The organism is Streptomyces sp. AM25 (assembly GCF_058146165.1).
In genome coordinates this window covers 113215-170885 of sequence record NZ_JBKIWN010000001.1, presented here as the reverse complement: position 1 = coordinate 170885, position 57671 = coordinate 113215, and the positions used below count along the sequence as shown (strand labels likewise).

Below are 57671 nucleotides of genomic sequence, written 5' to 3'. Positions count from 1 at the left end.
CGCGCGTCTCGCCGACACCGTTCCGGCCACCCCCGCGCCCGGCAACCAGGCCGATGCCGACGGGTTACGGGCGGCCGCCGCCGGCGTCGCGGCGGTGGGCGATGCGATCGTCCGCAGCGGCTATCTGACCGACGGCCGCGACTCCGGCCTGCGCGGCGGCACATGGACCGTCACCGGAGACACCCGGGCATGCTTCGGCTTCACCGGGGTGCGGTGGGTGGACGACGCCGCCGTCAGCGGCACGGCTGCGTGGGACCGGGGCCGGGGCGTGGTCACGGCACATCTCCGCATCACATCCGACACCGGCCCGGACAGTACCGTCGACACCACCTGGAACACCCTCACTCCACAGGTGCCGGCCTCGGTGACGGGAACGGCGGGTGGTGCGCTGTTGCGGGGCACTCTTCCTGCACCTGCCTGAGGGGCGGCGACTGATGCCTTGCAGCCTGATCGGCGCATTCCTGCACTCAGGATCGGCTGGTACTGCCCACGTGTTCCGTCGGCCCGCCGAACGGCAGGACGAGGGTCCGTGTAGCCAGGAGCCATATGCCGTCGATCTTGCGGAAAGTGTCCTCGTAGTGGCCGATGTTCGCGGGCAGCCGGGGCGGATGCAGCGTGCCGTCGGTATGGCCGTCGACTCGATAGGTCGCGAAGTAGGTGGTCGCTGCGGCGGAATGCTGCGAGTCGACGGTGACCAGGATGTTCGTGCACATCCGCCGGGACAGCCGATCCGCTGGACGCGAACCGAAGTAATCGCGCAGAGCTTCCCTGCCTTGGATCCGCCGGCTGTCGTACGGCCATTCCCAGAGCCCATCGGGGGTGAAGAGTTCGCAGACCGTGCTCGGCTCGCCCAGGTCGAGCCGCCGCACAAACTCCAGGATCAAACGCTCGCAAGCGCGTTCCGCGAGGAGGTGCTCCACAGGGGCGAGATCGTGATTGATCATATCCGTTTCCTACCAGCCACGTTTGCCGCCCACGACCCAATTTCAACGTCCTCTCGCCGTTGTCGCCACACTGTCTTGCGCCGACGGGCAGGTCACGGTCCGAAGGAGTGTGAAATCGCCCTGGCAGCAGAGGTGTTCGGCGCTGGGCGCGCGGCCGCGCCCATGCTGTTGCCGGTGCGGACGGACTGCTGTCGCGATGGGCGGCCGATCGCACCGGTGCATCGATCGGCCGGCGTCCACCCGTGCGGAAGCGCATCTGGCCTGGAGTGCCATGCCGCTGATGACGCGTCGGCCGACCAAACCGGTGGCCGTCTGGCGCGATCCCCAACCCCCGCCCCGGCACCGGCCCCGCTGCCGCGGATCCGTCTTCGCCCCTGGACTCTGCGACTCACTCCCGCACCCCTGTGACCAGGCGGATCACGCGATATCGACCGTTTCGCGGTACACCGGCGGTGGCCGGTTCAACGGCTTGGGACCGGGCTGCCTCGGGTACGGATGGCGGCGACATGCATCGGCCGTTTACCGGGCACGTGAACGCGATCCAGGCGAAAGGGGAAACGTTGGGCTTTCCGAACATGGCAGCGCCGAAGATACCCCAGCCGACAACCCCCGCGCCGACCACCCCGACACCCAGCCGCTACCGGTCGACAGCATCGCCTGGTGGTGGAGCCGCCTGAACAACCCGCCAGCCTCCTGACCCCGCACCTCGCACACGTTCCCGCCTGCCGCCTCCAGCCGGCCGCGTCGCCGTACCGCGCGGATGTCCACGGCCCGGCCAACCTGGGCCCGGCCGCCCATTCCTCGACCCGGGGCGCACCCCGGAGCGGAGTGTCATGACCAGCCGAGATGACGCATACCTGCAAGAAGCCGCCGACCACGCCATGATCGTCGACCTCGTGCAGCGCTACGCCTACTACGCCGACTACGGCCCCTCCGAGGCATTCATCAGCCTGTTCGCCGAAGACGCCCGCCTCGACTACCCGCCCGTCGGGCTCAGCCTCCGCGGCTCCCAGATGATCAAAGAGTTCGCCGAGATCATCCTTGCCGCCGACCTCGGCCTGCACCACGTCCAGAGCGGCTTCGTCATCGACGTCGACGGGGAGACCGCCACCAGTAACTGCGAGGTCAACCTGTTTACGCAAAGCCCCGAGTTCAGCGGGCACGTCGTACAGGGCCGCTACTCCGACACCCTCGCACGCCACCACGGCCGCTGGCTGTTCACCTCACGCGCCTGCACCCTCTCGGACACCAGTCTCCAGACATTCGCCGCGAGCCCGCTCGCCGCCTCGATCGCACCACTGCTGTCCGGCCTCATCGAACGAGCCGCGAAACAGAGCTGAGCCGGCGAAAGCCTGGACGCCGAGCAACACCCGCCAGGCCGACGCCCCCTGGCACAACCCCCTGCAGCAGGGCGATATGCCCTGCTGCTCGCAACTGACCAGGCTGGGCTACGCGGAGCGAGGTTGCGTCACAGCCTCCGGCTGCGTCAGCACGCCGGCAGCCCGGACACGGCCCCCGTGCCACAGGTCGGCTCCGCAATGGCAGGCGGCACCCCGTTCCCGCACCCGCCTGAGGCGGCCCGCGCCGAAGACTCCTGAATTTCTTAGGACGCCTCGTGGTTCCGTGAACCTGCCGAGCGCTGGTGAGGACTCATGTCCCTCGACCGGCTTTGTCCGTGGCAGTGAAAGGGGACCGAATGTCCAAGTGCGCGCTGATCACCGGAATCACCGGGCAGGACGGCTCGTACCTCGCCGAGCATCTGCTCGCCGAGGGTTACCAGGTGTGGGGTCTGACCAGGGGGCAGGCCAATCCGCGGAAGGACCGGGTGGCCAAGCTGATACCCGACCTGTCCTTCGTGCACGGCGACTTGATGGACCAGGGGAGCCTGGTCTCGGCCGTCGACCTCGTGCAGCCGGACGAGGTCTACAACCTCGGGGCCATCTCCTTCGTGCCCATGTCATGGCAGCAGCCGGAGCTCGTCACCGAGGTGAACGGCACCGGCGTGCTGCGCATGCTGGAGGCGATCCGGATGGTGAGCGGTCTGGGCAAGTCCGGGAGCGGGGGCGACGGTCAGGGCCGGATCCGCTTCTACCAGGCATCCTCCTCCGAGATGTTCGGAAAGGTGGTGGAGTCGCCGCAGAGCGAGCGGACCTCCTTCCACCCGCGCAGCCCCTACGGAGTGGCCAAGGCATACGGCCACTACATCACCCAGAACTACCGCGAGTCCTACGGGGTGTTCGGGGTGTCGGGGATCCTCTTCAACCACGAATCGCCCCGCCGCGGCGCGGAGTTCGTGACCCGGAAGATCTCCCTCGCGGTCGCACAGATCAAACTGGGTCTCCAGGACAAGCTCCTGCTCGGCAACCTCGATGCGGTACGTGACTGGGGCTTCGCGGGGGACTACGTCCGCGCGATGCACCTGATGCTGCAACAGGACCGGCCGGGGGACTACGTGGTGGGCACCGGGCAGATGCACTCCGTGCGGGACGCGGCCCGCATCGCCTTCGAGACCGTCGGCCTGGACTGGGAGGAGCACGTCGTGGTGGACCCCGCGCTGGTGCGGCCCGCCGAGGTCGAGACGCTGTGCGCCGACTCCCGCAACGCCCGCCGGGAGCTGGGCTGGGAGCCGGAGGTCGGCTTCGAGGAACTGATGCGGATGATGGTGGAGTCCGACCTCCGCCAGGCCGGCCGCGTGCGCGACCACGGCGAGCTGCTCGCCGCGGCGAGCTGGTAGGGCTCGCCCGAGAAACACCTGCTCACACCCGCCGCGGAACCCGGGTCGGCCGACTCTAGGGAATCCGGCGCCACGCCCCCACCACACTGGGCGCGTGACGTGCGGGACGTCGAGCAGTGCCCCGTGCGGGGCCTCCTGATGACTCATTCGCTGGGGAACAGCCATGCCGAGTGCCGGGTGCCCACAGCGAAATCCTCTGCTGTCCGTCGGTCTTGAGATGGGTTGAGTTGAACGTGGCGAAGATGGACAAGGAACAGAAGCTCCGGGACTACCTGAAGCGGGCGAGCGCCGATCTGCGGCGGTCCCGGCAGCGGGTGGGCGAACTGGAGGCCGCGGCCCGGGAGCCCATTGCGATCGTGGGCATGAGCTGCCGCTTCCCCGGGGGTGTGACGACCCCCGAGGAACTCTGGTCCCTGCTCGTCGCGGGCGAGGACGGCATCACGGGGACCCCCGACGACCGCGGCTGGGAGCTGCAGACGGAGGGCGCGGGGGAGTTCTCCGGCGGATTCCTGCACGACGCGGCCGAGTTCGACGCCGGATTCTTCGGGATCTCCCCGCGCGAGGCCCTCGCGATGGACCCCCAGCAGCGGGTGCTGCTGGAGTCCTCCTGGGAGGCCTTCGAGCGGGCCGGCATCGACCCGGCCGCGGTCCGGGGCACCCGCACGGGCGTCTTCGTCGGGGCCATGCCCCAGGAGTACCGGGTGGGCCCGGACGACGACGCCCAGGGCTTCACCCTGACCGGCACCGCCACCAGCGTCCTGTCGGGCCGGCTCTCCTACTTCTTCGGGGCCGTGGGCCCGGCGGTGACGGTCGACACCGCCTGCTCGTCGTCCCTGGTGGCCCTGCACCTGGCCGCCCACTCCCTGCGCCAGGGCGAGTGCTCCCTGGCGCTGGCCGCGGGTGTCACGGTGATGTCCGCACCCACGACCTTCGTGGAGTTCAGCCGCCAGGGCGGGCTGTCCGCCGACGGGCGCTGCCGCTCCTTCGCCGACTCCGCCGACGGCACGGGCTGGGCCGAGGGCGTGGGCGTGGTGGTCCTGGAACGGCTCTCGGCGGCCCGCCGCAACGGGCACCGGATCCTGGCCGTCATCCGGGGCTCCGCCGTCAACCAGGACGGCGCCTCCAACGGCCTGACCGCGCCCAACGGCCCGTCCCAGCAACGGGTGATCGAGCAGGCGCTGGTCAGCGCACGGCTTTCGGCCGACGAGGTCGACGTCGTCGAGGCGCACGGCACGGCCACCACCCTGGGCGACCCGGTCGAGGCCCAGGCGCTCATCGCGACCTACGGCCGCAACCGCGCCGAGGACCACCCGCTGCTGCTGGGCTCCGTCAAGTCCAACCTCGGGCACACCCAGGCGGCGGCCGGCATGGCCGGCGTCATCAAGATGGTGCTGGCCATGCAGCACGGCATCCTGCCCCGCACCCTGCACGTGGACGCACCGTCCTCGCACGTGGACTGGACAGCGGGCGCCGTGCGCCTGCTGACCGAGCAGACCCCGTGGCCGCAGGGCGGGGAACCGCGCCGGGCCGGCATCTCCTCCTTCGGGCTCAGCGGCACCAACGCGCACACGATCCTCGAAGAGGCCCCGTCCGGGCGGGACTCCGAAGCAGACGGCGAGGACGCGGGGGAGACGGCCACCATCGCTGCCGGCGCCGTCCCGTGGCTGGTCTCCGGCCGGACCCGGGAAGCGCTGCGCGCCCAGGCCGCCCGGCTGCTGGACCTCCTCACCTCCCGCCCCGACCTCGCACCCGTGGACGTGGCGCACTCCCTGGCCACCGCCCGCTCCGGCTTCGAGCACCGCGCCGCCTTCACCACCGCCGACCGTGACCGGGCCCTCGCCGCGCTGACCGCGCTGGCCGCCGGCGAACCGGCTCCGGGCCTGGACCAGGGCACCGTGCAGGGCCGCCCCAAGCTCGCCTTCCTCTTCGCGGGCCAGGGCTCCCAGCGGCCGGGCATGGGACGCGAACTCCACGCCCGTTTCCCCGTCTTCGCCGCCGCGCTCGACGAGATCCTCGCCCACTTCGACGAGGGCCTCGAACGTCCCCTGAGGAACGTGCTGTTCGCCGCCGGGGGCACGCCCGAGGCCGCGCTGCTGAACGAGACCGGCTACGCACAGCCCGCCCTCTTCGCGATCGAGGTCGCGCTGTACCGGCTGGCCGAATCCCTCGGCATCAAGCCGGACTTCGTCGCCGGCCACTCCATCGGCGAGATCGCGGCCGCGCACGTGGCCGGGGTCTTCTCGGCGGCCGACGCCGCGGCCCTGGTGCTGGCCCGCGGCCGACTCATGCAGGCGCTGCCCGCCGGCGGCGTCATGGTCGCCCTGGAGGCGGCCGAGGACGAGGTCCTGCCCCTGCTGGAGAACCTGCAGGACCGGGCCTCGATCGCCGCCATCAACGGACCCGACGCCGTCGTCGTCGCCGGTGCGGCGGACGAAGTCACCGCCATTGCCGGGCACTTCACCGAGCTGGGCCGCAAGACCAAGCAGCTCCAGGTCTCGCACGCCTTCCACTCCCCGCTCATGGAACCCATGCTCGAGGAGTTCCGCACCGTCGTCTCCGGCCTCGCGCCGCAAGCACCCGTCCTCCCCGTCGTCTCCGGCCTCACCGGCACCCTCGCCACCGTTGAGCAGCTGACCTCCGCCGACTACTGGGTGGACCACGCCCGCCACGCCGTCCGGTTCGCCGACACCGTGACCTGGCTGAGCGGCCACGGCGTCGGCGCCTTCCTCGAACTGGGCCCCGACGGCGTCCTCTCCGCCATGGCCCAGGCCTGCCTCGGCGAGAACTCCGAGGCCGCCCCCGCCACGCTCGCCGTGCTGCGGCCGGGCCGCCCCGAGGCCGAGACGCTCACCACCGCGCTGACCGACCTGCACCTGCGGGGCGTGGCCGTCCAGTGGAAGGCCTGGTTCGACGGCACCGGCGCCCGGCGCACGGACCTGCCCACTTACGCCTTCCAGCACCGCCGCTACTGGGCCAAGGGCGTGGCCGCACAGGGCGGCGACGTCCGCGCCGCGGGCCTGGGCGCCGCCCGCCACCCGCTGCTGGCCGCGGCCGTGTCCGTCGCCAACTCCGACGGCCTGCTGCTGACCGGCCGGCTGTCGCTGCGCACTCACCCCTGGCTGGCCGACCACGCCGTGCGCGGCACGGTACTGCTCCCGGGCACCGCCTTCCTGGAGCTGGCCGTCCGCGCCGGGGACGAGACCGGCTGCGACCGCATCGAGGAACTCACCCTGGCCGCGCCCCTGGTCCTGCCCGCGGAGGGCGGCGTGCAGGTGCAGGTGTGGGTCGGCAGCCCGGACGAGTCCGGCCGCCGCACCCTGAGCATCCACTCCCGCCCCGACGGGCCCGAGGAGCTCCCCTGGGCGCAGCACGCCGTCGGCACGCTCGTCGCCGGCGAGCACCGCACCGCCTTCGACGCCGCCGTCTGGCCCCCCGCCGGCGCCCGGCCGGTGGACCTCGACGGCTTCTACGACCGCATCGCCGACAGCGGCTTCGCGTACGGCCCCCTGTTCCAGGGCCTGCGCGCGGCCTGGACCGCCGGTGACGACGTCTACGCCGAGGTGACGCTGCCGGAGACCGGAACCTCCGACACCGGTTCCTTCGGCATCCACCCGGCCCTGCTGGACGCCGCGTTGCACGCCTCGGCCTTCGCCGGTCTCGGCGAGGAGGCCCGCGGCGGCCTGCCCTTCTCGTGGCAGGACGTGTCCCTGCACGCGAGCGGGGCGACGACGGTCCGCGTGAAGCTGACCCGTACCGACGAGGACGCGGTGGCGATCGCGGTCGCCGACACCGAGGGCGCCCTCGTGGCCTCCGTCGGCTCGCTCGTCCTGCGCGCGATGCCGGACGAGCGGCTGGGCGCCGCCGCCTCCCTCGGCCGCGAGGCCCTGTTCGAGCTGCGCTGGACCCCGCTGCCGGACCCCGCCGGGACCGTGCCCTCGACCGTGGCCGTCCACGGCCCCGACCTCTTCGGCCTCGCCGGGACGCCCGGCCTCACGGTCACGGCCCTGCCCGGCCCCGACGCCGAGGCGGCCGAGGCGCCTGGCATCGTGCTCGCCCCCGTCGCCGGCACCGCCGACGACGACCCGGTCGCCTCGGCACACGCCCGCACCGCCGACGTCCTTGAACAGCTGAGGACTTGGCTGGAGAACGAGCAATACGCCGACTCCCGCCTGGTGTTCGTCACCCGCGGCGCGGTCACCGCCGACGGGCGCGAGGCGCCGGACCCGGCGGCCGCCGCCGTCTGGGGCCTGGTGCGTGCCGCACAGGCCGAACACCCCGGCCGCTTCGGCCTGGTGGACCTCGCCCCCGACGGGTCCGGCGCGCCGCAGCTCGCCCGGGCCCTGGCGGCGGACGAGCCCCAGACCGCCCTCCGCGACGGAACCGTGCTCGCGGCCCGGCTCGCCCGCGCCCAGGCACCGGAGGCCGGCGAGCAGTGGAACCCCGAGGGCACCGTCGTGCTCACCGGTGCCACCGGCGGCCTGGGCCGCGTACTGGCCCGGCACCTGGTCGCCGAGCGCGGCGTGCGGCACCTGCTGCTCGTCAGCCGCCGGGGCGCCGCCGCCGAGGGCGCCGGCGAACTCGTCGCCGAACTGTCCCACCACGGCGCACAGGTGACCGTCGAGGCTTGCGACCTCGCCGACCGCTCCGCCGTCGGGCGGCTGCTGGCCGCCGTGCCCGCCGAACACCCCGTCACCGCCGTCGTGCACAGCGCCGGCACGCTCGACGACGGCCTGATCGCGTCGCTGACCCCCGAACGGATCAGCACGGTGCTGCGCCCCAAGGCCGACGCCGTGTGGCACCTCCACGAGGCCACCCGGGGGCTGGACCTGGCCGCCTTCGTCGTCTTCTCCTCCCTCTCCGGCACCGTGGGCGCAGCGGGCCAGGGCAACTACGCCGCCGCGAACGCCTTCGTCGACGCCGTCGCCCGGCTGCGCCGCGCCGAGGGGCTGCCGGGCCTCTCCCTGGGCTGGGGCCCGTGGGCGCCCACCGGCGGCATGACCGGCGGGCTGACCGGGGCCGACCTCGAACGCCTGGAGCGCATGGGCACGCCCGCGCTCACCGAGGACCAGGGCGTCGCGCTCTTCGACGCCGCGACCGCCACCGCGGCCGGCGTCCTGCTCCCGGTCAGGCTGGACCTGTCCGTCCTGCGGGCCCGGGGCGAGGTGCCGGCGCTGATGCGCGGCCTCGTGCGCACCCCGGCCCGCCGCTCGGTGGTCGCCGGTTCGGAGACCGCCGTGAGCCTCGTCCAGCAGCTCTCCAGGCTGGAGCAGACCGACCGCACCGAGGTGGTGCGCGACCTCGTGGCCGGTCAAGTGGCCGCCGTGCTCAGCCACTCCGGTGCCGCCGAGATCGACGCGGAACGCCCGTTCCGCGACCTGGGCTTCGACTCCCTGACCGCCGTGGAGCTGCGCAACCGGCTCCGCGCGGCCACCGGCCTGCGCACCGCCGCCACGGTGGTCTTCGACTACCCGACCGTCAGCGCGCTCGCCGCGCACGTCCTCGGCGAACTCATGGGCTCCGAGGCCGCCGTCACGGCGGCCGCACCACTCGCCGCCACCGACCAGGACCCCGTCGTCATCGTCGGCATGAGCTGCCGCTACCCGGGCGGCGTCGCCTCGCCCGAGGACCTGTGGCGGCTGGTCAGCGAGGGCGCCGACGCCATCTCGGGCCTGCCCACCGACCGCGGCTGGGACCTGGAGGCGCTCTACGACCCGGACCCGGACCACCTCGGCACCTCCTACACCCGCTTCGGCGGATTCCTGCACGACGCGCCCGAGTTCGACCCCGCGTTCTTCGGCATGAGCCCCCGCGAGGCCCTGGCCACCGACTCGCAGCAGCGGCTGCTGCTGGAGGCGTCCTGGGAGGCGATCGAGCGGGCCGGCATCGACCCGGTGTCCCTGCGCGGCAGCCGCACCGGCGTGTTCGCCGGCGTCATGTACAACGACTACGCGCAAACGCTCGCCGGCGGGCAGTTCGAGGGCCACCAGGGCAGCGGCACCTCCCCGAGCATCGCCTCCGGGCGCGTGTCCTACACCCTCGGCCTGGAGGGCCCCGCCGTCACCGTCGACACGGCGTGCTCGTCCTCGCTCGTCGCCATGCACTGGGCGATGCAGGCCCTGCGCGCGGGTGAGTGCTCGCTGGCCCTGGCCGGCGGTGTCACGGTGATGTCGACGCCCGGTGCCCTCATCGAGTTCTCCCGGCAGCGCGGCCTGTCCGAGGACGGCCGCTGCAAGGCCTTCTCCGACAGTGCCGACGGCGTCGGCTGGTCCGAGGGCGTCGGCGTGCTCGTCCTCGAACGGCTCTCCGACGCCCGCCGCAACGGGCACCGCGTCCTGGCCGTCGTACGGGGCTCCGCCGTCAACCAGGACGGCGCCTCCAACGGGCTGACCGCCCCCAACGGCCCGTCCCAGCAGCGGGTGATCCGCCAGGCGCTGGCCGGCGCCGGCCTGTCCGTCACGGACGTCGACGCGGTCGAGGCGCACGGCACCGGCACCACGCTCGGCGACCCGATCGAGGCGCAGGCCCTGCTGGCCACCTACGGCCAGGACCGCGACCCGGCGCACCCGTTGCTGCTGGGCTCGGTGAAGTCCAACATCGGCCACACCCAGGCGGCGGCCGGCGTGGCCGGCGTCATCAAGATGGTCATGGCCATGGACAAGGGCGTGCTGCCCCGCACGCTGCACGCCGACGTGCCCTCCTCGCACGTGGAGTGGGACGCCGGAGCGGTGCGCCTGCTCGCCGAGGAGACCGCCTGGCCGGAGACGGGCCGGCCGCGCCGGGCCGGTATCTCCTCCTTCGGCTTCAGCGGTACGAACGCGCACCTCATCGTCGAGGAGCCGTCGGCCGTCGCCGAGCAGCGCGACGAGCCGGCGCTCACCCCGGCCGTCGTGCCCTGGACGCTGTCGGGCAGGAGCCGGGCCGCGCTGCGCGACCAGGCCGCCCGCCTGCGGTCCTTCCTGGACGAGCGCCCCGCCCTCGACCCGGCCGATGTCGCGCTCTCCCTGGCCACCACCCGCTCGGCCTTCGACCAGCGCGCCGTCGTCGTCGGCGACCGCGACGAACTGCTGAGCGCCCTCGCCGACCTGGCCGCCGACCGGCCGGGCTCCGCGCTCACCGAGGGCGAGGTCGGCGGCGCGGGCAAGCTGGCCGTGGTGTTCTCCGGGCAGGGCAGCCAGCGCCCCGGCGCCGGCCGTGAACTCGCCGCCCGCTTCCCCGCGTTCGCCCAGGCCCTCGACGAGGTGACCGCCGCCCTCGACCCGCACCTGGACCGCCCCCTCAAGGACGTCCTGTTCGCCCCGGAGGGCAGCCCGGAGGCGGCGCTGCTGGACCGCACCGAGTGGACCCAGCCCGCGCTGTTCGCCATCGGGGTCGCGCTCCACCGGCTGCTCGGCACCTGGGGCATCCGCCCCGACGTGCTGCTGGGCCACTCCATCGGCGAGATCACCGCCGCGCACGTCGCAGGCGTCCTCTCGCTGCCCGACGCGGCCCGCCTGGTGACCGCGCGGGGACGGGTCATGGCGGCGCTGCCCGCAGGCGGCGCGATGATCTCCCTTCAGGCCGGCGAGGACGAGGTCGCGCCGCTGCTCGCCGGGCGCGAGCAGGAGGTCTCCCTCGCCGCCGTCAACGGCCCCCACAGCGTCGTGGTCGCCGGAGAGCTGGCGGCCGCCGAGGAGATCGCCGCCCACTTCGCCGCCCAGGGCCGCAAGACCAAGCGCCTGACGGTCAGCCACGCCTTCCACTCGCCGCTCATGGAGCCCGCGCTCGACGGGCTGCGCGAGATCGCCGCCGGGCTCACCTACCACGCACCGGCCGTGACCGTCGTCTCCGGCCTGACCGGACGGCCCGCCACCGACGACGAACTGCGCTCCGCGGACTACTGGGTCGCGCACGCCCGCGGCGCCGTCCGCTTCGCCGACACCATGCACGCCGCGCACGACTGCGGCGCCGGCACCTTCCTCGAACTCGGCCCCGACAGCGTGCTGTCGGCCGTCGCGCAGGAAGCCCTCGGCGACGCGGCGGACGTACACATCGTCCCGCTGCTGCGCACCGGACGCGGCGAGGAGCGCTGCGCGGCCACCGCGCTGGCCCGCCTGCACGTCCACGGCACGGCCGTCGACTGGCCCGCGTACCTCGCCGGCACCGGCGCCCGTACGGTCGACCTGCCCACGTACGCCTTCCAGCACGAGCGCTACTGGCCCGAGGCCGCCCCGGCCCGCAGCACGCAGGCCGCCGCCTCCGACCCGGCGGACGCCGAGCTGTGGAGCGCCGTCGAGCGCGGTGACGCCGCAGGGCTCGCCGGGCTTCTCGGCCTGCGCGACGAACAACACGCCTCCCTCTACGCGCTGTTGCCCGCCCTGTCCTCCTGGCGCCAGCTGCGGCAGGAGAAGGCGCTGCTGGACTCCACCCGCTACCGCGTCGCCTGGCGCCCGGTCCGGGCGGCCGCTGCACCCGTCCTGAACGGCACCTGGCTGGTCGTGACCGCCGAAGGGACCGACAGCGACGAGATCCTGGACGCACTGCGCGGTCACGGCGCCCAGTTCGAGACGCTCGTGCTGGACGCCGCCTGCCGCGACCGCGCCGAACTCGCCGCCCGCCTCGAAGCGTTGAGCGGTACGGAGCGGACCTTCTCCGGCGTGCTGTCCCTGCTTCCCCTCGCCGACGAGCACGGCTCACCCGTCGCCGAACTGCCGGCCGGGCTCGCGCTCAGCATCGTCCTGATCCAGGCGCTCGCCGACACCGGTCTCACCGCCCCCCTATGGGCCCTGACCCGCGGCGCGGTCACCACCGGCGCCGCCGACCCGCTCACCAGCCCCCTCCAGGCGGCGGTCTGGGGCCTGGGCCGCGTCGCCGCCCTGGAACACCCGCAGTCGTGGAGCGGCCTGATCGACCTGCCGCCCGTCCTCGACGCGCCCGCCACCCAGCAGCTCGTCAGCCTCCTCGCCACCCGGGGCGGCGAGGACCAGGTCGCGATCCGCACGGGCGGTGCCCTCGGCCGGCGCCTGGTGAGCCACCCGCTCGCCGAACTGCCCACGGCCGACGCCTTCACCGCGCGCGGCACCGTGCTCGTCACCGGCGGCACCGGAGCGCTCGGCGCCGAGGTCGCCCGCTGGCTCGCCCGCAGCGGCGCCGAACACCTCCTCCTCACCAGCCGCCGCGGCCCCGACGCCCCCGGAGCGGCCGAACTGGCCGCCGAACTGGAGGAGTCGGGCGCCCGGGTCACGATTGCGGCCTGCGACACCGCCGACCGCGCCGCGCTCGCCGCGCTGCTGGCCTCCGTCCCGGACGAGTACCCGCTGACCGGCGTCGTGCACGCAGCCGGCGTCGGACAGGCGGCCGCTCTCGGCGAGACCTCCCTGGAGGCCGCCGCGGACGCCATGGCCGCCAAGATGCTCGGCGCGGCCCACCTCGACGCCCTCCTCGACGGCCACGACCTCGACTTCTTCGTCCTGGTCTCCTCGATCGCCGGCGTGTGGGGCAGCGCCGGGCAGAGCGCCTACGGCGCCGCCAACGCCTACCTCGACGCCCTCGCCGAACACCGGCGGTCCCGCGGCCTGCCCGCCACCTCCGTGGCCTGGGGCCCCTGGGGCGAACTCGGCATGGCCACCCACGAGGCCGTCGCCGGCCGGCTGCAGCGGACGGGGCTGCGCTTCCTCGCCCCCGCGACCGCCATCGCCGAACTGCGCCGCGCGGTCGTCCAGCAGGACGTCACCGTCACGGTCGCCGACATCGACTGGGACCGCTACCACCCCGTCTTCACCTCCTCGCGCCCCAGCGTCCTCTTCGACGAACTGCCGGGCGTGCGCGCCCTGGAGCAGGCCGGTGGCGAGAGCGCCGTGCCGGAGTTCGCCGCACGCCTGCAGGGCCTGGGGGCGGACGAGCAGGAGCGCCTGCTCGCCGACCTGGTGCGCACCGAGGCGGCCGTCGTCCTCGGCCACACCTCCGCCGACGGCATCGCCGAGCGGCGGGCCTTCCGCGAAGCGGGCTTCGACTCGCTGACCGCCGTCGAGCTGCGCAAGCGGCTGGCCGAGCTCACCGGCCTGTCCCTGCCTGCCACGCTGGTCTTCGACTACCCGACCCCCGCCGCCCTCGCGCGCCACCTGCGCGCCGAACTCCTGGGCAGCCAGGCCGAGCCGGCGCAGGCCGCGGCCACACTCTCGCCGGGCGGCTACGACGAGCCCATCGCCATCGTCGGCATGAGCTGCCGCTTCCCCGGCGGCGTCCGCTCCCCGGAGCAGTTCTGGCAGCTCGTCTCCGACGGCGTCGACGCCATCTCCGACTTCCCCGTCAACCGCGGCTGGGCCACCGGCCTGTACCACCCGGACCCGGACAACCCCGGCACCACGTACTCCACCCAGGGCGGATTCCTGCACGACGCGGGCGAGTTCGACGCCGGCTTCTTCGGCATCTCGCCCCGCGAGGCCCTCGCGATGGACCCCCAGCAGCGGCTGCTGCTGGAGACCACCTGGGAGGCGTTCGAGCAGGCCGGCATCGACCCCGCCACCGTCCACTCCAGCGCCACCGGCACCTTCATCGGCTCCACCTACCAGGAGTACGGGCTCGGCGTCGACGACCCCTCCGCCGGCCACCTGGTGACCGGCACCAGCCCCAGCGTGCTCTCCGGGCGGCTGGCCTACCTCTTCGGCCTCGAAGGACCGGCCGTCACCGTCGACACCGCCTGCTCCTCCTCCCTGGTCGCCCTGCACCTGGCCTGCCAGTCGCTGCGCAACGGCGAGAGCTCCCTGGCCCTGGCCGGCGGCGCGACGGTGATGACCAACCCCAGCTCCTTCGTCGCCTTCAGCCGGCAGCGGGCCCTCGCGGGCGACGGCCGGTGCAAGGCGTTCTCCGAAGGCGCCGACGGCATGACGCTCGCCGAGGGCGTCGGCATCCTCGTCCTGGAACGGCTCTCCGACGCGCAGCGCAACGGGCACGAGGTCCTCGCCGTCGTACGCGGCTCGGCCATCAACCAGGACGGCGCCTCCAACGGCCTGTCCGCACCCAACGGCCCGTCCCAGCAGCGCGTCATCCGCCAGGCCCTCGCCGACTCCGGACTGACCCCGGCGGACGTCGACGCGGTCGAGGCGCACGGCACCGGCACCGCCCTCGGCGACCCGATCGAGGCGCAGGCCCTGCTGGCCACCTACGGCCAGGACCGCGACCCGGCGCACCCGTTGCTGCTGGGCTCGGTGAAGTCCAACATCGGCCACACCCAGTCGGCGGCCGGCGTGGCCGGCATCATCAAGATGGTCATGGCGCTGCGCAACGGCGAACTGCCGCGCACCTTGCACGCCGACACCCCCTCCAGCCACGTCGACTGGACCTCCGGCGCGGTCTCGCTGCTGACCGACCGCACCGACTGGCCCGAGGGCGAGCGCCCGCGCCGCTGCGCGGTCTCCTCCTTCGGCATCAGCGGAACCAACGCCCACACGGTCCTCGAAGAGGCCCCCCGGCCCCAGGAGCCGGCCCCCGCGCCGGAAACCCGACCGGTGGCCGGTGGCGCCGTCCCCTGGGTGCTGTCCGCGCGGACCCCGGGCGCCCTGCGCGCCCAGGCCGCCAACCTCGCAGCCCTCCTCGACGGCGAGCAGCCGCCCGGCGCCCTCGACACCGGCCACAGCCTGATCGCCTCGCGCGCGCTCTTCGAGCACCGCGCCGTCGTCGTCGGCACCGGCGGCGACGAGCAGGCAGCGGCCCTCCGGGCCCTCGGCGAGGGCCAGTCGGCCCCGGGCGTCGTCCAGGGCACCGCCGACACCGACGGCAGGACCGTGTTCGTCTTCCCCGGCCAGGGCTCCCAGTGGGCCGGCATGGGGGCGCGACTGCTGGAGGAGTCCCCGGTCTTCGCCGAGCGCCTGCACGAATGCGCGGCCGCCCTCGCGGAGTTCACCGACTGGTCGCTGATCGACGTCCTGCGCCAGGCCGAGGGCGCGCCCACCCTGGACCGCGTCGACGTCGTCCAGCCCGCCTCGTTCGCCGTCATGGTCTCGCTGGCCGAACTGTGGCGCTCCCACGGCATCACCCCCGACGCCGTCGTCGGCCACTCGCAGGGCGAGATCGCCGCGGCCGCCGTCTCCGGCGCCCTGTCGCTGCAGGACGCCGCCCGCGTCGTGGCGCTGCGCAGCCAGGCCATCGCCCGGGTGCTGGCCGGATCCGGCGGCATGATGTCGGTCCCGCTGCCCGTGGCCGAGGCCGAAGAGCGCCTCGCCGCGTACGAGGGCCTGTCCGTCGCCGCCGTCAACGGGCCCCGCTCCGTCGTCGTCTCGGGCGCCCCCGAGCCGCTGGAGGCCCTCCGGGCCGAACTGACCGCCCAGGACGTCCGCGCCCGGCGCATCGCCGTCGACTACGCCTCGCACTCCGCACAGGTGGAGCTGCTGCGGGACGAACTGCACGGCGTCCTCGCGCCGGTCCGCCCGCGGCCCGCGCAGGTGCCCTTCTTCTCCACCGTCACCGGCGACTGGCTGGACACCACCGGCCTCGACGCCGACTACTGGTACACCAACCTCCGCGGAACCGTCCGCTTCGAGCCCGCCGTGCGCGAACTCCTCGCGCAGAACCACCGGTTCTTCATCGAGGTCAGCTCCCACCCCGTGCTCGCCATGGCCGTCCAGGAGACGGCCGAGACGGCGGAGACCCGGGCCGCGGTGCTCGGTACGCTCCGGCGCGAGGCCGGCGGCACCGACCGCTTCCTGACCTCGCTCGCCGAGGCCTTCGTCCGGGGCGCGACCGCCGACTGGTCCCGCGTCTTCGCCGGCACCGGGGCCCGCCACGTGCCGCTGCCCACCTACGCCTTCCAGCGCGAACACCTGTGGGCCGTCCCCACCGCGGCACCGGACCGCCACCAGACCGACCCCGCGGACGCGGAGTTCTGGACCGCGGTCGAGGCGGAGGACGTCGATTCCCTCGCCTCCAGCCTGCACCTGGACCGCACCTCCCTGGCCCCGGTGCTCCCGGCGCTGTCGCACTGGCGCAAGCGCCGCCGCGACCTGTCGACCGTGGACTCCTGGCGCTACCACGCCACATGGAAGCCGCTGACCGGCCTGCCCGCCGCGGCCCTGACCGGCACCTGGCTCGTCGTCACCGCCGAGGGGACCGACGCCGCCGACGTCACGGACGCCCTCGCCGCCCACGGCGCCGTCCCGCGCACGCTCGTCCTGGACGACGCCTGCACGGACCGCACGGCACTGACCGCGCGACTGCAGGAGCTCGAAGGCGCCGAGGACCTCACGGGAGTGGTGTCCCTGCTGGCCGCGGCCGAGGAGCAGGACGCCGACCACCCGGCGCTCACCACCGGGCTCGCCCTGACCGTCACGCTCGTCCAGGCACTGGGCGACGCCGGCATCGACGCACCCCTGTGGTGCCTGACCCGCGGCGCGGTCTCCACCGGCCGCGCGGACCGGCTGACCCGGCCCGCCCAGGCCCAGATCCACGGCCTCGGCTGGACGGCCGCCCTCGAACACCCGCAGCGCTGGGGCGGCGTCGTCGACCTGCCCGAGCAGCTCGACCGGCGCGCCGCCGAACGCCTGGCCGCCGCCCTCGCCGGCCGCACCGGCGAGGACCAGCTCGCCGTCCGCGCCTCGGGCGTCCTCGCCCGCCGCATCGTGCGCGCCGCCTCCGCGGACGCCGCCCCGGCCCGTCCCTGGTCGCCCCGCGGCACCACCCTCGTCACCGGCGGTACCGGCACCCTCGCCCCGCACCTGGCCCGCTGGCTCGCCCGGCAGGGCGCCGAGCACATCGTGCTGACCAGCCGCCGCGGCCCGGCGGCACCCGGCGCGGCGGAACTCGTGCAGGAACTCGCCGAACTGGGCTGCGAAGCCACCGCCGTCGCCTGCGACCTGACGGACCGCGATGCCGTCGCGGAAATACTCAGCGCGCTCAAGGCCGACGGCCGCACCGTCCGTACGGTCGTCCACACAGCCGTCACCATCGAGCTCGCGACGCTCGCCGACACGACCCTCGACGAGTTTGCGCGGGTCGTCGACGCCAAGGTCACCGGCGCCCGGCACCTCGACGAACTCCTCGACGACGACGAGCTCGACGCCTTCGTCCTGTACTCCTCCACCGCGGGCATGTGGGGCAGCGGGGCGCACGCCGCCTACGTCGCCGGCAACGCCTACCTCAACGCCCTCGCCGAGCACCGCCGCGCCCGGGGCGCCCGCGCCACGGCCGTCTCCTGGGGCATCTGGGCCGACGACCTGAAGCTCGGCCGCGTCGACCCCGGCCAGATCCGCCGCAGCGGACTCGTCTTCATGGAGCCCCAACTGGCCCTCACCGGGCTGCGGCAGGCGCTCGACGACGACGAGACGGTGCTCGCGATCGCCGACGTGGACTGGGAGCGTTACCACCCGGTCTTCACCTCCGGGCGGCCCGCCCCCCTCTTCGCGGACCTGCCCGAGGTCCGGCAGCTGGAGGAGGAGAGCACCGAAGTCCACACCTCCGGCAGCGAGTTCGCCTCCAGGCTGCTCGGACTGGCCCCGGCCGAGCAGGACCGGCTCCTGCTGGACCTGGTGCGCACCGAGGCGGCCACCGCGCTCGGCCACGCCTCGCCGGACGTGCTGTCCGAGGAGCGGGCCTTCCGCGACGTGGGCTTCGACTCGCTGACCGCCGTCGACCTGCGCAACAGGATCGCCGCCGTCACCGGGCTCGCCCTGCCGAGCACCATGGTCTTCGACTACCCCAACCCGCTCGCGCTCGTGGCCCACCTGCGCGACGCGCTCGCCGGCGCCGGCACCGGGACGGCCGCCGCGGTGCACGCCGCCGCGGCCCCCGCCGACGACGAGCCCATCGCCATCATCGGCATGAGCTGCCGCTACCCGGGCGGCATCGCCTCCCCGGAGGACCTGTGGCGGCTCGTCACCGAGGGCGGCGACGCCACCGGCGAGTGGCCCACCGACCGCGGCTGGGACACCGAGGGCCTCTACGACCCCGACCCCGACCGGCCGGGCCGCACCTACTCGACCCGGGGCGGCTTCCTCCACGACGCCGCCGACTTCGACGCCTCCTTCTTCGCCATCTCGCCGCGCGAGGCGCTGGCCATGGACCCCCAGCAGCGGCTGCTGCTGGAGACCTCCTGGGAGGCGCTGGAGCGCGCCGGCATCGACCCCGCCGCCCTGCGCGGCAGCAGCACCGGCACCTTCATCGGCGCCAGCTACCAGGACTACGCCGCCAACGCCGCGACCCCGGAGGGCGCCGAGGGACACGCCATCACCGGCACCATCTCCAGCGTCCTGTCCGGCCGCCTGTCCTACACCTACGGCTTCGAGGGCCCGGCCGTCTCGCTCGACACCGCCTGCTCCTCCTCCCTCGTCGCCCTGCACCTGGCCTGCCAGTCGCTGCGCAACGGCGAGAGCTCCCTCGCCCTCGCCGGCGGCGTCAGCATCATGGCCTCGCCGTTCCCGTTCATCGGCTTCAGCCGGCAGCGGGCGATGGCGGCCGACGGCCGCTGCAAGGCCTACTCCGACGCCGCCGACGGCATGAGCCTGGCCGAGGGCGTCGGCCTCGTCCTCGTCGAGCGGCTCTCCGACGCCCTGCGCAACGGGCACGAGGTCCTGGCCGTCATCCGCGGCTCCGCCGTCAACCAGGACGGCGCCTCCAACGGGCTGACCGCGCCCAACGGCCCGTCCCAGCAGCGCGTCATCCGCCAGGCCCTCGCCAACGCCGGCGTGGCCGCCGCCGAGGTCGACGTCGTCGACGGACACGGCACCGGCACCGCCCTCGGCGACCCCATCGAGGCGCAGGCCCTGCTGGCCACCTACGGTCAGGACCGCGACCCCGGACTCCCGCTGCTGCTCGGCTCGGTGAAGTCCAACATCGGCCACACCCAGATGGCGTCCGGCGTCGCCAGCGTCATCAAGATGGTCATGGCCATGCGCCACGCGGCCGTCCCGCAGAGCCTGCACATCGACGAGCCCTCCACGCACGTCGACTGGAGCTCGGGCGCCATCCGGCTGCTCACCGAGCCGACGGCCTGGCCGGAGACCGGGCACCCGCGCCGCGCGGGCGTCTCCTCCTTCGGACTCAGCGGCACCAACGTCCACACCGTCCTCGAACAGGCCCCGGAACAGCCGGCCGGGACGAGTGCGACGGCCCCGGCCGGAGCCCTCCCCCTGACGCTGTCCGGCCACACCGAAGCGGGCCTGCGCGCCCGGGCCGGCCGGCTGCTGTCCCACCTCGACGAGCACCCCGAACTGCCGCTCACCGACCTCGCGTTCTCCCTCGCCACCTCCCGGGCGGCCCTGGAGCACCGCGCGGTCGTCGTCACCGACGACCACGACGAGCTCACCCGCGCCCTGACCGCCCTGCGCGACGGAACCCCCGACGGGACCGTGCTCACCGGCAGCCGCGGCCGAGGCCGCCTGGCCTTCCTCTTCACCGGCCAGGGCAGCCAGCGCCCGGGCATGGGACGCGAACTCTACGAACGCCACCCGGTCTACGCCGAGGCACTGGACGCCGTACTGGCCCGCTTCGACCGCGAACTCGACCGCCCGCTGCGGGAGATCCTCTTCGCCGCACCGGACACCCCCGAGGCCGCTCTGCTCGACGACACCGGCTACACCCAGCCCGCCCTCTTCGCCCTCGAAGTGGCACTGTTCCGGCTCGCGGAGTCCTGGGGCCTGCGCCCCGACTACGTCGCCGGGCACTCCATCGGCGAGTTCGCCGCCGCGCACGCGGCCGGAGTCCTCTCCCTGGACGACGCCTGCACCCTCGTCGCGGCCCGCGGCCGGCTGATGGCCGCCCTGCCCGCGGGCGGCGCCATGGCCGCCGTCGAGGCGGCCGAGGACGACGTACTGCCCCTGCTCGCCGAGTACGCGGGACGCGTCTCCGTCGCCGCCGTCAACACCCCCACGTCCCTGGTCGTCGCGGGCGACGAGGACGCGGTGCTCGCCCTCGCGGCCCGCTTCGAGGAGCGCGGCCGGCGCACCGGGCGCCTGCGCGTCAGCCACGCCTTCCACTCGCCGCACATGGACGCGATGCTGGAGGACTTCGCCCGCATCGCCGCCGGCGTCACCTACCACGCGCCCACGCTGCCGCTGGTGTCCACCGTCACCGGCGCACTCGCCACGGCCGACGAGCTCTGCTCGCCGGAGTACTGGACCGGGCAGGTCCGCGCCACCGTCCGCTTCGCCGACGCCGTGCACCGGCTGGACGAGTGCGGCGTGAGCACCTTCTTCGAACTCGGCCCGGACGCCGTGCTCTCCGGAGCGGTCAGCGCGACCACCGACGAGGAGAACGGCACCGCCGCGATCCCCGCCCTGCGCCGCAACCACCCCGAGGACCCGGCACTCACCACGGCCCTCGCCCGGCTCCACGTGCACGGCGTACGGATCGACTGGACCGCCGTGTTCGCCGGTACCGGCGCCCGCCGCACCGAGCTGCCGACCTACCCCTTCCAGCGCGAGCGCTACTGGCCCGAGGCGACAGCCGCCGTGGCAGGCCCCGCGGACGAGGCGGACAGCGAGTTCTGGTCGGCCGTCGAGCGCGCGGACCTCTCCGCCCTGGGCTCCTCCCTGGAACTGGACGACGACACCCTCACCGCCGTCGTGCCGGCCCTGGCCTCCTGGCGCCGCAAGCGCCGGGAACACTCCACCGTCGACGGCTGGCGCTACCGGGTCACCTGGAAGCCCCTGACCGGCACGGCCGCCTCCGGCCCGGCACACCCGGCCGGCACCTGGCTGGTGCTCGCACCGGCCGGCGCCGCCGACCGGGCATGGCCGGACACCGTCGCCGGCGCCCTCGGCACCGACACCGTCCGCATCGAGGTCGCCGGTGCGCAGCGCGAGGCCCTGTCCGGCCGCCTGCGCGAACTGGCCGAAGAAGGCCACGAGTTCGCGGGCGTACTGTCCCTGCTCGCGGCGGACGACACCCACGACGAGGACGGCGTCCCCGCCGGCCTGCTGCTCACGGCAACGGCCGTGCAAGCCCTGGGCGACGCCGGCATCGAGGCGCCCCTGTGGTGCGTGACCCGCACCGCAGTGGCCGCCGCCCGCTCCGAGCAGCTCGCCCGGCCCGCCCAGGCGGCCGTCTGGGGCCTGGGCAGGGTCGTCGCACTGGAACACCCGGAGCGCTGGGGCGGTCTGATCGACCTGCCCGACGAGCTCGCCGACACCACCCTGCGGCGGCTGGCCGGCGTGCTCGCCGGACGTGACGGGGAGGACCAGCTCGCCGTGCGCGCCACCGCGACCTACGCCCGCCGGCTGGCGCACCACCCCCTCGGGGAGGCACCGGCGCCCGCAGGGTTCCGGCCCGCCGGCACCCTGCTCGTCACCGGCGGCACCGGGGCCCTGGGCGGCCACGTCGCCCGCTGGCTCGCCGCACGGGGCGCCGACCACCTGCTGCTGGTCAGCCGCCGCGGCGCCGACGCCCCGGGAGCCGCCGAACTGCGCGCCGAACTGGAGGAGTCGGGCGCCCGGGTCACCGTCGCCGCCTGCGACACCGCCGACCATGACGCGCTCGCCGCCGTCCTGGCCGCGGTCCCCGAGGAGCACCCGCTCACCGCCGTGTTCCACACCGCGGGCACCGTCGACGACGGCGTCCTCGACACCCTCACCCCCGAGAAGTTCAGCGCCGTCCTGCGCGCCAAGGTCACCGCCACGCTCGCCCTGCACGAGGCGACCCGCGGCCACGACCTGACCGCCTTCGTGCTGTTCTCCTCCGTCGCGGGCACCCTCGGCGCCCCCGGCCAGGGCAACTACGCCGCCGCCAACGCCTTCCTCGACGCCTTCGCCGAACACCGCCGCGCGGCGGGCCTGCCCGCGACCTCCCTCGCCTGGGGCCCCTGGGCCGAGAGCGGCATGGCCGTCGACGCCGCCGGAGTCGAGAGCCGCGTCCGCCGCGGGGGCTTCGCCCCCATGGCACCCGACACGGCCCTCGCCGCGATGGGCCGCGCGATCGAGCACGACACCACGGTGCTGACCCTCGCCGACATCGACTGGGCACGCTACGCCGAGGCCTTCACCGCACTGCGCCCCAACCCTGCCGTCGCCGACCTGCCCGAACTGCGCCGCACCGGCCCCGCGGAGCCGGCCGGGACACCGGAGGCCGGCCTGCGGGAACCGGCGCTGCGCCGACAGCTCGCCGGGCTGTCCGCGGCCGCACGCCCCCGGTTCGTCCTGGACCTCCTGCGCGGCCACGTGGCCGCCGTCCTCGGGCACTCCGGCACCGGGGCCATCGGCGCCGACCAGGCCTTCAGCAACCTCGGCTTCGACTCGCTGACCATCGTCGAACTCCGCAACGCCCTGACGGCCGCGACCGGGCTGAAGCTGCCCGCCACGCTCGTCTACGACTACCCGACCCCGCTCGCCCTCGCCGACTTCCTGCTCGGCGAACTCCTCGACACCCTGCCCGAGGACGCCGACCGGGCCGCCCCGGCCCCGGCCGGCCGCGCGGCGGACGACGACCCGATCGCCATCGTCGGCATGAACTGCCGCTTCCCCGGCGGCATCCGCTCGCCCGAGGACCTCTGGCAGCTGCTGGTCCGCGGCGAGGACGCGATCTCCGGATTCCCCGCGGACCGCGGCTGGGACCTCGACGCGCTCGCCCGGGGAGCCTCGGCGACCACCGAGGGCGGATTCCTCGAAGGCGTCGGCCTGTTCGACGCCGGCTTCTTCGGCATCTCGCCGCGCGAGGCGCTGGCCATGGACCCCCAGCAGCGCCTGCTGCTGGAGACCTCCTGGGAGGTCTTCGAGCGCGCCGGGATCGACGCCACCACCCTGCGCGGCAGCCGCACCGGCGTCTTCGTCGGCACCAACGGCCAGGACTACGTCACCCTCCTGCGCCAGGGCACCACCGACGTCCGCGGCCACGTCGCCACCGGCAACACCGCCAGCGTCATGTCCGGCCGGCTCTCCTACGCCTTCGGCTTCGAAGGCCCGGCCGTCACCGTCGACACGGCCTGCTCGTCGTCGCTCGTCGCTCTGCACATGGCCGCACAGTCCCTGCGCAGCGGCGAGTGCACCCTGGCCCTGGCCGGCGGCGTCTCGGTCATGTCCAGCCCCGACGCCTTCACCGAGTTCACGGTCCAGGGCGGGCTGGCCCCCGACGGCCGCTGCAAGGCCTTCGCCGACTCGGCCGACGGCACGAGCTGGTCCGAGGGCGTGGGCGTGCTCGTCCTGGAACGCCTCTCCGACGCCCGCCGCAACGGCCACGACGTCCTCGGCATCGTCCGCGGCACCGCCGTCAACCAGGACGGCGCCTCCAACGGCCTGACCGCCCCCAACGGGAGGGCGCAGCAGCGGGTCATCCGCCGGGCCCTCACCGACGCCGGCCTCACCCCCGCCGACGTCGACGTCGTCGAGGCGCACGGCACCGGCACCCGCCTCGGCGACCCCATCGAGGCCCAGGCCCTCATCGCCGCCTACGGCCGGGAGCGGAAGCTCCCGCTGCTCCTCGGCGCGGTCAAGTCGAACCTGGGCCACACCCAGGCCGCCGCCGGTGTCGCAGGCATCATCAAGATGGTCCTGGCGATGCACCACGGCGCGCTGCCCAAGACGCTGCACGTGGACGCCCCGTCCGCGCACGTCGACTGGTCGGAGGGCGCCGTCTCCCTCGTCACGGAGCGGCAGGCGTGGCCGGAGTCCGGGCGCGCCCGCCGGGCCGGCGTCTCCGCCTTCGGCGTCAGCGGCACGAACGCCCACGTCATCGTCGAGCAGGCCCCGGAGGCGGAACCCGCCGCAGAGGAGCCCGTCACAGGGCCGGGCATCGTGCCCTGGCCGGTGTCGGCCAAGTCCGGGGCCGCGCTGACCGCGCAACTGGAGCAGCTCTCCGCGCTGTCCGGCCGGTCGCCGGCCGACGTGGGCTACTCCCTGGCCACCGGCAGGGCCGCGTTCGCCCACCGTGCGGTGCTGCTGGCCGACGGCGAGCAGACCACGGAACTCGCCCGCGGCACCGCCCCGGAGACCGCCGGCAGGCTCGCCGTGCTCTTCTCGGGCCAGGGCTCGCAGCGCGTGGGGATGGGCCGTGAACTCCACGGCCGGTTCCCGGTGTTCGCCGAGGCCCTCGACGCGGTGGCGGCCCACTTCGACGCCGAACTCGAACGCCCCCTGCACGCCGTGATCTCCGGCGACGCGGGCGGGCTGGACGAGACCGGGTTCACCCAGCCCGCCCTGTTCGCGATCGAGGTGGCGCTGTACCGGCTGGCCGAATCCTGGGGGATCAGGCCGGACTTCGTGGCCGGCCACTCGATCGGCGAGATCGCCGCGGCGCATGTGGCCGGGGTGTTCTCGCTGGAGGACGCGTGCACGCTGGTGGCGGCGCGGGCGCGGCTGATGAACGCCCTGCCCGCGGGCGGCGCCATGGTCGCCGTCCAGGCCGCCGAGGACGAGGTGGCCGCGCGGCTGGCCGACGGCGTGTCCGTCGCGGCGGTCAACGGCCCGCAGGCGGTGGTGATCGCCGGCGACGAGGCAGCGGTACTGCGCATCGCCGAGGAACTGGCCGCTGAGGGACGCAAGACGCAGCGCCTGTCGGTGAGCCACGCGTTCCACTCGCCGCTGATGGAGCCGATGCTGGCGGACTTCCGCCGGGTCGTCGACGGCCTGGCCTTCGGCGCCCCGCAGATCCCGGTCGTGTCGAACGTGACGGGCGAACTCGCCTCCGCGGAGCTGCTGTGCTCGGCGGAGTACTGGGTCCGGCACGTGCGGGAGACCGTGCGGTTCGCCGACGGGGTCCGCGCCCTGGCGGACGAAGGCGTCTCGGCCTTCCTGGAGCTGGGGCCCGACGGTGTGCTGACGGCGATGGCCCAGCACAGCCTGGACGGCTCCGCGGTGGCCGTGTCCGCCCTGCGCAAGGACCGCCCCGAGGAGACCGCCCTGCTCACCGCCCTCGCCCGGCTGCACGTCGCCGGGGTCGAGGTGGACTGGGCCGGGTTCTTCACGGGCACCGGCGCCCGCCGCACCGGCCTGCCCACCTACCCCTTCCAGCAGGAGTGGTTCTGGCCCGAGGCCGCGCCCGCCGGGCACGGCCAGGCCGGTCCCGACGACCCCGTGGACGCCGAGTTCTGGGCCGCGGTGGAGCGCGAGGACCTCGCATCGCTGTCGGCCGATCTCGGCCTGGACGACGCCTCGTTGTCGGCCCTCGTCCCCGCCCTGTCCACCTGGCGCCGCAAGCGCGCCGAGCACTCGGCCGTCGACGGCTGGCGCTACCACGTGACGTGGAAGCCGCTCACCGGGACCGCAACCGGCCCCCTCGCCGGACCGTGGCTGGCGCTCGTCCCGGCGGAAAGCGCCGACGACGAGTGGACCACCGCCCTGGTCGCCGCACTCGGCGACGACGCCGTCCGCGTCGAGGTACCCGCCACCGACCGGGACGCACTGACCGGACGCCTGGCCGAACTCGCCGCCGGGGGAACCGCGTTCGCCGGTGTCGTCTCGCTGCTCGCAGCCGCAGGCCCGGCACGGCCGGACGAGACGGTGCAGGCGCTGGCGGACGCCGGTGTCGACGCCCCGCTGTGGTGCATCACCCGCGGCGCCGTGTCCGTGGGCCGCTCGGAAACCGAGATCGACACCGCCCGGGCCACGGTCTGGGGGCTCGGCCGGGTGACGGCCCTGGAGCACCCGGAGCGCTGGGGCGGCCTCGTCGACGTGGCACACGTACTCGACCGGCGCTCGGCCGACCGGCTCCGCGCCGTGCTGTCCGGCACGGACGAGGACCAGGTGGCACTGCGGCCCTCGGGCGCCTTCGGACGCAGGCTGGTGCACGCTGCGGCGGACACCCGGTCGGCGCCGTGGCAGCCGTCCGGCACGGTCCTGGTCGCCGGCGGAGCACCCGGCTCCGGCGGGCACATCGCCCGCTGGCTCGCCGAACACGGAGCCCGGCACGTGGTGTCGACCGACGCGACGGCAGCGGACATGGCCGCCGAACTCGACGCGATGGACGTCGGGTTGACGGTCGTCACCTGCGCCCCGACCGACGGTGAGGCACTGCTGGGCGCGCTCGCCTCGATCCCGGAGGAGCACCCGCTGACCGCGGTGGTCTACGCCGGCACGGACGGCGCGCCCTCCTCCGACGAGCCGGGCGCGGCCCTGGCCGCACTGCACGCGGACGCCGAGAGCCTGGCGGCCGTGGCCGGCGCGGCGGCCGGTGACCGGCCCCTGGACGCGTTCGTCCTCTTCTCCTCGATCGCCGGCACCTGGGGTGCGAGCGGCAGGGGAGCGGACGCCGCGGCCGGAGCTCTGCTGGAGGCCATGGCCCTGCAGTACCGTGCACGCGGACTGCGCGCCCTGACGGTCGCCTGGGGCGCCTGGACCGACGGCACCGACGACTCCCTGGCCGCACATCTGCGGGCCAACGGCCTGCCCACGATGGACGCCCGGCGGGCCCTGACCGCGCTCGCCCGCTGCATCGGTGACGACGTCGCCTCGGTGACGGTCGCCGACGTGCAGTGGGACCGGTTCGCCTCCGCCTTCACCCGAACCCGCCGCAGCGCCCTCTTCGCGGACCTGCCCGAGGTCCGCGAGACCCTGGCGGCCCGCCCCGGGCAGGAGACGGCGGACTCCGCATCCGCACTCCGCGCCGAGCTCGCGGCCCGCCCGGCCGCGGAACGGACCGAAGTGCTGCTGGCCATGGTCCGCCGCGAGGTGGCCGCGGTGCTCGGCCACGCCGACGCCGACGCCGTCCCGGCCGGACAGGCCTTCAGGGACCTCGGCTTCGACTCGCTGACCGCCGTCGACCTCCGCAACCAGCTCGCCATCGCAACCGGCCTGACCCTGCCCGCCACCCTGGTCTTCGACTACCCGACGGCCGAGACACTGGCCGGCCACCTCCGGGCCGAACTCCTCGGCGAGGACGGCCAGGAGCAGCACACCACGCGTACCCGGAGCACGACACCGGACGACGACCCGGTCGTGATCGTCGGCATGAGCTGCCGCTACCCGGGCGGGGTCCGCTCGCCCGAGGACCTGTGGGACCTGATGGCCGCGGGCGGGGACGCCATCGGAGGCTTCCCCGCCGACCGCGGCTGGGACCTGGACCGGCTGCTGCACGGCGACCGGGACGGCCGCGGCCGCACCGTCGCCCGCGAAGGCGGATTCCTCTACGACGTGGCGGACTTCGACCCCGGCTTCTTCGGCATCTCCCCGCGCGAGGCGATGGTGATGGACCCGCAGCAGCGCATCCTGCTGGAAGCCGCCTGGGAGGCCCTGGAACGCACCGGCATCGACCCGGCCGGGCTGCGCGGCGGAGACACCGGCGTGTTCATCGGCGGCGGCTCGGGCGACTACCGGCCCGAGGCGGGCCAGTTCGGCCACGCCCAGACCGCACAGTCGGCCAGCCTGCTCTCCGGCCGGGTGTCCTACACCCTCGGCCTGGAAGGCCCCTCCGTCAGCGTCGACACCGCCTGCTCGTCCTCACTGGTGGCACTCCACCTGGCCGCCCAGGCCCTGCGCAACGGCGAGTGCTCGGTCGCGCTCACCGGCGGTGTGACGGTGATGTCCTCCCCGGTGAACTTCGTCGAGTTCGGGGAGATGGGAGCCCTCTCGCCCGACGGCCGCTGCCGGGCCTTCTCGGCCTCGGCCGGCGGCACCGGCTGGTCCGAGGGCGTCGGCGTCCTCGTCCTGGAACGCCTCTCGGACGCGCGCCGCAACGGGCACGAGGTCCTCGCCGTCCTGCGCGGCTCGGCGATCAACCAGGACGGTGCCAGCAACGGCATCACCGCCCCCAACGGCCCCTCGCAGCGCCGCGTCATCCGGCGGGCCCTGGCCGACGCCGGCCTGGCGCCGGCCGACGTGGACGCCGTGGAGGCCCACGGCACCGGCACCACCCTGGGCGACCCCATCGAGGCCCAGGCCCTGCTGGCCACCTACGGCCAGGACCGCGAACGGCCCCTGCTGCTGGGGTCGTTGAAGTCCAACCTCGGACACACCCAGGCGGCCGCCGGCGTCGCCGGTGTGATCAAGATGGTGATGGCGATGCGTCACGGCGTCCTGCCCAGGACCCTGCACCTCGACGCGCCCTCGGCACACGTCGACTGGACCGCGGGCGCGGTCGAGCTCCTGGCCGACGCGGCCGCCTGGCCGGAGACCGGCCGCCCGCGCCGCGCGGGCATCTCGGCCTTCGGCGCCAGCGGCACCAACTCCCACGTCATCATCGAGCAGCCCGCACCGGCCGGCCCCGACGGCACGGCGCCCGGCACCGCCGACGAGCCCCGCGGCCTCCTGCCCGTGCCCGTCTCGGCCGCCGCGCCGGACGCCCTGCAGGACCAGGCCCGGCAGCTGCACGCCTACGTGACCGGGCATCCTGGACTCACCGTCGCCGAACTCGCCCTGTCCACGGCCACGACCCGGTCGGCCTTCACCCACCGGGCCACAGTCCTCGCCGACGGCCGCGACGACCTGCTCGAAGGCCTGGCCGCACTGGCCGACGGCCTCGACACACCGCAGGTCGTACGGGGCGGCACGGAAGCACGCCGCGGCAAACTGGCGGTGCTGTTCTCCGGCCAGGGCTCGCAGCGCGTCGGGATGGGCAAGGAACTCGCCGCACGATTCCCGGCGTTCGCCGAGGCCCTCGACGCCGTGACGGCACAACTGGACACCGAACTGGAACGCCCCCTGCAGGACGTCATGTTCGGCGACGCGGACCGGCTGAACGAAACCGGCTTCACCCAGCCCGCACTGTTCGCCCTCGAGGTGGCGCTGTACCGGCTCGTCGAATCCTGGGGCGTGCGACCGGACTTCGTCGCCGGACACTCCGTCGGCGAGATCGCCGCGGCCCACGTGGCCGGGGTGCTCTCCCTGGAGGACGCGTGCCGGCTGGTGGCCGCACGGGCGCGGCTGATGAACGCCCTGCCCGCGGGCGGCGCCATGGTCGCCGTCCGAGCCACCGAGGAGGAGGCACTGGCGCAGCTGACCGACGGCGTCTCGATCGCCGCGGTCAACGGCCCGGAATCGGTGGTCCTTTCCGGCGACGAGGCCACCGTCCTCGCCCTCGCGGAGAAGTTCACGGCCGACGGACGCAAGACTAGGCGTTTGAGCGTGAGCCATGCATTTCACTCTCTGCACATGGACGCCATGCTCGACGACTTCCGACGCGTCACCCGGAACATCGCCTACGACGCCCCGGTGATCCCGCTCGTCTCCAACCTGACCGGCGAAGCGGCCACCGAACAGCAGGTCTGCTCCCCGGACTACTGGGTGCGCCACGTCCGCGAGGCCGTCCGCTTCGGCGACGGCATCCGCACCCTCGCCGAGCGCGGCGCGTCCGTCTTCCTGGAACTCGGCCCCGACGGCTCCCTGTGCGCCATGGCCCAGGAGACCCTCGACACCCTGTCCGCACAGGCGGTGACCGTGCCGGTCCTGCGCAAGGACCGCGGCGAGGAGGCCTCCGCGGTCACCGCGCTCGCCCGGCTGCACGTCTGCGGACTGATCCCGCACTGGCACGCTGTGCTGGGCACGGACGCGACCACGTCCCGCCGCACCGACCTGCCCACCTACCCGTTCCGGCGCCAGAGGTTCTGGCCGGAGCCGCAGCCGGCCACCGCCCCCGACACGGCGGGCGGCCAGGACGACGGCTTCTGGTCGGCCGTGGAGGGCGAGGACTTCGCCTCGCTGGAGTCGACGCTGAACGTCGACGGCGAATCACTGTCCAAGGTCCTGCCCGCACTCGCGGACTGGCGCCGCCGGCGCACCGCCCTGGGCACCGTCGACGGCTGGCGGCAGCAGATCACCTGGAAGCCGCTGACCCCCGACGCCACCCGGACCCCGGCGGGCACCTGGCTCGCCGTGATCCCCGCGGGACACGCCGACGACCCCTGGGTCGCCGACGCCGTGGCCGCCCTGGGCCCGCACACCCGGCGCCTGGAGACAGCCGACCCCGACCGCACCGCCCTGAGGGAACTGCTGCGCCAACAGACCGCCGACGGCCACGAGTTCACCGGAGTGCTCTCCCTCCTCGCCCTCGCCGAGGCACCCGCCCCCGCAGGGCCGGCCCTCACCGCCACCCTGGTCCAGGCACTCGGCGACGCGGACATCGCCGCACCCCTGTGGTGCGTCACCCGCGGCGCGGTCGCGGCCACACCCTCCGAGCCGCTGCCCGGACTCGTCCAGGCCGCCGTGTGGGGACTGGGGCGCGTCGCCGCCCTGGAACACCCGCAGCGCTGGGGCGGCCTGATCGACCTGCCCGGGACGCTCGACGAGCGGTCCGCCGCCCGACTCGCCGCCTTCCTCGCAGCCCCCGGCGGCGAGGACCAGATCGCGATCCGGCCCTCCGCCGTCCTCGGCCGCAGGCTCGTGCCCGTACCGGTCGGGCGGACCGCACAGGAGTGGAACCCCGCCGGCACCGTCCTGATCACCGGCGGCACCGGGGCCCTCGGCGCCCACGTGGCACGCGAACTGGCCCGAGCGGGGGCGCAGCACCTGCTGCTCCTCGGCCGCCGGGGCCCGGATGCGCCCGGAGCGGACGAACTGCAGGCTGAACTCACCGCGCTGGGCGCGCAGGTCACGCTCACCGCGTGCGACGCGGCCGACCGGGAAGCACTCGCCGCAGTCCTCGCGGACATCCCGGCGGAGGCCCCCCTCACCGGTGTCGTCCACACCGCGGGCGTGCTCGACGACGGCGTCCTCGACAGTCTCACCCCGGACCGCTTCGAGGCCGTCTTCCACGCCAAGGCCGCCTCGGCCCTGGCCCTGCACGACCTCACCCGCGACCTGGACCTGGCCGTCTTCGCTCTGTTCTCCTCCACGTCCGGCGCCGTCGGCAACCCCGGCCAGGCCGGCTACGCCGCGGCCAACGCCGTCCTCGACGCCCTCGCCGAACAGCGCCGCGCCGACGGCCTGGCGGCCACCTCCATCGCCTGGGGCCCCTGGAACGGCGGCGGCATGGCCGCCGGCGGACGGGCCGCCGAGGCGGCCCGGCGCACCGGACTCCGGCCGCTCGACCCCGTCCTCGCCGTCACCGCACTGCGCCGGGCCGTCATGGACGGCCGGCCCACCGAGGTCGTCGTCGACGTCGAACACGAGGCGTTCGTCCGGCACTTCACCGCGGTACGCCCCAGCGCGCTCCTCGCGGAACAGGCCGGCGGCACCGAACCCCGCCCGGCCGGGCACACGGACGAGGACACCTCCGGCACCGCCCTGCGGGACCGGCTGACGGGCCTGTCGCCCACGCAGCGCCCCGCGGCCGTACTGGACCTCGTACGCACCCGGGCCGCCGCCGTCCTGGGACACCCCACGGCCGACGCCGTCGGCGCCGACCGGGCGTTCCGGGACCTGGGCTTCGACTCCCTCAGCGCCGTCGAGCTGCGCAACCGGCTCAACGCCGCGACGGGACTGGCCCTCACCGCCACGCTCGTCTTCGACCACCCCAGCCCCGCCGACCTGGCGGGCCACATCCTGGGGCTGCTCGTCCCGGAGGGCGGACCGCAGGAGACGGACGCCGAAGGTCTCGACCAGTCCCGTATCAGGGCCCTGCTCACGTCCGTCTCCATGGCCCAGCTGCGTGAGATCGGCGTACTGGACCCCCTGCTGAAACTCGCCGCGCAGACCGCCGCCCCCGACGGCGACGCCTCCGCGGACACGGCAACCGACGCCTACGACGAGTCGATCGACGCCATGGACGTCGACGACCTGGTGCGGGCGGCACTCGACGGCGATTCCCACGAAGAGGGCTGAGAGAGCGGACCATGACCACACCCAGTGAAAAGGTAGTCGCGGCCCTTCGCGCCTCGCTCAAGGAGACCGAGAACCTGCGCCGGCAGAACCGCAGGCTCGTCGCCGCGGCCACGGAACCGATCGCGATCGTGGCGATGGGCTGCCGCTACCCGGGCGGCGTGAGCTCGCCCGAGGACCTGTGGGAGCTGCTGGCCTCGGAAAAGGATGCGATCTCCGCGTTCCCCGCGGACCGGGGCTGGGACCTCGCCGCCCTGCGCGAGGCAGGGGTCGACAAACGCGGCAACGCCGTCAGCCAGGAAGGCGGCTTCGTCGACGGAGTCGCGGACTTCGACGCCGGCTTCTTCGGGATCTCGCCCCGCGAGGCCGTCACCATGGACCCCCAGCAGCGGCTGCTGCTGGAGACCTCCTGGGAGACGATCGAACGGGCCGGCATCGACCCGAAGTCCCTGCGGGGCAGCCGTACCGGCGTCTTCGTCGGCACCAACGGCCAGGACTACGCCTACCTGCTCGTCCGTTCCCTGGACGACGCCACCGGAGACATCGGCACCGGCATCGCGGCCAGCGCCACCTCCGGCCGGCTCTCCTACACGCTGGGCCTGGAGGGCCCGGCGGTGACGGTCGACACGGCATGCTCCTCCTCGCTCGTGGCCCTGCACACTGCGACGCACGCCCTGCGGGCCGGCGAGTGCTCCCTGGCACTGGTCGGCGGAGTCAATGTCATGTCGTCCCCCGGCTCCCTGATGGAGTTCAGCCGGCAGGGCGGCCTGGCGGCGGACGGACGCTGCAAGGCGTTCTCCGACGACGCCGACGGCACGGGCTGGTCCGAGGGAGTGGGCGTGCTGCTCGTGGAGCGGCTCTCCGACGCCCGGCGCAACGGGCACCCCGTCCTCGCCCTGGTGCGCGGCTCGGCGGTCAATCAGGACGGCGCCTCCAACGGCTTCACCGCTCCCAGCGGCCCGTCGCAGCAGCGGGTGATCCGGCAGGCCCTCGCCGATGCCGGGGTCCCGGCATCGGACGTGGACCTGGTGGAGGCGCACGGCACGGGCACGCCGCTGGGCGATCCGATCGAGGCGCAGGCGTTGCTGGCGACGTATGGTCAGGAGCGGGGTGCGGGGCGGCCGTTGTGGCTGGGTTCGATCAAGTCGAATATTGGTCATACGCAGGCTGCTGCGGGTGTTGCGGGGGTCATCAAGTCGGTTCTGGCGATGCGGCATGGTGTGTTGCCGAGGACGTTGCATGTGGGTGCGCCGTCGTCGCATGTGGACTGGTCGTCCGGTGCGGTGGAGTTGTTGTCGGAGGCGCGGTCGTGGCCGGTGGTGGATCGGCCGTGGCGTGCGGGTGTGTCGTCGTTCGGGATCAGCGGTACCAATGCGCACGTCATCATCGAACAGGCCCCCGCCGCCGAGGAACCGACTGAGCAGCCGGAGCTCGTGCCGGGCGTCGTGCCCTGGCCGGTCTCGGCCAGGTCCGAGGAAGCACTGGCGGCGCAGATCGAGCGGATCTCGTCACTGGCAGGATCGCTGTTGCCCACGGACGTCGGGCTGTCACTGGCTGCGGGCCGTTCGGTGTTCGAGCACCGGGCAGTCCTGCTGGCCGGGTGCCCCGAGGGCGACCTGACCGAGGCGGCGCGCGGGCACGCGGACACGAGCCGTCCACTCGCGGTGTTGTTCTCGGGTCAGGGTGCGCAGCGGGTGGGGATGGGCCGTGAGTTGTCCGGCCGTTTCCCGGTGTTCGCGAGGGCTCTGGATGAGGTGCTGGCGCATTTCGATGGTGAGTTGCGGGAGGTGATGTTCTCCGACGGGGGGCGGTTGGACGAGACGGGGTTCACGCAGCCTGCGTTGTTCGCGGTCGAGGTGGCGTTGTTCCGCCTGGTGGAGTCCTGGGGGATTCGTCCGGACTTTGTGGCGGGGCATTCGATCGGTGAGGTTGCGGCGGCGCATGTGGCGGGGGTGTTCTCGCTGGAGGATGCGTGCCGGCTGGTCGCTGCGCGGGCACGGCTGATGCAGGCGTTGCCCGCCGGTGGTGCGATGGTGGCGATCCAGGCCACTGAGCAGGAGGCCGTGGAGCGGCTGGCCGAGGGCGTTTCCGTTGCGGCGGTCAATGGCCCGCAGGCCGTGGTGATCGCGGGTGACGAGGCCGAAGTGGTCCGAATCGCCGGTGATTTCGTCGCTGAAGGTCGTAAGGCGCAGCGGCTGTCGGTCAGTCACGCCTTCCACTCGCCGCTGATGGATTCGATGCTGGAGGACTTCCGCCGGGTTGTCGAAGGCCTGTCGTTCAGCACGCCGGGCATTCCGCTGGTGTCGAACGTGACCGGCGGGCTTGCCGCTGGCGATCTGGTGTGCTCGGCAGAGTACTGGGTGCGGCACGTCCGTGAGACGGTTCGTTTCGCGGACGGCGTTCGTGCGCTGGCGGACGAAGGGGCCTCGGTGTTCCTGGAGTTGGGCCCCGACGGCGTGCTGACCGCCATGGCCCAGCACACCCTGGACGAGGCGGCGCTCGCGGTCCCGGCCCTGCGCAAGGACCGCCCCGAAGGGACCGCCCTGCTCACCGCCCTGGCCCGGTTGCACGTGACCGGCGTCGAGGTCGACTGGTCCGGGATCTTCGACGGCACCGGTGCCCGCCGCATCGACCTGCCCACCTACCCCTTCCAGCGCGAACGCTACTGGCCGAGGCCGGCGGCCCCGGTGGGTGATGTGTCCGCTGCCGGGCTCGTGCCCGCCGGGCACCCGCTCCTGGGCGCGGCGCTGTCGTTGGCGGACTCCGGCGACGTGCTGTTCACCGGCCGGCTGTCGGCGCAGACCCATCCCTGGCTGCTGGACCACGTGGTGGACGGGGTGCCCGTCTTCCCCGCCGCCGGGTTTCTGGAACTGGCCGTTCACGCGGGCGACCGGGCCGGCTGCGAGCGGGTCGGCGAACTCACCTTCACCGACCCGCTGGTGCTGGACGGGGACGACGCCGCCGTGCTCGTCCAGGTGCGGGTCGGTGCCCCCGATGCGGAGGGTGCGCGCACGGTGCGCATCCATTCGCGGCCCGCGGACTCCGCGGACGGACCGTGGACGGAGCACGCCGAGGGCGTGCTGCTGAACTCCGATGCCCCGGCAGCAGAGTTCGACGCCGCGGTGTGGCCGCCGAGCGGTGCCGTGGCCATGGATCCGGAGGAACGCGCTGCGGAACACGGACCGGTGTTCCGCACCGTCCGCGCGCTGTGGAGCCGGGGCGAGGAGACGTTCGCGGAGGCCGCCCTCCCCGGTCACGTGGACGACGCCGGAGCCTTCGCGATGCACCCGGCACTGCTGGAGGCGGTGACACAAGCGACCAGCCACGACGGCGACTTCACGCCGTCGTCATGGACCGGACTGTCGCTGCACGCGACCGGCGCCTCGACGGTGCGGATACGCCTCGTCAAGACCGGCGCGCACACGTTCTCCGTCGCCGTGGCGGACCCCGAGGGCGCACCGGTCCTCTCCGCGGACGCACTCGTCCTGGGCCCCCGGAAGCAACCGGTCCACCGCGAGGGCAGCACGCAACAGGGCACGCTGCTGCGGCTGGAGTGGGTGGCGGCTCCCGAAGCGACGGCTTCTGACGAGGTGCGGAGTGTGACGCTCGGTGCCGCGGGCCTCGCATCGCTGACGGACGTCCCGGACCTGGTCGTGGTGCCGGTGGCGGGCACGGGCGGCGAGTACCCCGACACGGTTCACGGGCTGACGGCACAGGTCCTGGGCCTGATGCAGGAATGGCTGGCGGGGGAGCGGTTCGCCGCGTCGCGCCTGGTGTTCGTGACGCGCGGTGCGGTGGACGGCGCCGATCTCGCCGCAGCCGCGGTGTGGGGCCTGGTGCGCTCGGCCCAGTCGGAGAACCCGGACCGGTTCGTACTGCTGGACGCCGAGGAGAGCGACCTGCCGGCCGTACTCCCGGCCCTGCCGGGTCTACTGGCTTCGGGCGACGCTCAGTTCGTCGTGCGCGACGGCGCCGTGCACGTGGGCCGGCTGGCCCGCGCGGCAGCGCAGGACGGGCCGGCGCCCGCCGCATCCGCATGGGACCCCGACGGCACGGTACTGATCACGGGCGGTACGGGCGGCCTGGGCGGCCTGCTGGCCCGGCACCTCGTCGCCGAGCGGGGGATCAAGCACCTGGTGCTGACGAGCCGGCGGGGCGAGGCCGCACCGGGCGCGGCCGAGCTGCGCGACGAACTGTCCGCTCTCGGCGCCGACGTGGTCGTCGCGGCCTGCGACACGACCGAACGTGCCGCTGTCGCCCGGCTGTTGGACTCACTGGACCGCCCGCTGACCGCGATCGTCCACACCGCCGGTGTGCTGGACGACGGCGTGGTCACGTCGCTGACCCCCGAGCGGCTGTCGCACGTGCTGCGGCCGAAGGCCGACGGGGCCTGGCACCTGCACGAGCTCACCCGAGGCACGGACCTCCGCGCGTTTGTCGTCTTCTCGTCGGTCTCGGGCGTCATGGGCAGCGCCGGTCAGGGCAACTACGCGGCCGGCAACGTCTTCCTCGACGCCCTGTCCCGGTACCGCGCGGCGCAGGGCCTGCCCGCCCAGTCGCTCGCCTGGGGTGCATGGGCGCAGGGGAGCGGCATGACGGGGACCCTCTCCGAGGCGGAGATGCAGCGCATCGCCGCGTCCGGCGCACCGCCGCTGTCGGCCGAGCAGGGGCTGGCCCTGTTTGACGCCGCCACCGCGTCCGACGAGCCGTACCTCGTCGCCCTCGGGCCGGTCGCCGCGGGCACCCGGGCGCGCGGCGTGGTGCCGCCGCTGCTGCGCGGCCTCGTCAAGGGGGCGCGGCGCACGGCCGCGAGCACCGGGGGCGGTGCGGGAACGGCCGAGGCACTCGGCCGCCGGCTGCGCGAGGCACGGCCGGAGGAGCGCACGCGCTTCGTGACCGACCTCGTGCGCACCGAAGCGGCCGCCGTCCTCGGGCACGCCTCGGCCGGATCCGTCGACGCCCGGCGGGAGTTCCACGACCTGGGCTTCGACTCGCTGACCGCCGTGGAGCTCCGCAACCGGCTCACCGGCGCCACGGGGCTGCGGCTGCCCGCCACCCTCGTGTTCGACTACCCCAACCCCACCGCACTCGCCGGACATCTCGTCTCCCGGCTCGTGGAGGAGACCGCGGCCGGCACGGGCACCGCGCTCCTCGCACAGCTCGACCGGCTCGACTCCGCTCTCGCCGCCGGCGCACCGGACCCCCGCACCAGGGCCGCCGTCTCCGGCCGCCTCCTCCAGATGCTGGAGAACTGGCGGGGCACCGAGGCGGAGGACGCCGGCGCGGAGGTCGTCGAGCGGCTCGAAGCCGCCAGCACGGACGAGATCTTCGCCTTCATCGACAACGAGCTCGGCCGCCAGAGCGATCGCTGAGTCCGACCTCATTCATATCCACGGAAGGTTCTGCACCATGTCGAATGACAAAAAGCTCGTTGACTACCTGAAGTGGGTCACGGCCGATCTGCACCAGACCCGTCAGCGGCTGCGGGAGGCGGAGTCCGGAAAGCAGGAGCCCATAGCCATCGTCGGGATGTCCTGCCGGTTCCCGGGCGGGGTGCGATCGCCGGAAGAGCTCTGGCAGCTGCTGTCCGACGGACGGGACGGCATCTCGGAATTCCCCACGGACCGCGGCTGGAACCTCGATGCCCTCGGTGGCGAAGCCAGGAGCGTGACGACGGAAGGCGGATTCGTCGACGCCGCCGCGTTCGACGCCGGCTTCTTCGGCATCTCGCCCCGCGAGGCCGTGGCGATGGATCCGCAGCAGCGCCTGCTGCTGGAGACCTCCTGGGAGGCGCTGGAGCGGGCTGGCATCGACCCGGTGTCGCTGCGGGGCAGCGAGACCGGCGTCTTCGTCGGCACGAACGGCGTCGACTACGTCGGTGTCGTGATGAACTCCCGTGAGGACGTCGAAGGCCACGGCGGCACCGGCCTCGCGGGCAGCGTCCTCTCCGGGCGCGTCTCCTACAGCTTCGGCCTGGAGGGCCCGGCGGTCACCGTCGACACCGCATGCTCGTCGTCGCTCGTCTCGCTGCACCTGGCGGCCCACGCACTGCGCTCCGACGAGTGCTCGCTGGCGCTGGCCGGTGGTGTGACGGTGCTGTCGAGCCCCATGAGCTTCGCCGGGTTCAGCCGCCAGGGCGGGCTGGCGACGGACGGCCGGTGCAAGGCGTTCGCGGACGGGGCCGACGGCACGGGCTGGTCCGAGGGCGTGGGCATGCTCGTCCTGGAGCGGCTTTCCGACGCACAGCGCAACGGGCACGAGATCCTCGCGGTGGTGCGCGGATCGGCGGTCAACCAGGACGGCGCCTCCAACGGCCTGACGGCCCCCAATGGTCCGTCGCAGCAGCGCGTCATCCGTCAGGCCCTCGCCAACGCCGGCCTGTCCGCGTCCGAGGTCGACGTGGTCGAGGCCCACGGCACGGGCACGCCGCTGGGCGATCCGATCGAGGCGCAGGCGTTGCTGGCGACGTATGGTCAGGAGCGGGGTGCGGGGCGGCCGTTGTGGCTGGGTTCGATCAAGTCGAATATTGGTCATACGCAGGCTGCTGCGGGTGTTGCGGGGGTCATCAAGTCGGTTCTGGCGATGCGGCATGGTGTGTTGCCGAGGACGTTGCATGTGGGTGCGCCGTCGTCGCATGTGGACTGGTCGTCCGGTGCGGTCAAGCTGTTGTCGGAGGCGCGGTCGTGGCCGGTGGTGGATCGGCCGTGGCGTGCGGGGGTGTCGTCGTTCGGGATCAGCGGTACCAACGCGCACGTCATCATCGAACAGGCCCCCGCCGCCGAGGAGCCCGGCACCGAGGACGAGCCGAAGATCACGCCGTCGGCCGTGCCCTGGCTCGTCTCGGCGAGGTCCGAGGAAGCACTGGCAGCACAGCTGGGACAGATCACCGCGCTGACCGGCCCCTCGCCCCTCGATGTGGGTTTCTCGCTGGCGACTTCCCGTGCGTATCTGGAGCATCGTGCGGTGCTGCTGTCTGGTGTGGAGGGTGCTGCTGAGGTGGCGCGTGGGGTTGCCGGGGATGTCGGCGGCAAGCTTGCGGTGTTGTTCTCGGGTCAGGGTGCGCAGCGGGTGGGGATGGGCCGTGAGTTGTCCGGCCGTTTCCCGGTGTTCGCGAGGGCTCTGGATGAGGTGCTGGCGCATTTCGATGGCGAGTTGCGGGAGGTGATGTTCTCCGACGGGGAGCGGTTGGACGAGACGGGGTTCACGCAGCCTGCGTTGTTCGCGGTCGAGGTGGCGTTGTTCCGCCTGGTGGAGTCGTGGGGGGTCCGTCCGGACTTTGTGGCGGGGCATTCGATCGGTGAGGTTGCGGCGGCGCATGTGGCGGGGGTCTTTTCGCTGGAGGATGCGTGCCGGCTGGTGGCGGCACGGGCACGGCTGATGCAGGCGCTGCCGGCGGGCGGGGCGATGGTGGCTGTTGAGGCCACTGAGCAGGAAGTCACTGCGCGGCTGACGGAGGGCGTGTCGATCGCGGCCGTCAATGGTCCGCAGGCCGTGGTGATTTCCGGCGACGAGGCCGAGGCTCTCCGCATTGCCGGTGAGTTCGCGGCCGATGGCCGCAAGACGCAGCGGCTGTCGGTCAGCCATGCCTTCCACTCGCCGCTGATGGAGCCGATGCTGAAGGACTTCCGCCGGGTTGTCGAATGCCTGTCGTTCAACACGCCGGGCATTCCGCTGGTGTCGAACGTGACCGGCGGTCTCGCTGCGGACGAGCAGCTGTGCTCGGCGGAGTACTGGGTCCGGCACGTCCGTGAGACGGTTCGTTTCGCCTACGGCGTTCGTGCGCTGGCGGACGAAGGTGCCTCCGTGTTCCTGGAGTTGGGCCCCGACGGCGTGCTGACCGCCATGGCCCAGCACACCCTGGACGAGGCGGCGCTCGTGGTTCCGGCCCTGCGCAAGGACCGCCCGGAAGAGACCGCCCTGCTCACCGCCCTGGCCCGGTTGCACGTGAGCGGCGTCGAGGTCGACTGGTCCGGGATCTTCGACGGCACCGGTGCCCGCCGCATCGACCTGCCCACCTACCCCTTCCAGCACGAGCGCTACTGGCCCCGGCCCGCCGCGCCCACCGGGGACGTGACCGGTGCGGGTCTGCTGCCGGCCGAACACCCGCTGCTGGGCGCGATGCTCGCCCTCGCGGAATCCGGCGAAGTGGTGTTCACGGGCAAGCTGTCGCTCCAGACCTACCCCTGGCTCACCGACCACGCCATCGGCGGGAACGTCCTCTTCCCGGCCACCGGATTCCTGGAACTGGCCATGCGCGCCGGCGACCAGGTCGGGTGCGACCGGATCGAGGAGTTCGTCCTCCTCACCCCGCTCGTGCTGGCGGAGCAGGACGCGACGCTGGTCCAGGTGCTGGTCGGCGCCCCCGACGAGACGGGTGCCCGCACCATTTCCGTGCACTCGCGCCCCGACAGTGCGCCCGACGGACCGTGGATCCAGCACGCCAACGGAACGCTGGCCGCCGGAGAACGGATGGAGGCCTTCGACGCGGAGGTCTGGCCACCGCGGGACGCCGTGGTCGTCGACCTGGAGGGTTTCTACGACGGGACCGGGTACGGCCCCGCGTTCCAGGGACTGCGCTCGGTGTGGCAGCGCGAGGACGAGGCGTTCCTCGAAGCCGTGCTCCCGGGCGATGCCGCCGGTGAGGCGGGGGCCTTCGGCATCCACCCGGCGCTGCTCGACGCGGTGATCCAGTCCCACAGGATGGCCGGCGTCGGCGCAGCGGACCAGCTCCTCATGCCGTTCGCCTGGCGAGGCGTGTCGCTGCACGCCGCCGGCGCCCCGGTCGTCCGGGCCCGCGTGACGAAGACGGGCGACGACTCCGTGTCCATCGCGGCCGTCGACGTCGAAGGTGCTCCCGTGCTGTCGGCGGAGGCGCTGGTCCTGCGCGGCACGTCGGCCTCGGTGGCCCCGGCACTCGCGGCGCGCAGCACGGAGTACGACACGCTGCTGTCGCTGAACTGGGTCCCGGCCCCCGAGGTGCAGCCCGCCGAGGTCCGGTCCGTCACCCTGGGCGCCGAGGGACTCGGCACGGACGCATCCGTGACCTCCCTGGCCGGCCTCACCGGCGACGAGGACCTGGTGCTGGTTCCCGTGTCCGGTGCGGGAGACGACGTACCCGCCGCCACGCACGCGCTGACGGTCCGGATCCTGGCCCTGCTGCAGGAGTGGGCCGCCCGGCAGGAATCGGCCGGGTCGCGGCTGGTGTTCGTCACCCACGGAGCCGTCTCCGCCGACGAGGGCGAGTCCGTACCGGACCTCGCGGGCGCCGCGGTGTGGGGCCTGGTGCGGTCGGCACAGTCCGAGCACCCCGGCCGGTTCGTACTGCTGGACGCCGAGGACGGCGACCCGTCGGCCGTGCTTCCGGCCCTGCCGGGCCTGCTCGCCACCGGCGACGAACAGTTCGTGGTGCGCGACGGCGCCGTGCGCGTGCCGCGCCTGGCCCACCTGGGCGGCGGGGCCGGGCTGTTGCCGCCCGCCGGCGTGCCCTGGCGGCTGGACTCCCGGGACAGGGGCAGCCTGGACAACCTGCTGCTCGCGCCCTGCCCGGAGACCCTGGAGCCGCTGGAGCCGCGGCAGGTCCGGGTCGCGGTCCAGGCCGCCGGCGTGAACTTCCGCGACGTGCTCAACGCCCTGGGCATGTACCCGGGCGAGGCCGGCCTGCTCGGCGCCGAGGGCGCCGGCGTGGTGACCGAGACCGGTCCCGAGGTGCGCGGACTGCGCCCGGGCGACCGTGTGATGGGCACGCTGTTCGGCGGCTTCGGCCCGGTGGCCGTGACCGACGAGCGGCTCCTCGCCAGGATCCCCGACGGCTGGTCGGCCGACCGGGCCGCGTCGGTGCCGCTGGTCTTCCTGACCGCCCTCTACGCCCTGAAGGACCTCGCGGACCTCAAGCCCGGCGAGAAGATCCTCGTGCACGCCGGCGCCGGCGGCGTCGGCATGGCGGCGATCCAGCTGGCACGCCACCTCGGCGCCGAGGTCTTCGCCACGGCGAGCGAGGGCAAGTGGGACACCCTGCGCGAACTGGGCGTCGCCGACGACCACATCGCCTCGTCCCGCACCACCGACTTCGAGCAGCGCTTCCTCGACGTCACGGGCGGACACGGCGTCGACGTGGTCCTCAACGCCCTCGCCGGCGAGTTCGTCGACGCCTCGCTGCGGCTGACCGCACCCGGCGGCCGCTTCCTGGAGATGGGCAAGACCGACATCCGCGAGCCCGAGTCGCTCGCCGGGGTCCGCTACCGCGCCTTCGACCTCGCGGAAGCCGGCCCCGAACGGACCCAGGAGATGCTCTCCGAACTGCTGGAGCTGTTCGCCGCCGACGTACTGCGTCCGCTGCCGGTCGCCACGTGGGACGTGCGGCGGGCCCGCGAGGCGTTCCGCCACATGAGCCGCGCCCAGCACATCGGCAAGATCGTGCTGACCATGCCGCGCACCTGGGCACCGGACGGCACGGTACTGATCACCGGCGGCACCGGCGGCCTCGGCCGCGAACTCGCCCGCCACTTCGTGGCCGAGCGCGGCGTGAAGCACCTGATGCTGGTGAGCCGTAGCGGCCCGGACGCGCCCGGCGCGGCCGAGCTGCGGGAGGAGTTGGCCGCTCTCGGCGCCGAAGTCGCCGTCGTGGCATGCGATGTGGCGGACCACGAGGCGGTGGCCGGTCTGGTGGCCTCGGTGCCGGCCGGGCACCCGCTGACCGCGGTGATCCACACCGCGGGCGTGCTGGACGACGGCATGGTGACGTCGCTGACAGCCGACCGCCTGTCGGGCGTACTGCGGCCGAAGGCGGACGGTGCCTGGCACCTGCACGAGGCCACCAAGGACCTCGACCTGGCCGCCTTCATCGTCTTCTCCTCCGTCTCCGGCGTGACCGGCACACCCGGCCAGGGCAACTACGCGGCCGGCAACGTCTTCCTCGACGCCCTGGCCCGGCACCGCGCGGCGCAGGGCCTGCCCGCCCAGTCGCTGGCCTGGGGCGCATGGGCGCAGGGCAGCGGCATGACGGCCGACCTGTCGGAGGCGGAGATGCAGCGCATCGCCGCCTACGGATCGACCCCCCTCTCCGCCGAGCAGGGACTCGCCCTCCTCGACGCGGCGGGCGCATGCGACACCGCCAACCTCGTCGCGCTCGGCCGGACTTCCGGCCCGATACGCGTGACGGGCCCCGTACCGCCCGTGCTGCGCGGAGTGGTCAGGTCCGGCCGCCGCGCCGCTGCGACCACGGCGACGGGTGCCGGCACGGCCGTCCAACTGGCCGGGCGGCTCGCGGGACTGGCCGAGGACGAGCGCGTCCGCTTCATGGCCGACGTGGTGCGGGACGAAGCTGCTGCGGTGCTCGGCCACGCATCGGCCAAGTCCCTCGACGCACGGCGCGAGTTCAAGGACCTGGGCTTCGACTCCCTGACCGCCGTCGAGCTGCGCAACCGGCTGTCCGCCGTGACGGGCCTGCGGCTCTCGGCGACGCTGGTCTTCGACTACCCGAACCCCACGGTGCTGGCCGGGCACCTCGTCGCCCTGCTGCTCGACGAGCACGGCGACACGCCGCCCCCGGCGGTCGTGGCAACGTCGGTGGCCGAGGACCCCATCGTCATCGTGGGCATGGCCTGCCAACTGCCCGGCGGCGTCCGGACCCCGGAGGACCTGTGGCAGATGGTCCTCGAAGGCCGCGACGGCATCGGCGACTTCCCCACGGACCGCGGCTGGGACCTCGACGCCCTGCTCGGCGGAGCGGAGGGCGACCGCGGCCGCAGCGGCACCTCGCAGGGCGGGTTCCTCGACGGCGTCGGCAACTTCGACGCCGGCTTCTTCGGCATCTCGCCGCGCGAGGCCCTGTCGATGGATCCGCAGCAGCGGCTGCTGCTGGAGACCTCCTGGGAGGCGATCGAACGGGCCGGCATCGACCCGGTGTCCCTGCGGGGCAGCCAGACCGGCGTCTTCGTCGGCACCAGCGGCCAGGACTACACGCTGCTCGTGATGAACTCCCGCGAGGACCTCGAGGGTCACACCAGCACGGGCCTCGTCAGCAGCGTCGTCTCCGGACGCGTGGCCTACACCTTCGGCCTGGAGGGGCCGGCCATCACCCTCGACACCGCCTGCTCGTCGTCCCTCGTGGCGATGCACTGGGCAGCGCAGTCCCTGCGCTCCGGGGAGTGCTCGCTCGCCCTGGCCGGCGGCGTGACCGTCCTGTCGACCCCGATGAGCTTCCCCAGCTTCACCCGCCAGGGCGGGCTGGCGACGGACGGCCGGTGCAAGGCGTTCGCGGACGGGGCCGACGGCACGGGCTGGTCCGAGGGCGTGGGCATGCTCGTCCTGGAACGCCTCTCCGACGCACAGCGCAACGGCCACGAGATCCTCGCGGTCCTGCGCGGCTCGGCCATCAACCAGGACGGCGCGTCCAACGGCCTGACGGCACCGAACGGCCCGTCGCAGCAACGCGTCATCCGCCAGGCCCTCGCCAACGCCGGGCTGTCGACGTCCGACGTGGACGCCGTCGAGGCCCACGGCACGGGCACCACCCTGGGCGACCCCATCGAGGCGCAGGCCCTGCTCGCCACCTACGGCCAGGACCGCGACCCGGCGCGTCCGCTCCTGCTCGGCTCGCTCAAGTCCAACATCGGCCACACCATGTCGGCGGCCGGTGCCGCCGGTGTCATCAAGACGATCATGGCGATGCGGCACGGCAAGCTGCCGCGCACCCTGCACGTCGACACGCCCACCACGCACGTCGACTGGACGGCCGGCGACGTCGAGCTCCTGCTGGACACCACCGACTGGCCGGAGACCGGCCGGCCGCGCCGCGCCGCCGTGTCCGCCTTCGGCATCAGCGGCACCAACGCCCACACCATCCTGGAACAGGCTCCGGAGCCCATCGCCCGCCCGGCCGGGGAACCCCGGGCCGACGACGCGCGGACGGCGACTCCGTGGCTCGTCTCCGGCAGGACGCCCGAGGCACTGGACGCCCAGGTCGAGTCGCTGCACGAGTGGGTCGGGCAGCGTCCCGGACTCTCGTCGCTGGATGTGGGTTTCTCGCTGGCGACTTCCCGTGCGCATCTGGAGCATCGTGCGGTGCTGCTGTCTGGTGTGGAGGGTGCTGCTGAGGTGGTGCGTGGGGTTGCCGGGGATGTCGGCGGCAGGCTTGCGGTGTTGTTCTCGGGTCAGGGTGCGCAGCGGGTGGGGATGGGCCGGGAGTTGTCCGGCCGGTTCCCGGTGTTCGCGAGGGCTCTGGATGAGGTGCTGGCGCACTTCGATGGTGAGTTGCGGGAGGTGATGTTCTCCGACGGGGAGCGGTTGGACGAGACAGGGTTCACGCAGCCTGCGTTGTTCGCCGTCGAGGTGGCGTTGTTCCGCCTGGTGGAGTCCTGGGGGGTCCGTCCGGACTTTGTGGCGGGGCATTCGATCGGTGAGGTTGCGGCGGCGCATGTGGCGGGGGTGTTCTCGCTGGAGGATGCGTGCCGGCTGGTCGCTGCGCGGGCGCGGTTGATGCAGGCCCTGCCGGCGGGCGGGGCGATGGTGGCTGTTGAGGCCACTGAGCAGGAAGTCACTGCGCGGCTGACGGAGGGCGTGTCGATCGCGGCCGTCAACGGTCCGCAGGCCGTGGTGATTTCCGGCGACGAGGCCGAGGCTCTGCGCATCGCGGGTGAGTTCGCGGCCGATGGCCGCAAGACGCAGCGGCTGTCGGTCAGCCATGCCTTCCACTCGCCGCTGATGGAGCCGATACTGAAGGACTTCCGCCAGGTCGTCGAAGACCTGTCCTTCGAGGCTCCGCGGATCCCCGTCGTCTCGACCGTGACGGGTGAGCGTGCCTCCGCTGAGCTGGTGGGCTCTGTCGATCACTGGGTGCGCAATGTCCGTGAGACGGTTCGTTTCGCCGACGGCGTCCGTGCTCTGGCGGACGAAGGTGCCTCCGCGTTCCTGGAGTTGGGCCCCGACGGCGTACTGACCGCCATGGCCCAGCACACCCTCGACGCTGACACCACCCTCGCCGTCCCCGCCCTGCGCAAGGACCGCCCCGAGGAAACCTCCCTGCTGACCGCCCTCGCGCGGTTGCACGTGGCCGGCGTCGAGGTGGACTGGGCCGCGTTCTTCGACGGCACCGGTGCCCGCCGCGTCGACCTGCCCACCTACCGTTTCCAGCACGAGCGCTACTGGCCGAAGCCCGGGGCTGCGGTCGGTGACGTGTCCGCCGCAGGCCTGGTGTCCGTGGAACACCCGTTGCTGGGCGCGGCGTTGCCCGCGGCCGACTTCGACGGGGTGCTGTTCACCGGCCGGCTGTCGGCACAGACGCACCCCTGGCTGCTGGACCACGTGGTGGACGGAACATCCGTCTTCCCCTCCGCCGGGTTCCTGGAACTGGCCGTCCATGCGGGCGACCAGGTCGGCTGCGAGCAGGTCGGCGAACTCTCCCTCACCGAGCCCCTCGTGCTCGACGAGGACGCCGCCGTGCTGCTCCAGGTGTGGGTCGGTGCTCCGGACGAGTCGGGTGCGCGCAAGCTGCGGATGTACTCGCGAGCTGCGGGAGCGACGGACCGGGAGTGGACGGAGCACGCCCACGGCGTGCTGAAGCCCGCCGGGACCACGGTGGAGTTCGACGCTTCCGTATGGCCGCCGAACGGTGCCGTGGCCGTGGACCCGGAGGAGTTCGCCGCCGAACACGGCCCGGTGTTCCGGACGGTACGGGCGGTCTGGACCCGTGACGAGACGGTGTTCGTCGAGGCCGTGCTGCCGGGCGACGCGGACGCCGCCGAGTCCTTCGGCCTGCATCCGGCGCTGCTGGAGGCTGCGGTGCAGGTGGCCGGGGCCGGCCGTGAGGTCGCGCCGCAGTCGTGGGCGGGGGTCTCGCTGCACGCCGGCGGAGCCTCGGCCGTGCGGATCCGCGTCGCCAGGAACGGCGAGGACACCTTCTCGGTCGCCGTCGCGGACGCCGAGGGCGGGCCCGTGCTGTCCGCGGGCTCCCTGGTCCTGGGAGCCCGGACGGCCGTGCGCGAGAGGGCCGCTGCCGCCGGCTCGCTGCTGCGCCTGGAGTGGGTGGCCGCACCGCGGGCGGAGGCCTCGCCGGAGATGCGCAGCGTGGTGCTCGCCCCGCTCGGGACCGCTTCCCCGGCCGACGTCACGGACGCTCCGGACCTGGTCGTGGTTCCCGTGTCGGGCACCGGCGGCGGCATCCCGGAGACCGTGCACGTGCTGACGGCGCAGGCGCTGGAACTGGTCCAGCAGTGGCTTCGCGAGGAGCGGTTGACCTCGTCGCGGCTGGTGTTCGTGACGCACGGTGCGCTGTCCGGCGGTGACCTCGCCGCCGCTGCCCTCTGGGGCCTGGTGGGGTCGGCGCAGCTGGAGCACCCGGGCCGGTTCGTGCTGGTGGACGCCGAGGACGGTGACGTCTCGGACGTGCTGTCCCGACTGCCGGGCCTGGCCGCTTCCGACGGCGACCGGTTCGTCGTGCGCGACGGCGCCGTGCTCGTGGGCCGGCTGGCCCGTTCGGCGGCCGACGGTGACGCGCCGTCCGCCGTGCCGCAGTGGAACGCGGACGGCACGGTGCTGATCACCGGTGGTACCGGTGGCCTGGGCAGTGTGCTCGCCCGGCACCTGGTGGCCGAGCGTGGTGTGCGGCACCTGATGCTGGTGAGCCGTAGTGGGGCGGATGCTCCAGGCGCGGCCGGGCTGCGGGAGGAGTTGGCTGCTCTGGGCGCCGAAGTCGCCGTCGTGGCCTGTGATGTGGCGGACCGTGAGGCGGTGGCAGGACTGGTGGCCTCGGTGCCGGCCGGGCATCCGCTGACCGCGGTGATCCACACCGCCGGTGTGCTGGACGACGGCGTGGTGACATCGCTGACTGCCGACCGCGTGTCGGGTGTGCTGCGCCCGAAGGCGGACGGTGCCTGGCATCTGCACGAGGCCACCAAGGGCCTCGACCTGGCCGCCTTCGTCGTCTTCTCCTCCGTCTCCGGCGTCATGGGCAGTGCCGGTCAGGGCAACTACGCCGCCGGTGATGTCTTCCTCGACGCCCTGGCCCGGTACCGGGCGGCGCAGGGTCTGCCCGCCCAGTCGCTCGCCTGGGGCGTATGGGCGCAGGGGAGCGGCATGAGGGGCACGATGTCGGAGGCGGAGACGCAGCGCATCGCCTCCTCCGGAGTGCCGCCGCTGTCGATCGCGCAAGGACTGGCACTGTTCGACGCCGCCACCGCTACGGACGAGACGTATCTCGTCCCCATCGGCCCCATTGCTGCAGGCGCGCGCGTTCGCGGCGAGGTGCCCCCGCTGCTGCGCGGTCTCCTCAGGGGGACCCGCCGTGCCGCTGCGACCACGGCGACGGGTGCCGGCACGGCCGTGCAACTGGCCGGGCGGCTGGCGGGACTGGGCGAGGACGAGCGCGTCCGCTTCATGGCCGATGTGGTGCGGGGCGAGGCTGCTGCGGTGCTCGGTCACGCGTCGGCCAAGTCCGTCGACGCACGGCGTGAGTTCAAGGATCTGGGCTTCGACTCCCTGACGGCCGTCGAGCTGCGCAACCGGCTTTCGGCGGTGACGGGCCTGCGGCTGTCGGCGACCTTGGTCTTCGACTACCCGAACCCGACAGTGCTGGCCGGGCACCTGGTCGCCGTGCTGCTGGACGAGCACGGTGACGCGCCGGTCCCGGCGGTCGTGGCGGCGCCGGTGGCCGAGGACCCGGTCGTGATCGTGGGCATGGCCTGCCGGCTGCCCGGAGGCGTGCGGTCCCCGGAGGACCTGTGGCAGCTGGCCCTCGAAGGCCGTGAAGGCATGGCCGACTTCCCGACGGACCGGGGCTGGGACCTCGGCGCCGTCCTGGGCAGGGCCGAAGGCGAAACCGGCTACACCGGCACCTCCAAGGGCGGATTCCTCGACGCCATCGCGGACTTCGACGCCGGCTTCTTCGGCATCTCGCCGCGTGAGGCCGTCACCATGGACCCGCAGCAGCGCCTGCTGCTGGAGACGTCCTGGGAGGCGGTCGAGCGGGCCGGCATCGACCCGCTGTCCCTGCGGGGCAGCCAGACCGGCGTCTTCGTCGGCACCAACGGCGTCGACTACTTCGGTGCCGTGCTGAACTCCGGCGAGGACGTCGAGGGCCATGGCGGAACCGGACTGGCAGGCAGCGTCCTGTCCGGACGGATCTCGTACATCCTCGGCCTGGAGGGACCGGCGGTCTCCCTCGACACCGCATGCTCCGCGTCGCTGGTCTCCCTGCACTGGGCCGTGCAGTCGCTCCGTTCGGGCGAGTCCTCGCTCGCCCTGGCCGGCGGCGTGACCGTCCTGTCGACCCCGATGAGCTTCCCCAGCTTCAGCCGTCAGGGCGTGCTGGCGACGGACGGCCGCTGCAAGGCGTTCTCGGACGATGCCGACGGCACGGGCTGGTCCGAGGGCGTGGGCATGCTCGTCCTGGAACGGCTCTCGGACGCCCGCCGCAACGGGCACGAAGTTCTCGCAGTGGTGCGTGGTTCGGCCATCAACCAGGACGGTGCCTCCAACGGCCTGACCGCACCGAACGGTCCGTCCCAGCAGCGCGTCATCCGCCAGGCGCTGGCCAATGCCGGGCTGGGCACGGCCGACGTGGACGCCGTCGAGGCGCACGGCACGGGCACGGCGCTCGGTGACCCCATCGAGGCGCAGGCCCTGCTCGCCACCTACGGACAGGACCGTGACCCCGCACGTCCGCTGCTGCTGAGCACGATCAAGTCCAACATCGGCCACACCCAGGCCGCCGCCGGCGCCGCAGGTGTGATCAAGACGGTCATGGCGATGCGGCACGGCGTGCTGCCGCGCACCCTGCACGTCGGCACGCCCACCACGCACGTCGACTGGACGGCCGGCGACGTCGAGCTCCTGCTGGAGACGACCGACTGGCCGGAGACCGGCCGTGCGCGCCGCGCAGCCGTCTCCTCCTTCGGCATCAGCGGCACCAACGCCCACGCCATCCTGGAGCAGGCCCCCGACGTCCCCGCGCATTCCGCCCAGGACGCCCGGACCGCTGACACGGGGACGGTCCCGTGGCTCCTGTCCGGCAGGACGCCCGAGGCGCTGGACGCCCAGATCGAGTCGGTCTGCGAGTGGGTCGGGCAGCGTCCCGGACTCCCGCTGCTCGACGTGGGCTACTCCCTGGCCACGACCCGCTCGGTCCTCGAACACCGCGCCGTGCTGCTCGCCGGGGAGGACGGCACCGCCGAAGTCGCGCGCGACGCGGCCACGGACCGGTCGCTGACGATGCTCTTCCCGGGGCAGGGCGCGCAGCGGGTGGACATGGGCCGTGAACTGTACGACCGGTTCCCGGTGTTCGCGAAGGCCCTGGACGAGGTCCTGGCCCACTTCGACGCCGAGCTGCCGGACGTGATGCGCACCGACGCCCGGCGCCTGGACGAGACCCGCTTCACCCAGCCGGCACTCTTCGCGATCCAGGTGGCGCTCTACCGGCTCGTCGAATCCTGGGGCGTCCGCCCCGACTTCGTCATCGGACACTCTTTCGGCGAGATCGCGGCGGCCCATGTGGCCGGAGTGCTCCCGCTGGCCGATGCGTGCACTCTGGTGGCGGCCCGTGGACGGCTGATGAACGACCTGCCGGTCGGCGCCATGGTGGCGATCCAGGCCACCGAGCAGAAGGTGGCCGCGCGCCTGGTCGAGGGGGTGTCGATCGCGGCGGTCAACGGACCGGAGGCCGTCGTCATCTCCGGGGAAGAGGCCCCGGTGCTGCGCATCGCCGACGAACTCGCCGCAGAAGGCCACAAGACGCGGCGGGTGGCGGTGCACAACGCCGGCCACTCACCGCTGATGGACCCGATGCTGGACGAATACCGGAGCATCGCCGAGGGCCTGTCGTTCCGCACCCCGAAGATCCGGGTCCTGTCGACCGTGACCGGTGCGGAGGCCTCCGACGAGCTGATGGGCTCGGCCGACTACTGGGTCCGCAACGTCCGTGAACCCGTCCGCTTCGCCGACGCCGTCCGCTCCGCGGCCGACGAAGGAGCCTCCGCCTTCCTGGAACTGTCCCCGGACACCGTGCTGACGGCGATGGCCCAGCACAATCTGGAGGGCATCCCGGTGGCCGTGCCGGCGCTCCGCAAGGACCATCCGGAGGTGACCACCCTCCTCACCGCCGTCGCCCGTCTCCATGCGGCCGGCGTCGGGGTGGACTGGTCCGTGTTCTTCGAGGGCACCGGTGCCCGCCGCGTCGACCTGCCCACCTACGCCTTCCAGCGTCAGCGGTACTGGCCCAAGCCCGGTGCTGCGGTGGGCGATGTGGCCTCGGCCGGTCTGACACCCGCCGCGCACCCGCTGCTGGGCGCCGCGGTGTCCCTGGCCGGATCCGGCGGCATGCTCTTCACGAGCCGGCTGGCGGCGGAGTCCCACCCCTGGCTGAAGGAGCACGCGCCGGGCGGCAAGGCCGTCTTCCCGGCCTCCGGGTTCCTCGAACTCGCCGTCCGGGCGGGCGACCAGGCAGGCTGCGAACAGATCGGCGAACTCGCCCTGGGCGCACCGCTGGTGCTCGTCCCGGGCACGGCCCTGGTGACACAGGTCCGGCTCGGCGCACCGGACGAGAAGGGCCACCGGGAGATCCGGTTCTTCTCGCGGCCGGAGGACGCACCCGACGACGAGTGGACGGAGCACGCCACCGGCACGCTCCTCCCGGGCGAGCGCGCCGCGGACTTCGACGCCTCGGCCTGGCCGCCCAGCGGCGCGTCCGCCGTCGACCTGGACGGCTTCTACGACGGGACGGGATACGGCCCCGCCTTCCAGGGGCTGCGGGCGGCCTGGGTCCGCGGCGACGAGGTGTTCGTCGAAGCCGGGCTCGAAGGCGACACCGCCTCCGACGCCGAGCGCTTCGGCCTGCACCCGGCACTGCTCGAAGCGGCGCTCCACGCCTCGTCCCTGTCCGGTGCGGGGGAGGAGGACCGCATCCAGCAGGCCACTTGCTGGAACGGAGTGTCCCTGCACGCCTCCGGGGCGACGGCGGTGCGCGTACGCATCACCAAGACCGGAGAGGAGTCCGTCTCCCTGGCCGCGGTCGACGATTCCGGGGCCCCCGTGCTGACGGCCGAGTCCGTCACCGTGAGCACCCCGCCGGACGCGCCGGAGCCCACTGCGGCTCGCCAGAGCAACACCCTGCTGCGGCTGGACTGGCTGCCCGCTCCCGAGGCGGAGCCCGCGCCGGACACGCACAGCGTGGTGCTCGCGCCGCTCGGCACGGCCTCCCTGGCCGATGTCGAGGGCGCGCCGGAGCTGATCGCGGTGCCGGTGCCGCCCACGGAAGGCGACGTTCCCGAGGCGGTCCACCGGGCGACCGCACAGGCGCTGGACCTGGTGCAGGGGCTGCTCACCGAGGAGCGGTTCAGCACGTCGCGGCTGGTGTTCGTGACGAACGGAGCGGTCTACGGGGACGACCTCGTCGCCGCCTCCGTCTGGGGCATGATGCGCTCGGCACACGCCGAACACCCCGGCCGCTTCATCCTGGCCGACCTCGACGAGAGTGCCGACCTGACGGAGTTCCTCACGAAGCTGCCGGCCCTGACGGCCTCGGAGGACGTCCAGTTCGCCGTACGCGACGGCGTGGTGCACATCGGCCGGCTGGGCTGGCTGCCCGCCCCCGTCAACCCGGGGCGGTCGTCCTGGAACCCGGAGGGCACCGTCCTGATCACCGGCGCCACCGGAGCGCTGGGCATCCACCTCGCCCGGTGGCTGGCCGACACGGGCACCCGGCACCTGCTCCTGGTCAGCCGCAGCGGCCCGGCGGCGCCCGGCGCGGCCGAACTGGCCGACGAACTGCGGAAGCTGGGCGCCGTGCCCACGATCGCCGCCTGCGACACGGCGGACCGTGCCGCCGTCGACGCCCTGCTGGGCACGATCCCGGAGCAGCACCCGCTGACAGCGGTGGTGCACCTCGCCGGCATCCTCGACGACGGCCTGGTGACGTCGCTGACCCCCGAACGGTTCTCCGGCGTGCTGCGCCCGAAGGCGGACGGCGCGTGGCACCTGCACGAGGCCACCAAGGACCTCGACCTGGACGCGTTCGTGATGTTCTCGTCCCTCTCCGGTCTGCTCGGCGCCCCGGGCGTGGCCAACTACGCGGCGGCCAACGCCTTCCTGGACGGACTGGCCCGCCACCGCACCGCCCTGGGCCTGCCGGGTCAGGCACAGTCGTGGGGCCACTGGGCCGTGGAGTCCGGCATGATGGGCGAACTGCCGGAGAGCGTCATGAACCGGATGCGGGCCAACGGCCTGTCGCCGGTGACCATCAGGCAGGGCACGGCCATGTTCGACGCCGCCCTCGGGTCCCCCGAGCCGGTCGTGGCGGCCATGGGCGACATCACCGGACCTGCCCAGAACCAGGGCCTGTTCCCGGGCGAAGTGCCTCCGCCCTACCGCGCCCTGGTCCGGCGGAGCCGACGGGCCGCGGCGAACGCCGCGAGCGCGTCGGGCACGGCCGGATTCGTCCAGCAGCTGCGGGAACTCCCGGAGGCGGAGCGCGCACGCCGCATCATCGACCTGATCCGCGCCGAGGTCGCAGTCATCCTCGGCTACGCATCCGCCGACGAGGTCAAGGACGACCGCGACTTCTTCGAGCTGGGCTTCGACTCGCTCACCTCGGTCGAGCTCCGCAACAGGATGGCCGCGGCCACCGGGCTGCAACTGCCCGCCACCGTGGTCTTCGACAACAGGACCGCCGAGAACCTGGCCACCTGGCTGCGCAGCGAACTCGCCGCACAGTCCGGCCCGGACGGCGCCTTCTCCGGCACCGACCTCAGGGGCCCGGCCGCGGGGCAGGAGATCGACTCGATCGACCGGCTGTTCCTCGACGCCATGCACAACGACAGGGTCCCGGAGGCACAGCGCCTGCTCTCGGCCCTCAGCGCCCTCCGGCCGTCCTTCGAGAACACGGCGGAACTGGAGGACCTGCCGCTGCCGACCACGCTCGCCGAGGGCACCGCGGAGCCGCGGCTGATCTGCATCAGCACGCCCACGGCCAACGGCGGCGTCCACGAGTACGCCCGGCTCGCCGCGCACTTCCGTGGCGAGCGGCAGGTCTCCGCGGTGCCCCTGGTCGGATTCTCCGCAGGAGAGCGGATGCCGGCCACGATCGACGCCGCGGTCAGGGTCATCGCCGAGAGCGCGCTGCGGGCGAGCGACGGGCACCCCTTCGTCATGGTCGGGCACTCCTCCGGCGGGTCGTACGCCTACGCGGCGGCGGGCCTGCTGGAAAGCACCTGGGGCATCAAGCCCGCGGCGGTGATCCTGCTCGACAGCCTCAGCTTCCGGCACGAGGCCCACGAGCCCATCGACTACCCCGGGATGATGCGGCAGAACTTCCTGAACCAGGAGGACTCGCCGGTCCGCATGACGAACTCCCGGCTGTCCGCGATGGGTCGGTGGATGGGATTGATCAACCGGCTCGAGGTGCAGCACACGAGCGCCCCGGTGCTGATCGTCCACGCGCTCAAGGACCACGACGGCATGACGCTGAAGGACCCCGCCAACCGGCCCGGGATCGACCGGTCCAGCGGTGAGGAGAAGAGCGACCTGATCCCCACCGCGCATCTGCGGAAGGTGGAGGCGGACCACTTCTCCATGGTCGGGGACGACGCCGCGCTCACCGCGCAGATCATGCAGGAGTGGCTCGGATCCCTCGGCGCCGAGTGACGGCACCGGGGTGACCCACCCGGCGGGCGGCCTTCGGCCGCCCGCCGGGCCGCGCCGGTCACCTGCACGCACCTCCACGAGAAAGGCAGGACACGCACATGACCGCTCCCTCCCAGGGTCTGCCCTCCCTCGACCTCGCGCCCCCCGGCCTGCTGCGGCTGGGCCCGAAACTGCGCGAACTGCAGGAGCAGGGGCCGATCTGCCGGGTGCGCACCCCCGCCGGGGACGAAGGATGGCTGGTGACCCGCCACGCCGAACTCAAGGAACTGCTCAACGACGGGCGCGTCGGCCACACGCACCCCGACCCCGAGAACGCGGCACGGTACGTCAAGACCCCGTTCCTGGACCTGATGATCATCGACACCGACGCCGAGGCGGGACGCCGCACGCACGCCGAGGTGCGGCGCCGGCTCACGCCGATGTTCTCCGCCCGGCGGGTGCGCGAGATGGAACCGAAGGTGGCGTCCGTCGTGGACGCCGTACTGGACCGGTTCATCGCCCAGGGGCCGCCCGGCGACCTGCACAGCGGCGTCTCCGTGCCGGTTGCCCTGACGGTGCTCTGCGACATCATCGGCGTCCCCCCGGAGAACCGCGAACAGCTCACGACGAAGCTGGCCGGCATGGCCATGCTGAGTGACCGGGAGAGCGTGAAGGAGGCGCAGCGCGAACTCTTCGCGTTCGCCGGAGGACTCGTCGAGCAGAGGCGGGCCCGGCCCGACAGCGACATCATCACGCGGCTGTCCGAAAGCGGCCTTCCCGAGGAGCGCGTGGCACCGCTCATCGTGTCCCTGCTGTTCGCCGGCCTCGACAGCGTCGTGACGTTCCTCGACCACGGCGTGGTGCTCCTGGCCACCCACCCCGAGGAGCGCGCGGCGGCCCTGGCGGACCCGGACCTGATGACCCTCGCCGTGGAGGAAATACTGCGGGCCGCCAAGGCCGGCGGGTCGATCCTGCCCCGCTACGCCTCCGAGGACGTCGAGATGGGCGGCGTGACGATGCGGGCCGGAGACCTGGTCCTGTTCGACTTCAGCCTCCCCAACTTCGACGAACGGGTCTACGCCGAACCGGAACGGTTCGACATCACCAGGACCCCCAACCCACACCTGACCTTCGCCCACGGCATGTGGCACTGCATCGGCGCCCCCCTGGCGCGCATCGAACTCAAGACGCTCTACACCCGGCTGTTCACCCGTCTGCCGGACCTGCGCCTGGCGCTGCCGGCGGACGAACTGCGGCTGCTCGACGGCCAGTTGTCCGGCGGCCTCACCGAACTGCCGGTGGCCTGGTAGCCCGGAGCCGGACTCCACCACGCCGACGCCCGTATGCACCGCCCCGCCCGCCCCTGCGGACGCGGCCCGTGCATACGGGCGACGTGCGTTCGGCGTGCTTTAGGGAAACCCGGAGTCGGCCTTGAAACAGGATGGCCTTGATAACGGGTCAGACGTGAGTGTCGACGCTCTGTGCCCCAGAACCCGGCATTCCACGAGGGGTTGGCATCCTGATGTCGAACGAGGCGAAGCTGCGCGAGTATCTCAAGCGGGCGATTGCAGATCTCCAGGAGACGCGCCAGCAGTTGGACGAGTCCGAGCAGAAGCAGCGCGAGCCCATCGCGATCGTCTCCATGGCCTGCCGCTTCCCCGGCGGCGTCCGCTCACCGGAAGAGCTGTGGGAACTGCTCCGCGACGGCGTCGACGCGGCCTCCGCCCTGCCCGGCAACCGCGGCTGGGACCTCGACGCGCTCTACGACCCCGACCCGGCGCACCAGGGCACCAGCTATGCCCGCGAGGGCGGATTCCTGCACGACGCGGGCGAGTTCGACCCCGCCTTCTTCGGGATCTCCCCGCGCGAGGCCCTCGCCATGGACCCGCAGCAGCGCCTGCTGATGGAGACCGCCTGGGAGACCGTCGAACGGGCCGGCATCGATCCGGAGTCCCTCGCGGGCAGCCGCACCGGCGTCTTCGTCGGCACCGGCCACGCCGGCTACGACACGGCCGCCGGACGGCAGCTGGACGAGGTCGGCGGCCACCTGATCACCGGCAACTTCATCAGCATCGCCTCCGGCCGCATCTCCTACGTCCTCGGCCTCGAAGGCCCGGCCCTCACCGTGGACACGGCGTGCTCCTCCTCGCTGGTCGCCCTGCACCTGGCGGCGCAGGCACTGCGGCGGGACGAGTGCTCCCTCGCCCTCGTGGGCGGCGCAACCGTCATGTCCACCCCGCAGCTGTTCGTGGAGTTCTCCCGCCAGCGCGGCCTGGCGCCCGACGGCCGCTGCAAGCCGTTCGCGGCCGCCGCCGACGGCACCGCCTGGGCCGAAGGCGTCGGACTCGTGCTCGTCGAGCGGCTCTCCGACGCCCTGCGCAACGGCCACCCCGTGCTCGCCGTACTGAAGGGATCGTCCGTCAACCAGGACGGCGCCTCCAACGGCCTGACCGCCCCCAACGGCCCCTCCCAGCAACGCGTCATCCGCCAGGCACTGGCCGACGCCGGGCTGGGCGCGGCCGACGTCGACGCCGTCGAGGCGCACGGCACGGGCACGGCGCTCGGCGACCCCATCGAGGCCCAGGCCCTGCTCGCCACCTACGGACAGAACCGCCCCGCCGACCGGCCGCTGCTGATCGGCTCCATGAAGTCCAACATCGGACACACCCAGTCCGCCGCAGGCATCGCCAGTGTCATCAAGATGGTCATGGCGATGCAGCACGGCGAACTGCCCGGCATCCTGCACCTGGACGCCCCCACCCCGCACGCCGACTGGAACGAGGGCAACGCCAGGCTCCTCGCAGA

Annotated in this window: 8 protein-coding genes and 1 pseudogene (2 of these 9 only partly in view); 8 read left to right on the top strand and 1 reads right to left on the bottom strand. The window is 73.5% G+C overall.

The genetic code is table 11. The features are described from left to right. Positions 1–421, top strand: the 3' portion of a protein-coding gene (locus tag ACLHRZ_RS00490) for an alpha/beta fold hydrolase (RefSeq protein ID WP_490416134.1). It extends 1634 nt beyond the left edge of the window; the window shows 421 of its 2055 coding nt (coding positions 1635–2055); its start codon lies beyond the left edge, outside the window; it ends in the stop codon at positions 419–421. Positions 422–467: 46 nt separating this feature from the next. Here the strand turns inward: ACLHRZ_RS00490 and ACLHRZ_RS00485 are convergent, their stop codons facing one another. Beyond that, positions 468–944 (bottom strand): nuclear transport factor 2 family protein, encoded by a 477-nt coding sequence (locus ACLHRZ_RS00485; RefSeq protein ID WP_490416133.1) that lies wholly within the window; start codon positions 942–944, stop codon positions 468–470. An 833-nt stretch (positions 945–1777) separates the two neighbouring features. Here ACLHRZ_RS00485 and ACLHRZ_RS00480 point away from each other — a divergent pair. The 7 genes and pseudogenes from ACLHRZ_RS00480 to ACLHRZ_RS00450 form a co-directional block, all read left to right on the top strand. Continuing rightward, positions 1778–2284 carry a nuclear transport factor 2 family protein gene (locus ACLHRZ_RS00480; protein WP_490416132.1) on the top strand — a complete coding sequence of 169 codons (507 nt, stop codon included), beginning with the start codon at positions 1778–1780 and terminating at the stop codon, positions 2282–2284. A 356-nt stretch (positions 2285–2640) separates the two neighbouring features. After that, positions 2641–3678, top strand: a complete 1038-nt coding sequence (locus tag ACLHRZ_RS00475) for a GDP-mannose 4,6-dehydratase (RefSeq protein ID WP_490416131.1) — start codon at positions 2641–2643, stop codon at positions 3676–3678. 242 nt (positions 3679–3920) lie between these two features. Beyond that, complete coding sequence (locus tag ACLHRZ_RS00470) at positions 3921–32261, top strand: type I polyketide synthase (protein WP_490416130.1); 28341 nt, start codon at positions 3921–3923, stop codon at positions 32259–32261. 41 nt (positions 32262–32302) lie between these two features. Continuing rightward, a pseudogene (locus ACLHRZ_RS00465) lies at positions 32303–37630 on the top strand (type I polyketide synthase); the annotation flags it as partial. 37 nt (positions 37631–37667) lie between these two features. Beyond that, on the top strand, positions 37668–54887 hold the full coding sequence (locus ACLHRZ_RS00460; RefSeq protein WP_490416129.1) for an SDR family NAD(P)-dependent oxidoreductase: 17220 nt from the start codon (positions 37668–37670) through the stop codon (positions 54885–54887). A gap of 98 nt (positions 54888–54985) precedes the next feature. After that, on the top strand, positions 54986–56176 hold the full coding sequence (locus tag ACLHRZ_RS00455) for a cytochrome P450 (RefSeq protein ID WP_490416128.1): 1191 nt from the start codon (positions 54986–54988) through the stop codon (positions 56174–56176). 212 nt (positions 56177–56388) lie between these two features. After that, positions 56389–57671, top strand: partial view of a type I polyketide synthase gene (locus ACLHRZ_RS00450; RefSeq protein ID WP_490416127.1) — the 5' portion only. The gene runs 23998 nt beyond the window's last position; 1283 of the gene's 25281 nt are visible here — the first part of the coding sequence; the start codon lies at positions 56389–56391; the stop codon falls past the right edge of the window.

Excerpts from the sequence above, each read along its gene's own strand:
- ACLHRZ_RS00485 (WP_490416133.1), bottom strand. The coding sequence starts at position 944 with ATGATCAATCACGATCTCGCCCCTGTGGAGCACCTCCTCGCGGAACGC.
- ACLHRZ_RS00480 (WP_490416132.1), top strand. The coding sequence starts at position 1,778 with ATGACCAGCCGAGATGACGCATACCTGCAAGAAGCCGCCGACCACGCC.
- ACLHRZ_RS00475 (WP_490416131.1), top strand. The coding sequence starts at position 2,641 with ATGTCCAAGTGCGCGCTGATCACCGGAATCACCGGGCAGGACGGCTCG.
- ACLHRZ_RS00470 (WP_490416130.1), top strand. The coding sequence starts at position 3,921 with ATGGACAAGGAACAGAAGCTCCGGGACTACCTGAAGCGGGCGAGCGCC.
- ACLHRZ_RS00460 (WP_490416129.1), top strand. The coding sequence starts at position 37,668 with ATGTCGAATGACAAAAAGCTCGTTGACTACCTGAAGTGGGTCACGGCC.
- ACLHRZ_RS00455 (WP_490416128.1), top strand. The coding sequence starts at position 54,986 with ATGACCGCTCCCTCCCAGGGTCTGCCCTCCCTCGACCTCGCGCCCCCC.